Source organism: Lysobacter sp. ISL-50 (genome assembly GCF_018612875.1).
GTDB lineage: Bacteria > Pseudomonadota > Gammaproteobacteria > Xanthomonadales > Xanthomonadaceae > Lysobacter.
Map to the genome: position 1 here is coordinate 113106 of NZ_JAGGRI010000024.1, position 57671 is coordinate 170776.

The 57671-nt window shown below is 65.7% G+C and carries 49 protein-coding genes and 2 tRNA genes (1 of these 51 only partly in view); 26 read left to right on the plus strand and 25 right to left on the minus strand.

Annotated features, from left to right (window positions below; translation table 11 throughout):
* Positions 1-47 precede the first annotated feature (47 nt).
* The 5 genes from J7J50_RS15310 to J7J50_RS15330 all read right to left on the minus strand — a co-directional run bounded on the left by J7J50_RS15310 (position 48) and on the right by J7J50_RS15330 (position 2687).
* Positions 48-404, minus strand: coding sequence for an excalibur calcium-binding domain-containing protein (locus J7J50_RS15310; RefSeq protein ID WP_215056864.1), 357 nt, complete (start codon positions 402-404; stop codon positions 48-50).
* Positions 405-566: 162 nt separating this feature from the next.
* Positions 567-941 (minus strand): YciI family protein, encoded by a 375-nt coding sequence (locus tag J7J50_RS15315; protein ID WP_215056769.1) that lies wholly within the window; start codon positions 939-941, stop codon positions 567-569.
* A gap of 226 nt (positions 942-1167) precedes the next feature.
* On the minus strand, positions 1168-1659 hold the full coding sequence (locus tag J7J50_RS15320) for an OmpA family protein (RefSeq protein ID WP_215056768.1): 492 nt from the start codon (positions 1657-1659) through the stop codon (positions 1168-1170).
* A gap of 118 nt (positions 1660-1777) precedes the next feature.
* On the minus strand, positions 1778-2140 hold the full coding sequence (locus J7J50_RS15325) for a hypothetical protein (RefSeq protein ID WP_215056767.1): 363 nt from the start codon (positions 2138-2140) through the stop codon (positions 1778-1780).
* 205 nt (positions 2141-2345) lie between these two features.
* Positions 2346-2687, minus strand: a complete 342-nt coding sequence (locus J7J50_RS15330; protein WP_215056766.1) for a hypothetical protein — start codon at positions 2685-2687, stop codon at positions 2346-2348.
* A gap of 271 nt (positions 2688-2958) precedes the next feature.
* Between J7J50_RS15330 and tsaA the strand changes: the two genes are divergently transcribed.
* The 6 genes from tsaA to J7J50_RS15360 all read left to right on the plus strand — a co-directional run bounded on the left by tsaA (position 2959) and on the right by J7J50_RS15360 (position 8647).
* Entirely contained in the window at positions 2959-3495 is a 537-nt protein-coding gene (gene tsaA, locus J7J50_RS15335; RefSeq protein ID WP_215056765.1) for a tRNA (N6-threonylcarbamoyladenosine(37)-N6)-methyltransferase TrmO, read from the plus strand.
* Positions 3496-3721: 226 nt separating this feature from the next.
* A complete protein-coding gene (locus J7J50_RS15340) occupies positions 3722-4228 on the plus strand; it encodes an SRPBCC domain-containing protein (RefSeq protein ID WP_215056764.1) in 507 nt (168 codons plus the stop codon).
* Between the two features lie 179 nt (positions 4229-4407).
* A complete protein-coding gene (locus J7J50_RS15345; RefSeq protein ID WP_215056763.1) occupies positions 4408-5418 on the plus strand; it encodes an ABC transporter ATP-binding protein in 1011 nt (336 codons plus the stop codon).
* On the plus strand, positions 5415-6176 hold the full coding sequence (locus J7J50_RS15350; RefSeq protein ID WP_215056762.1) for an ABC transporter permease: 762 nt from the start codon (positions 5415-5417) through the stop codon (positions 6174-6176). The genes J7J50_RS15345 and J7J50_RS15350 overlap by 4 nt, the downstream gene beginning before the upstream one ends.
* Positions 6177-6495: 319 nt before the next feature.
* The gene (locus J7J50_RS15355; protein WP_215056761.1) at positions 6496-7878 is read left to right on the plus strand and encodes an amino acid permease; all 1383 of its coding nucleotides are present in this window, start codon (positions 6496-6498) and stop codon (positions 7876-7878) included.
* Between the two features lie 283 nt (positions 7879-8161).
* Complete coding sequence (locus tag J7J50_RS15360; protein ID WP_215056760.1) at positions 8162-8647, plus strand: tetratricopeptide repeat protein; 486 nt, start codon at positions 8162-8164, stop codon at positions 8645-8647.
* 13 nt (positions 8648-8660) lie between these two features.
* Here J7J50_RS15360 and J7J50_RS15365 read toward each other — a convergent pair whose 3' ends face one another.
* Complete coding sequence (locus tag J7J50_RS15365) at positions 8661-9143, minus strand: DUF2165 family protein (protein ID WP_215056759.1); 483 nt, start codon at positions 9141-9143, stop codon at positions 8661-8663.
* 557 nt (positions 9144-9700) lie between these two features.
* Positions 9701-9958, minus strand: coding sequence for a DUF3297 family protein (locus tag J7J50_RS15370; RefSeq protein WP_215056758.1), 258 nt, complete (start codon positions 9956-9958; stop codon positions 9701-9703).
* Positions 9959-10165: 207 nt separating this feature from the next.
* Between J7J50_RS15370 and J7J50_RS15375 the strand changes: the two genes are divergently transcribed.
* The 3 genes from J7J50_RS15375 (at position 10166) to J7J50_RS15385 (ending at position 13446) form a co-directional block, all read left to right on the plus strand.
* On the plus strand, positions 10166-10864 hold the full coding sequence (locus J7J50_RS15375; protein ID WP_215056757.1) for an SIMPL domain-containing protein: 699 nt from the start codon (positions 10166-10168) through the stop codon (positions 10862-10864).
* Positions 10865-10995: 131 nt separating this feature from the next.
* The gene (locus J7J50_RS15380) at positions 10996-12183 is read left to right on the plus strand and encodes a lactonase family protein (RefSeq protein ID WP_215056756.1); all 1188 of its coding nucleotides are present in this window, start codon (positions 10996-10998) and stop codon (positions 12181-12183) included.
* Between the two features lie 234 nt (positions 12184-12417).
* Positions 12418-13446 (plus strand): aldo/keto reductase, encoded by a 1029-nt coding sequence (locus J7J50_RS15385; RefSeq protein WP_215056755.1) that lies wholly within the window; start codon positions 12418-12420, stop codon positions 13444-13446.
* A 204-nt stretch (positions 13447-13650) separates the two neighbouring features.
* On the opposite strand, the gene J7J50_RS15390 is transcribed toward J7J50_RS15385, so the two are convergent.
* Together J7J50_RS15390 and J7J50_RS15395 are read right to left on the minus strand one after the other, a co-directional pair.
* Positions 13651-15774, minus strand: coding sequence for a hypothetical protein (locus J7J50_RS15390; protein WP_215056754.1), 2124 nt, complete (start codon positions 15772-15774; stop codon positions 13651-13653).
* Between the two features lie 72 nt (positions 15775-15846).
* Complete coding sequence (locus tag J7J50_RS15395) at positions 15847-16143, minus strand: hypothetical protein (protein ID WP_215056753.1); 297 nt, start codon at positions 16141-16143, stop codon at positions 15847-15849.
* Between J7J50_RS15395 and J7J50_RS15400 the strand changes: the two genes are divergently transcribed.
* The 6 genes from J7J50_RS15400 to J7J50_RS15425 all read left to right on the plus strand — a co-directional run bounded on the left by J7J50_RS15400 (position 16142) and on the right by J7J50_RS15425 (position 23812).
* On the plus strand, positions 16142-18061 hold the full coding sequence (locus tag J7J50_RS15400) for a peptidoglycan recognition family protein (RefSeq protein WP_215056752.1): 1920 nt from the start codon (positions 16142-16144) through the stop codon (positions 18059-18061). The two genes, J7J50_RS15395 and J7J50_RS15400, sit on opposite strands and share 2 nt — an antisense overlap.
* Before the next feature lie 231 nt (positions 18062-18292).
* A complete protein-coding gene (locus tag J7J50_RS15405) occupies positions 18293-20446 on the plus strand; it encodes a SpoIID/LytB domain-containing protein (protein ID WP_215056751.1) in 2154 nt (717 codons plus the stop codon).
* A gap of 84 nt (positions 20447-20530) precedes the next feature.
* A complete protein-coding gene (locus J7J50_RS15410; protein ID WP_215056750.1) occupies positions 20531-21298 on the plus strand; it encodes a M23 family metallopeptidase in 768 nt (255 codons plus the stop codon).
* Positions 21299-21482: 184 nt separating this feature from the next.
* Positions 21483-22400: a HEAT repeat domain-containing protein gene (locus J7J50_RS15415; RefSeq protein ID WP_215056749.1), complete on the plus strand. Its 918-nt coding sequence runs from the start codon at positions 21483-21485 to the stop codon at positions 22398-22400.
* Between the two features lie 478 nt (positions 22401-22878).
* Positions 22879-23088, plus strand: coding sequence for a cold-shock protein (locus J7J50_RS15420; protein ID WP_057941511.1), 210 nt, complete (start codon positions 22879-22881; stop codon positions 23086-23088).
* 172 nt (positions 23089-23260) lie between these two features.
* Complete coding sequence (locus J7J50_RS15425; RefSeq protein WP_215056748.1) at positions 23261-23812, plus strand: hypothetical protein; 552 nt, start codon at positions 23261-23263, stop codon at positions 23810-23812.
* Between the two features lie 187 nt (positions 23813-23999).
* Here the strand turns inward: J7J50_RS15425 and J7J50_RS15430 are convergent, their stop codons facing one another.
* From J7J50_RS15430 to J7J50_RS15450, 5 genes are all read right to left on the minus strand, one after another.
* A complete protein-coding gene (locus tag J7J50_RS15430; protein ID WP_215056747.1) occupies positions 24000-24902 on the minus strand; it encodes a glycosyltransferase in 903 nt (300 codons plus the stop codon).
* A 182-nt stretch (positions 24903-25084) separates the two neighbouring features.
* Positions 25085-26416: a condensation domain-containing protein gene (locus J7J50_RS15435; protein ID WP_215056746.1), complete on the minus strand. Its 1332-nt coding sequence runs from the start codon at positions 26414-26416 to the stop codon at positions 25085-25087.
* A gap of 194 nt (positions 26417-26610) precedes the next feature.
* A complete protein-coding gene (locus J7J50_RS15440; RefSeq protein WP_215056745.1) occupies positions 26611-28224 on the minus strand; it encodes a peptidoglycan recognition family protein in 1614 nt (537 codons plus the stop codon).
* A 429-nt stretch (positions 28225-28653) separates the two neighbouring features.
* On the minus strand, positions 28654-30006 hold the full coding sequence (locus tag J7J50_RS15445) for an MATE family efflux transporter (protein ID WP_215056744.1): 1353 nt from the start codon (positions 30004-30006) through the stop codon (positions 28654-28656).
* Between the two features lie 157 nt (positions 30007-30163).
* A complete protein-coding gene (locus tag J7J50_RS15450; RefSeq protein ID WP_215056743.1) occupies positions 30164-31444 on the minus strand; it encodes an MFS transporter in 1281 nt (426 codons plus the stop codon).
* A gap of 356 nt (positions 31445-31800) precedes the next feature.
* Between J7J50_RS15450 and J7J50_RS15455 the strand changes: the two genes are divergently transcribed.
* The 8 genes from J7J50_RS15455 (at position 31801) to J7J50_RS15490 (ending at position 45963) form a co-directional block, all read left to right on the plus strand.
* Positions 31801-32481, plus strand: a complete 681-nt coding sequence (locus tag J7J50_RS15455) for a DsbA family oxidoreductase (RefSeq protein WP_215056742.1) — start codon at positions 31801-31803, stop codon at positions 32479-32481.
* A gap of 592 nt (positions 32482-33073) precedes the next feature.
* Positions 33074-34084, plus strand: a complete 1011-nt coding sequence (locus J7J50_RS15460) for a hypothetical protein (protein WP_215056741.1) — start codon at positions 33074-33076, stop codon at positions 34082-34084.
* A gap of 285 nt (positions 34085-34369) precedes the next feature.
* Positions 34370-38773 carry an RHS repeat-associated core domain-containing protein gene (locus tag J7J50_RS15465; RefSeq protein ID WP_215056740.1) on the plus strand — a complete coding sequence of 1468 codons (4404 nt, stop codon included), beginning with the start codon at positions 34370-34372 and terminating at the stop codon, positions 38771-38773.
* 9 nt (positions 38774-38782) lie between these two features.
* Positions 38783-39052 (plus strand): hypothetical protein, encoded by a 270-nt coding sequence (locus tag J7J50_RS15470; RefSeq protein ID WP_215056739.1) that lies wholly within the window; start codon positions 38783-38785, stop codon positions 39050-39052.
* A gap of 449 nt (positions 39053-39501) precedes the next feature.
* The gene (locus tag J7J50_RS15475; RefSeq protein ID WP_215056738.1) at positions 39502-40698 is read left to right on the plus strand and encodes an efflux RND transporter periplasmic adaptor subunit; all 1197 of its coding nucleotides are present in this window, start codon (positions 39502-39504) and stop codon (positions 40696-40698) included.
* A gap of 12 nt (positions 40699-40710) precedes the next feature.
* Entirely contained in the window at positions 40711-43905 is a 3195-nt protein-coding gene (locus tag J7J50_RS15480) for an efflux RND transporter permease subunit (RefSeq protein WP_215056737.1), read from the plus strand.
* Positions 43898-45352, plus strand: coding sequence for an efflux transporter outer membrane subunit (locus J7J50_RS15485; RefSeq protein WP_215056736.1), 1455 nt, complete (start codon positions 43898-43900; stop codon positions 45350-45352). Before J7J50_RS15480 ends, J7J50_RS15485 begins: the two co-directional genes overlap by 8 nt.
* Positions 45349-45963, plus strand: a complete 615-nt coding sequence (locus J7J50_RS15490) for a TetR/AcrR family transcriptional regulator (RefSeq protein WP_215056735.1) — start codon at positions 45349-45351, stop codon at positions 45961-45963. Before J7J50_RS15485 ends, J7J50_RS15490 begins: the two co-directional genes overlap by 4 nt.
* A 137-nt stretch (positions 45964-46100) precedes the next feature.
* Here J7J50_RS15490 and J7J50_RS15495 read toward each other — a convergent pair whose 3' ends face one another.
* Complete coding sequence (locus J7J50_RS15495) at positions 46101-47522, minus strand: PLP-dependent aminotransferase family protein (RefSeq protein WP_215056734.1); 1422 nt, start codon at positions 47520-47522, stop codon at positions 46101-46103.
* 316 nt (positions 47523-47838) lie between these two features.
* On the opposite strand from J7J50_RS15495, the gene J7J50_RS15500 reads away from it, so the two are divergent.
* Complete coding sequence (locus J7J50_RS15500) at positions 47839-48747, plus strand: DMT family transporter (protein ID WP_215056733.1); 909 nt, start codon at positions 47839-47841, stop codon at positions 48745-48747.
* A 147-nt stretch (positions 48748-48894) separates the two neighbouring features.
* Here J7J50_RS15500 and J7J50_RS15505 read toward each other — a convergent pair whose 3' ends face one another.
* From J7J50_RS15505 to J7J50_RS15540, 8 genes are all read right to left on the minus strand, one after another.
* Positions 48895-49170: a hypothetical protein gene (locus tag J7J50_RS15505; protein ID WP_215056732.1), complete on the minus strand. Its 276-nt coding sequence runs from the start codon at positions 49168-49170 to the stop codon at positions 48895-48897.
* Positions 49171-49505: 335 nt separating this feature from the next.
* Positions 49506-50726 carry an RtcB family protein gene (locus tag J7J50_RS15510; RefSeq protein WP_215056731.1) on the minus strand — a complete coding sequence of 407 codons (1221 nt, stop codon included), beginning with the start codon at positions 50724-50726 and terminating at the stop codon, positions 49506-49508.
* Position 50727: 1 nt separating this feature from the next.
* Positions 50728-51609 (minus strand): hypothetical protein, encoded by an 882-nt coding sequence (locus J7J50_RS15515; RefSeq protein ID WP_215056730.1) that lies wholly within the window; start codon positions 51607-51609, stop codon positions 50728-50730.
* Between the two features lie 150 nt (positions 51610-51759).
* Positions 51760-52890, minus strand: a complete 1131-nt coding sequence (locus J7J50_RS15520; RefSeq protein WP_215056729.1) for a slipin family protein — start codon at positions 52888-52890, stop codon at positions 51760-51762.
* Positions 52891-53103: 213 nt separating this feature from the next.
* Positions 53104-53283 carry a hypothetical protein gene (locus J7J50_RS15525; RefSeq protein WP_215056728.1) on the minus strand — a complete coding sequence of 60 codons (180 nt, stop codon included), beginning with the start codon at positions 53281-53283 and terminating at the stop codon, positions 53104-53106.
* Positions 53284-53339: 56 nt separating this feature from the next.
* Positions 53340-53412, minus strand: a tRNA-OTHER gene (locus J7J50_RS15530).
* Positions 53413-53483: transfer RNA gene (locus tag J7J50_RS15535), tRNA-Thr, on the minus strand.
* A 756-nt stretch (positions 53484-54239) separates the two neighbouring features.
* Positions 54240-54806: an isochorismatase family protein gene (locus J7J50_RS15540; protein WP_215056727.1), complete on the minus strand. Its 567-nt coding sequence runs from the start codon at positions 54804-54806 to the stop codon at positions 54240-54242.
* Between the two features lie 160 nt (positions 54807-54966).
* On the opposite strand from J7J50_RS15540, the gene J7J50_RS15545 reads away from it, so the two are divergent.
* The gene (locus J7J50_RS15545) at positions 54967-55401 is read left to right on the plus strand and encodes an Lrp/AsnC family transcriptional regulator (protein ID WP_215056726.1); all 435 of its coding nucleotides are present in this window, start codon (positions 54967-54969) and stop codon (positions 55399-55401) included.
* Positions 55402-55408: 7 nt separating this feature from the next.
* Here the strand turns inward: J7J50_RS15545 and J7J50_RS15550 are convergent, their stop codons facing one another.
* Positions 55409-56422, minus strand: coding sequence for a polysaccharide deacetylase family protein (locus tag J7J50_RS15550; RefSeq protein ID WP_215056725.1), 1014 nt, complete (start codon positions 56420-56422; stop codon positions 55409-55411).
* Positions 56423-56585: 163 nt separating this feature from the next.
* Entirely contained in the window at positions 56586-56909 is a 324-nt protein-coding gene (locus J7J50_RS15555; RefSeq protein ID WP_215056724.1) for a DUF6249 domain-containing protein, read from the minus strand.
* A gap of 240 nt (positions 56910-57149) precedes the next feature.
* Between J7J50_RS15555 and J7J50_RS15560 the strand changes: the two genes are divergently transcribed.
* Positions 57150-57671 carry the 5' portion of a sigma-70 family RNA polymerase sigma factor gene (locus tag J7J50_RS15560; RefSeq protein WP_057941535.1) on the plus strand. The gene runs 45 nt beyond the window's last position, so 522 of the gene's 567 nt are visible here — the first part of the coding sequence; it begins with the start codon at positions 57150-57152; its stop codon lies beyond the right edge, outside the window.

Consider the following 57671-nt stretch of genomic DNA (forward strand, 5'->3'; position numbering starts at 1 on the left):
GCGACCGCCGTTGCCGCGAATTCACGATGCGCGCGACATTCGCCTGTTCATTCGCAGGCTTTACCGTCGCGGTCGCGATCCAGATGCGGCGCGTAGCCAGGATCGCCGAGCCTGAGCGGCGTCGCGCCGGCTGCGCGCGCGGCGCTGCAGTTGGGGTAGTAGATCGCCGGCGCGGCGTAGGAGGCGCCGCCGGACGGCGCGTAGCCCTGGGCCTGGGCCGGTCGTCGTGGCCGCGTCGGCGCCGCCGGATAGACCGGCGCGACGGCGCCGCGATGGCAGTGATAGCCGCCGCGCTTGCGATCGTGATGGCAGCCTTCGGCGTTGAGTCCGCCGCCGTGCGCGCCGACGTCGGCGGTCGCACACAGCAAGGCCCATGTCAGCGCCGCTCGATAACGCGATGTCATGCCTGTCCCCCCGTTCCGCTATCAACGCGGTGGGGGCGGCGAACAGGTCAGGTCGGCGCGGGGATCGCGTCGGGATGCCGCAGCGTCAGCGCGGCTGAGCGGGAAACCGGTGCGCGCTTGCGCTTGCGCGCACCGGTTCAACAGATCCACGCGGCCGGCGCTTCAGGCATCGAAGTGCTTGCGCACCTGGTCGAAGTCCATCACCGGACGCACCTCGATGCGGCCGGTCTGGCTCCACGGGAAGTCCTGCGCGATGCGCAGGGCTTCGTCCATGTCCGCCGCCTCGATCAGATTGAAACCGCCCAGATACTCCTTGGCTTCGGCGAACGGGCCGTCCATGAAGGTGGTGCGGCCGGCGCGGGTGCGCACCGACACCGCTTTCGCCGGCGGCTCCAGCATCTGCGAATCCAGCAACACGCCGTTGTCGCGCATTGCGTCGGCGTGAGCGATGCAGCCGCGCATCATGGTGTCGTACTCGCCGTCGGGCAGGGCTTCGATCAGCTGATCGTCGTTGTAGATCATCACCAGAAATTTCATGGAGTCCTCTGCAACTGGCTCGCGCCCGCAGTCGATAGATTCGCCCGCGGCCCTCGGGGCCGGCCGGGATGGATGGCTGCGGCGCCGAGCATAACGCCATCGGTGCGGGGGGCTGCAGTGACAAAACGCATGTCGTGGGTTTGTTTGCGAGTTGCAGGGCCATCGCTGGGCGGTAAGGCTTGCGGCGATGGCTGTCGAGGGCGGCGGCCAGTCGCGCACTGCACGCTCAGTCGGGTGCGATATTCAACTCCACGCGCCGATTTCGCGCCCGTCCTGCGACAGTTTTATTGTCGTCAACAGGCATGCTGTTGCCGTGTTCCGCTGGAGGCGTAAGCGAGGAGGCGGGGACGCCGTTCGAAATCAGCCAGTCGTATACGAGCTTGGCTCTGCGAGCGGCCAGTTCCCGACATTGAATGTCAGTGCATTCCTTGTCGTCGGTGAAGCCAAGGACTTCAAATCTGACGTGCGAATATTTCTTCATGGTGTGGGCATTTCTTTTCAATGCGCCCAGGAAGAATTCTTTGGAATCGCCCAGTACCGACTCTAGGTTTTCATTGGCCTTTGGCAGTCCTTCCTTGAACTCCATGGCGACCAATTCAATCCCGGAAAGAAGGGGCGGTGAATGCTTTGGGGTTTCCTTTCGAGCAGCGCATGAGAGCGTGCTCAACAGGAGCGCTAAAGAGATGGCTGTACGACCGGGGCGGGATAAAATGGCCATATGCAACTGCCTCCACTAAAGCGCGAGTGCTTTAGTCAGATCCTTGCTCCAAACAGAATTGATCCGGCACTTCTGGCCGCCGAGTGGCGGGCTTGTTGCGTGCGGTCCCTTTGTTTCCCTACAAGCCGAGGTTACTTTCTTTTGTCATGATTTGATCAACGCGGCCATTTTGATCGAACACTACGATGATTCTCGTCGTTTTCGTGACCGCATTCACTGGTGGCTCGGAAACAAAAAGCGTGAGGGTAGACGATTCGAGTGCCTCCTCCCGAATCAATTCAGCCGGCAATGCCGATGTATCGGCCAGCGGAGGGCTGGACTTGAACTTTATGCCACGGCTTTTTAGTAGAAGTTCGACGTTGGCGCGAGTCTCTCCGACTCTAACTCCTTCAGTCGCTGCCTCGGCAAGCCCATGCCTCTGGCAAGAGGCCGAGTAGATACTGAAAAATGCCAACAGCAATCCGTTGATAGCGCGTTTCAATGATTGGTCCCCTGTGGTTCGAACTGCACTCCAGTTGTACGGTCGCTTCCCAAAGCATTGTTGCCAGAGTCAGGCGTGGCAGCGGGTCTAGTTCCAGTAAGGCCTTGTGCAGCGTCAAATGCAAATGAATTTTATTTTACGCCGCGTGCATTGTAGTTAACTCCCGCAGTATTCACAGCATCCTTAAAGTGAGTAAGTTGTTTCATTACTTCGCCGCCAGAGACAGCCGTGCCATTATGTCGCCCTCGCACGCCAATCGACTGAAGTCCCGAATTACGTCGTGGAAGTGGACGCCTGCGGATCGAACCTCGCTGGCCGGCACCTCGATATCGAAGCCGATGCATTCGATCGGCGGCGCGGTCGGCAACAGCACGGATTTCCCGTTCGTCACCAATTGCGCTTCCAGATCCCAAGCCGAGCCGTCGTTCCACGGCAGCCGGCCTTCGGGGAGTCGCAGGACGCTTCCGGTGGAGTTGCGGAAGGCGAAGAACCACTGCTGGGGCGATCCGCGATCCGTGTAGAAACCCACATCAATGACGGCTTCCATAGGGGGCTGTCTAGCAGGAAGTGGTATCGCGGGCGCGGTGAGGGCGAGTTTTGGAAATGGGAAAGTGAATGCCATCGGTTCGGGCCTAGGAGATTTGGGCGTTGTAGTGCGGTTGCTCTGTACTCAAGACATTCCATAGCGATCACACGCATGGCGCAACGCGTGACTGGCCAGCGACTCCTGGCACAGCTCCAACAGTTGATTGGGCTGCAGCCGCGCATCGACGTGCGCCAGCAGCGACAATGCCCGTCAGCTCCCCGACACGCCGCCGATGTCCGACCTCTACCCCTGCCGCCCGATCGCCTACCTGCGCTCGCCTTATGCGCAGCGCATCGACGCGCCGCATCAGCCCACGGTGGTGCAGGGCACCGAAACCGGCGATGCGGCGCAGGCGCGGGTGGAGTTCGTCGATGATCTGCCGGGCGAGGCGTTCGCCGATCTCGCCGGGTTCGAGCGGATCTGGCTGATCTTCGCCTTCGACCGCAGCCAGGGTTGGAAGGCGCAGGTGAAGCCGCCGCGCGGCGGGCCCAAGCGCGGGGTGCTGGCGACGCGTTCGCCGCATCGGCCCAATCCGCTCGGATTGTCGGCGGTGGAACTGGTGGCGGTGGAGGCGCGCGCGCTGGTCGTGCGCGGCGTGGACCTGCTCGACGGCACGCCGGTGCTCGATATCAAACCGTATGTGCCGTATGCCGATGCGTTCGCGCAGTCGCGGGCGGGCTGGATCGACGAGATCGATGCCAGCCAGGGCCGGCATTCGGCGCCGGGGCCTAAGCGGCCGCGTAAAGCCAAGGTCGAGCCGGGCGGTTGAAGGCCGCTATAAGGCCGATGAGGCGGGTCGGCGGCAAGGCCTTATTGGATCGTCGCAGCCTGTGAGACCCCGCCGCGGATCCTGTGCATCCACCGCCTTGACGCGACCCGTCGCCGGCGTTAGTTTCCTTATCGGTTAATTAGCCGAAAGGTTTATCTGGATACCCGCTCGGGCCGCGCCGCGGCCGCCGGAGCGGCGCAGGGTCCTTCGCTCCGGGAGTTCCGACATGACGTCAGACGGTTCCAGCACGTTCGCGGCGACGCCCGCGCGCAGCAGCCATCGCATCGAAGAACGCAGCATCCGCTTGCAGTGCATCATCCACGCGCCGCGCGATCTGGTGTTCCTGGCCTGGACCGATCCGGTCCACGTCGCCCGCTGGTGGGGGCCGCACGGGTTCCGCAGCGTGGTGCGGCAGATGGATGTCGCGGTCGGCGGCCAGTTCCGTATCTGCATGATCGCGCCCGACGGCACCGAGTATCCGATCAAGGCCACGTATCAGGAAATCGTCGAGCCCGAGCGCCTGGTCTATATCGACGACTGGGACGACGATCGCCCCTCGCAGCAGTCGCGGGTGACGGTGACCTTCGAAGCGGCCGCGCCGGAGCAGACCTTGTTGACGCTGGAGATGCTGTTCGCGACGCAGGCCGAACGCGAGGCCGCGCAGGCGCAGCAGATCATCCCGGGCTGGGGCGAAACCTTCGAGCGCCTGGACGCTTATCTGGCCGAGCGTTGAGCGCGGCGCCGGCAAATCGCGCCATCGGCGCAGCACGCCGGCGCGCACGCGCCGTACACTGGCCGGCGCAAGCATGCGCTCGCGAATCCGTCGCGATCGCCGGCCGCGCGCGCGCACCGATGCATACCGGTGCGATCGCGCGACACACCGCATCCGCGTCCCGACCCCAGGGAGTCTCCATGCCGTCCGCTTCCGTCGCACCCGCCGCCGCGCCCGATCGCGCGCGCAACGACGCCGCCCACATCGTTTCGATCCAGGGCCTGAGCAAAACCTACGCCGGCGGCTTCCAGGCGCTCAAGCGCGTGGACCTGGACATCCGCCGCGGCGAAATCTTCGCCTTGCTCGGGCCCAACGGCGCCGGCAAGACCACGCTGATCAGCATCGTGTGCGGCATCGTCAATCCCGGCGAGGGCCGGGTGATCGCCGACGGCCACGACATCGTGCGCGACTACCGCGCCGCGCGTTCGGCGATCGGCCTGGTGCCGCAGGAACTGCACACCGACGCCTTCGAAACCGTGTGGGACACGGTGCGCTTCAGCCGCGGCCTGTACGGCAAGGCGCCCAATGCCGCGTACCTGGAGAAGCTGCTGCGCGAGCTGTCGCTGTGGGACAAGCGCGGCGAAAAGATCATGGCCCTGTCCGGCGGCATGAAGCGGCGCGTGCTGATCGCCAAGGCGCTGTCGCACGAGCCCACCATCTTGTTCCTGGACGAACCCACCGCCGGCGTGGACGTGGAACTGCGCCGCGAGATGTGGGCGATGGTGTCGCGCCTGCGCGAAAGCGGGGTGACCATCATCCTCACCACGCACTACATCGACGAGGCCGAGGAAATGGCCGACCGGGTCGGGGTGATCAACAAGGGCGAGATCGTGCTGGTCGAGGACAAGCGCACCTTGATGCGCAAGCTCGGCAAGAAGCAGTTGACCCTGCAGCTGCAAACGCCGCTGCAGGCGCTGCCGGAGGCCTTGCGGCACGATTCGCTGAATCTGGCCCAGGACGGCAACGAACTGGTCTACACCTTCGACGCGCAGGCCGAGGACACCGGCATCGCCGCGCTGCTCAAGCGCCTGGGCGAGCACGGGATCGAGTTCAAAGATCTCAACACCAGCCAAAGCTCGCTGGAGGAAATCTTCGTCAATCTGGTGAAGTCGCCGCGGGCTGCGGCACCGTCGCCGGAGGCGCGCGCATGAACCTGCACGCGATCAAGGCGATCTATTTCTTCGAAATGCACCGCACCTTCCGCACTCTGATGCAATCCATCGCCACGCCGGTGCTGTCCACCTCGCTGTACTTCATCGTGTTCGGCTCGGCGATCGGCTCGCGCATGGTCGAGATCGGCGGCATCAGCTACGGCGCCTTCATCGTGCCGGGCCTGATCATGATGTCGCTGCTGACCGAGAGCATCTCCAACGCTTCCTTCGGCATCTATCTGCCCAAGTGGTCGGGCACGATCTACGAGCTGCTGTCGGCGCCGGTGTCGTTCGTGGAGGTGATCTGCGGCTATGTCGGCGCGGCGGCGACCAAGTCGGTGATCCTGGGCCTGCTGATGCTGATCACCGCGCGCTGCTTCGTCGATTTCACCATCGTCCATCCGGTCTGGATGGCGGTGTTCCTGGTCCTGACCGCGGTCACCTTCAGCCTGTTCGGCTTCATCATCGGCGTGTGGGCCGACGGGTTCGAGAAGCTGCAGATGATTCCGATGATGATCGTGATGCCGCTGACCTTCCTGGGCGGCAGTTTCTATTCGATCGACATGCTGCCGCCGTTCTGGCGCGGGGTGTCGCTGTTCAATCCGGTGGTGTATCTGGTCAACGGCTTTCGCTGGAGCTTCTACGGCAAGTCGGACGTGGACATCGCGCTGAGCGTGGGGATGACGGCGGGGTTCATGCTGCTGTGCCTGGCGGTGGTGTGGTGGATCTTCCGGACGGGGTACAAGCTCAAGAGCTGAGGAACTGGGGCCGCGGCCCTCACCCCAGCCCTCTCCCGCGAGCGGGAGAGGGAGCAAGAGCTGGTTGCTTTCCCTTCTCTCGCTTGCCACCCAAGGTGACTTCCCGGGGCGCGGGAGAAGGTGGCCCGAAGGGCCGGATGAGGGCACGCGCGACGGCGTAGCCCGCTGGTCAGACCAGGCAAAAGGAAGAAAAAAGGAAGAAAACCGAAAACCGCGGCCCTGCCGCACCCCGGACACCCGGGGTATGCTTCGCCGATTCCCGCCCGGCCGCGCTGAGCGCAGCACGGTCGTCGCGACGGGAGCAGCCGGAGTCCCGCGGATGCAGAACAACCAGCAGCAACTCCACCGTGGCCTCAGCGAGCGCCATATCCGCCTGATGGCGCTGGGCGCGGCGATCGGCGTCGGCCTGTTCCTCGGCTCGGCCAACGCGATCAAGCTCGCCGGTCCCGGCATCCTGCTCGCCTACCTGCTCGGCGGCGGCGCGATCTTCATCATCATGCGCGCGCTCGGCGAGATGGCCGTGCACAACCCCGTCGCCGGCTCCTTCAGCCGCTACGCGCGCGACTACCTCGGCCCGCTGTCGGGCTATCTGACCGGCTGGAACTACTGGTTCCTGTGGCTGGTGACCTGCGTGGCCGAGATCACCGCGGTCGGCGTGTACATGCAGGTGTGGTTCCCCGAATCGCAGCAATGGGTATGGGCGCTGGCGGCGCTGATCGCGATGGGCTCGGTCAACCTGATCACGGTCAAGGCCTACGGCGAGTTCGAATTCTGGTTCGCGATGATCAAGGTCGTGACCATCGTGGTGATGATCCTGGCCGGCCTGGGCATGATCGTGTTCGGCTTCGGCAACCACGGCGTGGCCACCGGCATCAGCAATCTGTGGGCGCACGGCGGCTTCTTCCCCAACGGCGCGCAGGGCGTGCTGATGTCGCTGCAGATGGTGATGTTCGCCTACCTGGGCGTGGAGATGATCGGCCTGACCGCGGGCGAGGCGGCCAATCCGCAGAAGTCGATTCCCGATGCGATCAACTCGGTGTTCTGGCGGATCGTGATCTTCTACGTCGGCGCGCTGTTCGTGATCCTGTCGCTGTATCCGTGGAACGAGCTGGGCACCACCGGCAGCCCGTTCGTGATGACCTTCGAACGCATGGGCATCCGCGAAGCGGCCGGCATCATCAACTTCGTGGTGCTGACCGCGGCGTTGTCTTCGTGCAACGGCGGCATCTTCAGCACCGGCCGCATGCTCTACAACCTGGCCCAGCAGAAGCAGGCGCCGGCGTTGTTCGCCAACACCTCGCCCGGCGGCGTGCCGCGCGCGGCGATCCTGGTGTCGGTGGCGGTGCTGCTGTTCGGCGTGGTGCTGAACTATCTGGCGCCGGCCAAGGTGTTCGTGTGGGTGACCTCGATCTCCACCTTCGGTGCGATCTGGACCTGGGGCGTGATCCTGGTGTCGCACATGAAGTTCCGCGCCAGGCTCAGCGCCGAAGAGCGCGCCAAGCTGGCGTTCAAGATGCCGATGTATCCGGTCGCTTCGTGGGTCGCGCTGGGTTTCCTGGTGCTGGTGGTCGGGCTGATGGCTTACTTCCCCGACACCCGCGTGGCCTTGTACGTGGGCCCGGCGTTCCTGGTTCTGCTGGTGGTGCTGTATTTCGCCGCCGGCTTGAACAAGCGCGACAGCGCGGTGGCGCAAGCCGCTTGATCGATACATTCCCTCTCCCACTTGTGGGAGAGGAGTGGGGGTGAGGGGATGAGCGCGTAGCGCGAATGCTTTGGCTGTTGCTTCTGCTCGCTGCGGAAAAGCGGCCCTCACCCTAGCCCTCTCCCGCCAGCGGGAGAGGGAACAGTCCGGCGGAACCGTTTTGTCGATGGTGCGGCTTATTCCTCGCTTTTCGTTATGACGGGCGTTGGTTTTTCGTTGCCCGCGTCCAGGGCACAATGCCCGGTCGCAACCGATCGCCGGTGCCGGGGAGGCGCAGGCCCGCATGAACCTATCGCGGCTCGACAATCCGGCCTTGCTGCAGCTCGCGTCCGCCGCCATCGCGCAGGCCCGCGACGTCGAGGCCGTGCGCCTGCTCAAGACCGTGCTCGAACGCGACCCGGGCAATCTGCACGCGCAGTACCTGCTGGCGATCCAGCACGCCCAGCTGGGCCTGTACGAGCGCGCCGAGGAACGCCTGCGCGCGGTGTTGAGCGCGCAGCCGCAGTTCGTGGTCGCGCGTTTTCAACTGGCGCAGTTGCTGGTGATGCGCGGCACCGTCAAGGACGCGCGCGAATGGCTGCTGCCGGTGCTGGAGCAGGGCGCGCCGCTGGGCGCGTATGCGCAGGGATTGCTCGCCGCGGCCGAAGGCGACGCGGCGCGCGCCTGCGGCCTGATCGAAGCGGCCTTGCGCCTGCCGCAACCGGTGCCGGTGCTGGCCGGCGACATGCGCCGGCTGTGCGAGCAGTTGCGCGAAACCGCCGTCGCTTGAGCGCCGCCGCGGCTCAGGCGCGCAGATTGACCGCCAGCAGGCCCAACACCGACACCCCGATCAGCATGAAGTGCAGCAACTGCACATTGTCCTGGCGGATGTAATAGGCGAACCAGCTGCCGCCGAGCAGCATCAGGAAGCAGGTCGCCATGAACGCGGTCAGCGCCAGATTGGCCAGGGCGATGGGGTCGGCGACGATGCCCGCTCCGGCTAGCGAGGCCGCCGCCGACCACAGCAGCAGTGCGCTGACGATCTCGGCCGTCAGCACGATGCTCAGCACCGCGCGATGCCAGGCGGGGTTATCGACCTTGCGCGACTGCAGCGGCGTCTGGATCGCCGGCGCCTGTTCCAGCGCCGCCATGCGCATGATCTGGCCGAGCGCGAACACGCCGTTGCGGAAGGCGACGAGGTTGTTGAAGGCGACCACGCTGATCCATGAGGCCAGACCGGCGAGGAGGATGAGCTTGAACGACAGCAGGCTGGCGGCGAGGGACATGGACGGGCTCCGGAACGTCTGGGCGAGGCCCCGCGCCGGGCGGCGATTCGGGGTGCATGTTCTATCGACGATCCAGGGGGCGCGTTTGCGACATCCGGGACAAAAATGCCACGGCATTTTTTGTGGATAGGGTTGCTTTTGTGGGAGGGGCTTCAGCCCCGACGCTCTTCGATCCGATCGCGGTGCGGCTTCCCAGGGCGCTGACCGGAAAGCATCGGGCTGAAGCCCCTCCCACAAAAGATCGCGAAGCAACGCGGTCGCTGCAGGAAACAGGGAGAGCGCTTCTGTGGGAGGGGCTTTAGCCCCGAAGCTGTTCGATCCGATCGCGGTGCGGCTTCCCAGGGCGCTGACCGGAAAGCATCGGGGCTGAAGCCCCTCCCACAAAAGATCGCGAAGCAACGCGGGCGCTGCAGGAAGCCGGCGGGCTTCTGTGGGAGGGGCTTTAGCCCCGATGCTCTTCGATCCGATCGCGGTGCGGCTTTCCAGGGCACTGACCGGAAAGCATCGGGGCTGAAGCCCCTCCTACAAAAGATCGCGAAGCAGCGCCCCGCCAGCGCTTACTCGGCGGCGTCGGGCGCCGGCAGCAGATAGTAGGCCTCGACCTGGCCCTTGTGCTTCATCGTCATCGGGTTACCGCGGCGATCCAGCGACTTGCCGACCGGCAGGCGCACCCAGCCTTCGCTGATGCAGTATTCCTCGACGTTGCTGCGCTCCACGCCGTTGAAACGGATGCCGATGCCGCGCTCGAGCACGGACGGGTCGTAGAACGGGCTGCGCGGATCGTTGGACAGATGGTCGGGTGGGGTGTCGGTCATGGTGGCGCTCTAGCGAAGACGGATACGGCGGGACGGATGCGGCACGGGCGGTCGCGGGACCGGCCAGCGCGGCGCCTAGGATACGCGGGCCCGGCGGCAGGGCCCAGCCCGGGCGGACCCGGGGCGGCCGGGCCGAGGCACCGGCGGCATCGACGGGCGACGCCGCCGGCGGCAGAATCCCTGCGTCGCTCCGCACGGGCCGTGCTTATGAAGATCGTGGCGAGTTGGTTAGTGGCGCTGTCGGCGCTGGCGTGGTCGGCGCCCGCGCCGGCGCAACTGGTCGATATCGACGGCGGACGCTTCCACGTCGCCGGCTTCGGCCGCGTGGCCTGGCAGCCGGATCTGTTCGAGCTGGCGTTCACCGTGGTCAGCCAGGGCGCGGATGCGCGCGGCGCGCGCGAGCGGCATCTGCCGGCGGTGGCCGCGGTGCGGCGGATCGTCGAGGGCCAGCGCGCGGCCTTGAGCGAGCAATCCGAAGACGCGCCGCGCCTGCAGGTTCGCGAAGGCGAGGGCGGCCGCTCGACACATCGTTTCGATACCCGCTTCGTGCTGCGCGTGCGCGGCGCCGAGGCGGCGGCGTTGCTGCAGCAGCAACTGGCCGATGCCGGCGTCGCGACGTTCGAAGTGCGGCCGCTGTCCGAGCGTTTGCCGCAGTACGGCGACGAGGCGCGGCGTCAGGCTTTACGCGACGCCAGACGCAAGGCGGAATTGATCGCCGGCGAAATGGGCTGGAAGCTGACGGGCGCGACCGCGGTGAAATTCCAGGACGAGCGGCCCTGGTGGCTGCCGCAGACGCCGACTGCGCGGCAGTACGAGGCGCGCGCTTACAACTATGCGGCCGAGGCGCCGGCGCAGAGCGGCGAGGTGACTTCGCAGGTGGATGTGGAGTATGCGTATAAGCGGTGATTTCCGGGACGTCGCGATCTGAGCGGAAGGCATCGGGCCTGAAGGCCCTCCTACAAAGCGTCGCGCGGCGCTTGGTCATCGGCGCCGATTGATGCAGGATCGAGCCTCGCGCCGACCCACCGGAACCGACGATGACTTTGCGATCCACCCTGCTTGCCTGGAGCCTGATCATGACTTCGACCTTCGCCGCCGACGCGGGCGCCGCCCGGCCCGCCGATGCCGCGCCGACGGAATTGCTGATCGGCTGCTACACCGGCCCGGCCTGCAAAGGCATCGGCCGTTACCGTTTCGACGCCGCGCGCGGGCAGGTCGGCGCCGAGCCGGTGGAAGTGATCGAGACCGACAATCCGTCGTGGTTCACTTTCTCGCCCGACGCTTCGATCCTGTACGCGGTCAACGAAAACGGCGCGCAGTCGGCCGATCCGGTCGGCCGCGTCAGCAGCTTCGCCCTCGGCCGCGGCGAGGCGCGCACGCAGCGTTTGTCGCAGGTCGGCAGCCTCGGCGACGAGCCCGCGCACGCGGCCACCAGCCGCGACGGACGTTATCTGTTCGTCGCCAATTATTCCGTCAACGCCACGCCGGGCGGAACGCTCACGGTGCTGCCGATCGACGCGCAAGGCCGTCTGCAGCCGGCGGTGCAGGTGCTGACCCATCGCGCCAGCCAGGCCGATCGAGAACGCCAGCTCTCCACCCATGTGCACGCCGCGGTGCCGTCGCCGGACGGGCGTTATCTGTACGCGGCCGATCTGGGCGCGGACAAGCTCTATGCCTATCGCTACGATCCCGCGCACAGCGCCGAGCGTCCGCTGCAGGCCGCGTCCACGCCGTACCTGGAACTGCCGGCCGGCAGTGGCCCGCGCCATCTGCTGTTCGACGCGAGCGGGCGGCATGCTTATCTGACTTTGGAGATGAGCGGCGAAGTGGTGGTGCTGGACTACGACGACGGCCGCCTGCAGGCGGTGCAGACCGTGGCGCTCGATCCGGGCCGCACCCAGGGCAACGCCGCCGCGGCGTTGCATTTATCCGATGACGGCCGTTTTCTGTACGCCAGCAATCGCGGCGAGGACAACCACATCGCCGTGTATGCGGTCGATGCCGGCAGCGGCCGGTTGAGCGCGTTGCAACGCCGCGACAGCGAAGGCCGCGGGCCGCGCGAATTCGCGCTGTCGCCGGACGGCCGCTTCGTGGTGGTGACCAATCAGCACAGCAATACGCTGCGGGTGATCGAGCGCGATCCGCGCGACGGCAAACTCGGCAAGACCGTGCAGTCGATGGCGATGGCGTCGCCTTCGGACGTGAAGTTCGTTCCGGCGCGTTGAGCCGGCGGGTTCGCGCGGCGCGCTGACTGGATGAGTTCAGTCGGCGCGCTTGCGCCATTCTGGTTGGATGGATGCGGCTCACGCCTTTGCAACCCCCGGCGGGCTACGCTCACCGCCGCGATGCCGCCGCTCACACGCGCGCCGTCGCACAACGCAGCATCCCACCGCCCCGGGTTGAGCGCTCGCCCGCGTTGGCGTGCAATGCGGCCTTATCCCCTTCATCAGGAGTGCGGCATGGAACATCGTTATCTCGGCGCGTCCGGCCTGCGCGTCCCCGTGTTGAGTTTCGGCACCGGCACCTTCGGCGGCGAAGGCGACTTCTTCAAGGCTTGGGGCCAGACCGACGTGGCCGGCGCCCGGCGTCTGCTCGACGTGGCCATCGAAGCCGGCGTCAATCTGTTCGACAGCGCCGATATCTATTCCAAGGGCGCGGCCGAATCGATTCTCGGCGAAGCGATCAAGGGCCGTCCGCGCGACAGCCTGCTGATCTCGACCAAGGCCACGTTCCGCTTCGGCGACGGCGAGAACGAGGTCGGTTCCTCGCGCTATCACCTGATCCGTTCCGTCGATGCCGCGCTCAAGCGCCTGGGCACGGATTACATCGATCTCTTCCAGTTGCACGGCTTCGATGCGCGCACGCCGATCGAGGAAACCTTGTCCACGCTCGACGATCTGGTGCGCGCCGGCAAGCTGCGCTATCTGGGCGTATCGAATTTCTCCGGCTGGCATCTGATGAAGTCGCTGGCGATCGCGGATCGCTACGGCTGGTCGCGTTATGTCGCGCATCAGGCGTATTACTCGCTGATCGGCCGCGATTACGAGTGGGAGCTGATGCCGCTGGCGCTGGATCAAGGCGTCGGCGCGGTGGTGTGGAGCCCGCTGGGCTGGGGCCGCCTGACCGGCAAGATCCGCCGCGGCCAGCCGTTGCCGGAAACCAGCCGCCTGCATGTCACCGGCGACATGGGGCCGCCGGTGCAGGATGAGTATCTGTACAAAGTGGTCGATGCGCTCGACGAAGTCGCGCGGGAAACCGGCAAGACGATTCCGCAGATCGCGTTGAACTGGCTGTTGCAGCGGCCGACGGTGGCGACGGTGGTGATCGGGGCGCGCAACGAGGAGCAGCTCAAGCAGAATCTCGGCGCGGTGGGTTGGAATTTGACGGCCGAGCAGGTCGCCAAGCTCGATGCGGCGAGTGCGACGGCGAAGGCGTATCCGTATTGGCATCAGAGCGGGTTCGGCGAGCGGAATCCTTCGCCGGTGTGAGTTTGGGTGGGGGCGCGCGGCTAACCGATCGAAAGGCATCGGGGCTAAAGCTCCCTCCCACAACACAGCGCGCCCAGCTTTTGTGGGAGGGAGCTTTAGCCCCGATGCTCTTCGCCCAGATCACCGCGGCCCACACCCCCACCCACAAACAAAAACGCCCGGCCAAGCCGGGCGTTTTCGCAACCATGAAAACAGCAGCCAGCCTCAGCCGGCATCCTGCATCTTGAACGTCCCCGGCAGCGCCGTATTGCGCTGATCGCCCCACATCATCATCGACACGAAGTCCTCGCAGCCGGCCTGGCCGCTGCGCGAAATCGCGGCGAACACTTCATCGGGCGTCTTGGCGATGGCGATCTGCTCGGTCACGTCGTTCGGGAACGGCGTCACCCGCCCGGAGTCGAGATCGCGCAGACGCTCGCCGCCGTGTTCCTCGCCGCCCAGGTTGCCCACGCTCTGGCGGGCGCGGTCGCGCAGCGACATCAGGCTGGAATCGGTGAACTCGAACTGCAGGTGCTGATCGCCGTCGAACTTCTTGTTGAGCTCGCCGGGGTGATAGGCCGAGTTGAAGTACGAAGCGGCGACATCGCTGGTGTTGGGCAGCACCAGGGTCCACTGCGTGGAATCCTTCACCGGCTTGCCGTCGGCGCCGACCTGGAACTGTATGTCGGTGGTCTGGCCCATCGACTGGTAGCTGTTGGTCTGATCGACCGTGCCGTCCTGCCAGACGTTGCGGGTGATGGTGAGCTGGCTGCTGTTGCCGATGCCCAGCGACACCGGGCCCAGGTCGATGCCCAGGCGCGCGGCATGTTCGGCGTTGAACACCTCGGTGGTGCCCGAACGCTGCACGCCCGGCGGGCTCCAGTCCGGCACTTTGCCGCCGCTCATGAAGGTTTGATAGGCGTCGCGGCCTTCCTGCGTCGACAAGTCGATGCGCGCGGTCTCCAGCGAGCGGGTTTCGCTGCTGGTCTCCACGCTCAGGCCGACCGAATACGAACCGACCTTGCCCAGGCCGAACATGGTCGCGTTCTCCACGGTCTCCATGGGGCCTGCGTAGACCTCCACCACCGAGCCTTCCATCTTGCGCACGCCGAAGCCGGCGCCGTCGAGTTCGGTGTGAGTGCCGCCGATGCCGACATAGGATTTGAAGTTGAGTGCGAAGTCCGAACCGGTCAGGTTCTGGCCGCGCATCAGGACCGAGGTGCCCTCGGGCATGGCCAACGGATCCAGCGGGTTCGGCATGGCGGTCGTATCGCCGTTGTCGAGCCGCGCGCCCTGCTGCGGTGTCACCGTCGCCTCGTAGCTCAGGCGGCTGCCCTCGAATCCGGTGATGTGGCCGGAGACCGGCAGCCCCTTGACCACGTTCTTGAGCAGTTTGGAGCTGTCGACCAGCTCTTTCACGTCCGGCGGCACCCGGCCAAGCATGTCGGCGATGCCGTAGAGCTTCTGCAACGGCGTCTTGCCGAGGTCGGCGCCAGCTTCGGCCTGCACCTGCACCGAGGCCTTGAATTGCTGGGTCTTCTGGAAGTCCACGCCGGTCTGCACGTCCGACAGCTCGACCTTGCCTTCGACGGTGACGCCGGCGTTGACCCGCGCGGGAATGAACGAGGGCGTGCCCACGCCGGCCACCGGCATCTGGTAGCTCACCGCGGTGCCGGGGTTGATCGCGTAGGACAGCACGTCGGGCGGCATCAGCTTGAGCAGCTCGTAACCGGAGGCGATCTGTTCCGGCGTCGCATTCACCGGCAACTGCACGCCGAGGGTGTCCAGCGCGGTGCGCATGGTCTGCGGCGGAAGCGCGGATACCTGCGCCGGGTCGGCCGTGGTCTTCTGGGCGGTCAGATAGGCCGGCACCTGCGTCGGCTTGTCGGTGGCCTCGCCGACGATGCGCTGCAATTCCTTGACGTAAGGGTTGCTGTTGAACGCATCGCGCGACTGCTGGTACTCGTAGTTGGCGGTGGCGCCGTTGAGGCCGCTGTTGCGGTAGTCGTCAAGCTTGGGTTCCATCCGGTCCAGCGCCGACTGCGCTTCGGTGCGGCGGGTGTTGTTGAACTCGGTGACGCGCGGCTGGTAGACCGAGTTGTAGACCTCCGAGGGCATGCTCGAAGACAGGTCGCTGTTCTTGGGCAGCGGCAGGCCGTGGATCGAGCGCACCGCTTCTTCCGGCGTCTTGGCCTCTTTCGGCGGGGGCGGCGGCGGGGGCGGAGGCGGCGGGGGCGGCGGTTCCGGCGCCGGTGCCTGCGGGGCCTTGGCGGCATCGAGGATGGCCTGCCGGTCTTCCGGCGGCAGATTGCGCAGAAGCTGGTAATTGACGCCGTCGATGCCGCTCATTGCTGATCCCTCGTCGTGGGTAGGCGGGCGCCCCGAAGCGCCCAGATCGTCACGATAAGAGTGAGCGTTCAGCTAGGGAACTGGGGCCAACCCTAGACCTGTCCAACGCGCCGTCAGCGCCGCGCCTGCAGGCCCAGCCTTGCGCCAGACCACGGCGAAGCCGGCGCGATCGGGCAAAACCATGACGCGGCGCATCGCAACCGCCCCGTTGCCATGCCCGGATTCGCCGCAGCGCGCATTCCCCAGGTGACCCCGGTCGCGGAACTGAAAAGCGGTGCCGCAAACCCGGTCCGACAGCACTTGCCAGTCAAACAAATGCAGTACAAAAGCCGCGCGGGAATTTTTAATTCTCATGGGGAAAAATAACATGAACGAATATTCCGTCCGCCAGTCGGACCGCCGTCAGCCGTGGTTGTCGTCGTTGTCGTTCGCCGTAATCGCCGCACTGAGCCTCGCCGCTTCGGCCGTCCAGGCCCAGGCCGCGCCGGAGGATCGGGCCCTGGCCCAGCGCCTGCGGATCGAAGAATCGCTGGCGCGGGTCGATCGCCAGCTTTACGCCGGGTATTTCCGCCAGGCCTACGCCCGCTATCCCTCGATTCCGGCCGGCACCCTGGAATCGGTGGCTTATGTCATGAGCCGTTGGCAGCACCTGCGTCCGCAGACCGCCGCGTACGGCGAGCAGCACCAGCACATGCCGCAGGCCTACGGGGTCATGGGCCTGTACCACGGCGAAGGCTTCGCCGATCAGGTCGGCGAGGGCGCGCGTGCGCTCGGTGTGCCGGTCGCGCGCGTGCAGCGCGATCCGCTCAGCAACATTCTGGCCGCCGCGGCCTTGCTCGATCGCGAACTGCGCGCCGACGGCGTCAACGCCAAGTCGCCGGTCGAAGCCACCCGCGCCGCCCTGGAGCGCTATGCCGGCTTCGCCCGCGGCCAGGACAAGAGCGCGGTGCAGTCGCACGCCCGCGCCAGCTTCGCCTTCGATGTGCTGTTGGCGCAGGACAAGGGCGTCAACGATCGCGGCATCGTCGTTCCCGAACGCGCGGTCGCCTTCGAACGCGCCTTCGATGCGCGCACCCTGGTGCGATTGCGCGCGCCGTTCGTGCGCCTGGACGCGGCCCGCGACCGCGTCGAAGCCGGTCGCCTGAATCCCAGGCAAGGCGATGCGTTCGCGATCGATCCGCTCAGCGAAACCCTGCAGGCGCCGGTATCGGCCGCGGCCGACGAAAAGAGCACCGACTACCCGCCGGCGCTGTGGGTCGCATCGCCCTACCACCACGCGCGCACGTCCTACGACTCGGTGACCATCCACACGATGCAGGGCTATTACGCCGGCAGCATCTCCTGGTTCCAGAACAATCCCAACAGCGTCAGCGCGCATTACCTGATCCGCAGCTCCGACGGCCAGATCACCCAGATGGTGCGCGAGAACCGCGCCGCCCATCACGTCGGCGTGCATAACGGCACCACGCTGGGCATCGAGCACGAAGGCTTCGTCAACAACGCCAGCTGGTATACGGCCGCGATGTACAACGCCTCGGCCGCGCTGACCCGGCATTTCTGCGCGACCTACAGCGCGATCAGCTGCGCCAGCGCGTTTCGCGGCCCGGCCGGCAGCGGCATCAACGTGTTGCCGGCCAGCGTCAAGATCAAGGGCCATCAGCACTACAGCAGCCAGACCCACACCGATCCGGGCATCAACTGGGATTGGGCGCGTTACTACACCCTGCTCAATCCGGGCAATCCGCCCGGCGGCGGCAGCGTGATCGACAACTTCGAAAGCACGGTCGGCCACTTCGACACCTCGCCGTCGTATTCGGGCAGCACCACCGGCATCTCGACCGCGTCGCTGAGCGAACGCAACTGCACCACGCGCAAGAACGGCGAGTGCTCGCTGCGAGTGCTGCTGAAGGACGACACCGCGAGCGCCAACGCCTGGGCGGTGCGCCTGTTGTCGGCCAGCGGCAATCCGGCCAGCAACGCCAACCTGACCCGCGCCAACGGCAAGGTCGGCTTCTGGGTCTACACCGGCGCCACCGGCCTGAGCGCGGCGATCGGCATCGACGACAGCGACGGCACCGAGCGCTCGCTCAGCCGCGCGATTCCGGCCGACACCTGGACCTATCTGGAGTGGAGCCTGACCGACGATGCGCAGTGGGACGCGTGGGTCGGCGGTGCCAACGGCGCGATCACCGCCGCGACCGTGAAGCTCGACGCGGTGTGGTTCTACCGCGACCAGACCGCGTTCGACGTCAACCTGTATCTCGACGATGTGCAAGTGAAAAACTGAGGGGCGGGCGCGCAGGCCGCAATCCCGCAGCGGCCTGCGCGCTTTTTCTCGGCATCGGATCAGCTCGGCTGGGCCTCAGCGCCTTTTGTAGGAGGGCCTTCAGGCCCGATGCTTTTCGCTCCGACCCTGCGCAATCATCGTTGCGAAAAGCATCGGGCCTGAAGGCCCTCCTACAAAAGACTTCGTGCATCGCAGCGAACAGGCTGGACCAAACGACAGGGGGAAACAGCGATGTCGGAACCCAACGATTCACCCGGACCGAAGCGCCGACCGCCGCGCCGCGCACCCACCTGGCTGGCGATCCTCGCGCTGTTGATCGCCGGCGTGGTGTTCGCGCAATGGCTGCGCAGCGCGCGCGGTAACACATCCATTGGAATCGCCGCTCCGCCCGCCGCCGTCCGCCTCGCCGCGGACGCTGGCGACCGCAATCTGCCGATCCGCGTGCGCGACAGCGTCAGCGGCCGCGTTCTCGATTCGAACCTGACCGTGCACGCACGCGGCGTCTCGGCGCGCGTGCAGGATCTGCGCACCACGGCCAGCGGCGAACGCATCGCCACGCTGGCGCCGGGCGAGTACGAACTGGTGATCGGCGCCGCCGGCTTTCAGTCGCTGACCACGCGCACGCGCATCGACGCCGCGCAGCCGTTGCCGACGACGGTGTGGCTGACGCCGGCCGCGCCGTCGGACGCGCTCGACCTGCTTGCGCTGAAGGCCGCGGCCTGCGCGCGCTGCGCGATCGTCAGCGGCCATCTCTACGACCGCGCCAGCGGCCGGCCGCTGGCCGGCGCGCAAGTGCGCAGCAGCCAGGGGGCGCGCACGGTAAGCGACCGCGACGGCTATTTCGAATTGTCCGCCACGCTGCCGCGCGCGCTCGCGAACGACAGCCAGGCGCTGCCGGCGACGTTCGATCTGAGCATCGAACACGCCGGCTACCGCGGCCAGCGCCTGAGCGGCCTGGCGCTGATCAACGACAGCCGTCATCTGATTATAGATCTGGATCGCGGCGACGGCGTCGTCTCCATCGACCGCAGCCACGTGCAGCAGCGCGCGCGTCATCGCGAGGATCAGCAGCGGCCGCGATCGGCCGAAGATGCGCTACGTGCGCAAGCCGATGCGTCCGCGTCCGCGGATGAGGTCGGCCTCGATCCGGCGCGTCCGCAATCGGTCGCGCTCGCGCAGCGCCTCGCCGCACAGGCCGCGAGCATCGCCGTGCCCGCCAGCATCCGCGTGGGCACCAATTGCTCCGGGCGTTCGTGCACGGCGGTGTCGGTATACACCTTCGAGGACTATGTCGGCCGCGGCCTGGACGAAGAATGGATTGCGTCGTGGAACCCGCAATCGCTGGCCGCCGGCGCGGTGGCGTACCGCAGCTACGCCGCGTACTACGTCGCCCATCCGGTCAACAGCCGCTACGACATCTGTTCCAGCACCTCGTGTCAGGCCTTCAACGCCGACAGCGTCGCCGCCACCGTCGCCGCGGCCGCTGCCACCCGCGGCGTGCTGTTGACCCGCGACGGCCAGAGCGCGGCCTTCAGCGAGTATTCCTCCGAGAACAACGCCTGGGACGACCCTGGTGACGGCCTGTCGTGCGTCAACAACGATCTGAGTTGCGGCAACGGCAACAACGGTTCGCCGCGCAACGGCTGGCCGTGCCTGTCCGATGAAGTGGGACGCGGCCGCGGCTGCTTCGGCCATGGCCGCGGCATGAGCCAGTGGGGCACGCAGCGCTGGGCCGCGAACAACGGCCGCGACTGGCGCTGGATCGCCAATCACTATTTCAACGCCAACAACCGTCCCGGCGGCCAACGCAATGCGTTCCTGGCCAACGACGGCGGCAGTCCGGGCGGCGGCGCGGTGCTGCTGGACGACTTCGAAGGCAGCGTCGGCCGCTTCGCCAGCGCGCCGACCTTGTCCGGCAGCACCGCCGGTATCTCGACCGCGTCGCTGGCCCAGCACGACTGCGCCACGCGCAAGAACGGCGCGTGCTCGCTGCGCGTGCTGCTCAAGGACGATCCCGCCGTGGCCACCGCATGGTCGGTGCGGCTGCTGTCGGGCGGCGGCACGCCGGCCAACAACGTCGAGTTGATCCGCGCCGGCGGCAAGGTCGGTTTCTGGATCTACACCGGCGCCAGCGGCCTGCGCGCCTCGTTGAGCATCGACGACAGCGACGGCACCGAGCGCGCGATCGAACGCGCGATCCCGACCGGCCAATGGACGTACCTGGAATGGTCGCTTGACGACGCCGCGCAATGGAACGCCTGGGCCGGCGCCAGCAACGGACAGATCGACGGCGCCGGTGTGCGTCTGGACGCGGTGTGGTTCCTGCGCGAACAGACCAGCTTCGACGTCAACCTCTACCTCGACGATGTACAGATCGCGCACTGAGTTTCACCACCGATGTTTCGTCCCGTTGTCCCGACCTTGTCGCCGCGGCGCGAAGCTCGCGGCCCCAACCATGGAGTTGTGCTCATGAAGTCAGTCAATCGCACCCGTGGCGCGCTGGCGCTGTTCGCGTTCGCGGCCTTGTTCGGATCGGCCGCGCAGGCCGCGCCGACGTTCCAGATGCCGTTCCCCTGCGGCCAGGTCTGGTCCGGCCAGACCCGTACCAATCACAGCCCGGCCAACGCGGTGGATTTCAACCGCGCCAACGACGAAGGCGACACCGTGGTCGCCGCCGCCGCCGGCACCGTCAGCGTGGTGCGCAATCTCGGCGATACCAGCTACGGCAAGTACGTGGTGATCGATCACGGCGGCGGCTGGACGTCGCTGTACGCGCATCTGAATTCGTACTCGGTCTCGGTCGGGCAGAGCGTGGCGATGGGCAAGTCGATCGGCACCGTCGGCACCACCGGCGGCTCGACCGGCCCGCATCTGCATTTCGAAGAACGCCTCAGCGGCAGCGCGCAGAAGATCAAGTTCAACGGCTCGCAGATCACCTATTGGGGCACCGCCAACTACACCAGCCGCAATTCCTGCGGCAGCAGCGGCGGCGCCACCGGCACGGTCAACACCAGCGGCACGCCCTTGAACGTGCGTTCGGGCCCGGGCACTTCGTATTCGATCGTCGGTAGCCTGAGCGACGGCGCGACGGTGACGATCCAGTGCCAGACCACCGGCACCTCGGTCAGCGGCACCTACGGCACCAGCAACATCTGGAACCGGATCGGCAGCGGGCGCTTCATTCCCGATGCGTATACCTACACCGGTTCCGATGGGCGGGTGGCGCCGGATTGCTGAGTGGGGCGCGGCCCTCACCCCAACCCCTCTCCCGCAAGCGGGAGAGGGGCTTTGAGCAAGTCCCTTCTCCCGCTTGCGGGAGAAGGTGCCCGGAGAGCCTGCCCCCGCGAAGGCGGGGGGCGGATGAGGGCAGCTCAACACTCGTCGCGCGTATGCTTGAAACCGATCTCGCCACCTCTCGCCGATGACCGCCACGCGCGTTCTATTGATCGCCCTCATCTCCGCCGCGGTCGGTGCCGTCGCCGGCGGCGCGTACGTGGCCCATCGCGATGCCGCCTCGGTCGCATCGCCGAAGCCACCTCCAGCGATCTCTTCGTCACCATCGAAGCCGCCACCGGCCCCGAACGAACCATCGCCCTATCCCGAATACCTGTCGCTGGGCGGCAACCACGTCAGCTTCCAATCCCTGCGCGAGCGCGCCAGCCGCGATCCTGCGTTCCTGCAAAACCTGTTGCAGCGCTTCCGCAACGAAACCGAACCGGCCGCGCGCGGCGAACTGTTGTCGCTGCTCAATGCCGTCTCCGGCGACGATGTGCTGCGCTTCGCCCTGTCGCTGGCGGCGAGCACGCGCGCGCAGGACGAGCGCGACGGCCTCGATCTGCTGCGCGCCTATTCGATAGATCGCGCCGAGGTCCGCCAGGCCGTGCTGAGCAAGCTGGAGCAAGACGGCGACCCGCAGCGCACCGCCGAACTGGTCGGCATGCTGACGCCGACCACGATGCCGAGCGAAGACGCCGCGCCGGTGGTGGCGCAGCTGAGCGCGCTGACCCGCCACGCCGATCCGGCCGTGCGCGCCGAGGCGGTATTGCAGTTGGCGCAGTGGGACGACGGCGCCCAGGCCGAGGACGTACTGCATCGCGCCCTGCTCGACGCTTCGCCGCAGGTGCGCGGCAAGGCCATCGCCGGGGTGCAAAGCTCGCACCTGCGCAGCGACCGGCTCAAGGAGGCCCTGCTCGACATCGCCGCCGACCCGGCCAGCAGTCCCGCCGATCGCGGCGCGGCCGCCTTCGCCCTGCAGGACTTCCGTCTCAACCGGGCCGAATACGGTATCTGGCGCCGGGCCCAGATCCAGGCCGACCGCGACAGCGGCGAGGGCGGCTGAACAAAGGTTCGGCGCAGACTGGCTCTTCAAGTGCCCCGGCAGGCGGTTTAGGGGGCATCCAAAGCGTGACCGCGAGCCCGTTCAGCTCGTCCGCTCCAATCGCGCCGGACTGGGCTGGCGCAAGCCGGGTATTTTCCCGTTTCGCCGAAATAATTTCTCTTGAAATCAATTGGATAGGATTATGGTCGGAGCCGTCCAAGCATGCCTGCGCGGCCCGAACCGATACCTGTAATTGATAATTTTGTGCCAAATTTGGCAAATCGTCTGAACATCCGGCTCCCAAGCCAATTGATTTTCGCCCCGGACGCCACTACGGTGTGCGAGCTGAGTTAGTCAAGGGTCACCGTAGGTCGTGACCCGATGCCGTAGATCAACGATCCACAGATCCACTCCATCGTTCCACGCTTCCTCCTTGCAACCAGCCCCACCGCCGTGCAAGCGGCATTCCAAAATACATACGTTTCAAGGAGTTAGTAAAATGGCAGATCGTGAGATCGGAACCGTCAAGTGGTTCAACGATGCTAAGGGCTTTGGCTTCATCTCCCGCGAAGGCGGCGATGACGTGTTCGTGCATTTCCGCGCGATCCAGGGCCAGGGCTTCAAGAGCCTGCAGGAAGGCCAGAAGGTCTCCTTCGTCGTGACCCAGGGCCAGAAGGGCCTGCAGGCCGACCAGGTTCAGGCGGTCTAATTCGCCCGTACCCGTGACCGGCGGCGCAAGCCGCGGGTCGCTCGAAAAGCCCGGCGCAAGCCGGGCTTTTTCGTTTTGGGCGCCCGCGCCGCCGCGCCGATGCCCCGATCGCCTCATTCCCGCGCCGGACGTTTTCCCTCACCATGATCCGTCCCCCACGCGATGCGCCGCCATGAGCTCACCCGACAACGAATCCGATTACGAAGACGACGCCTTCGACTTCAGCGGCAACGACGACGATGAGGACCTGGACGAAGAAACCCTGTTCTGGCAGCTGCTGCTGCTGATCAATCCGGGCGACGAAGAAACCGCGCTGCACCAGTTCGGCCGCTTCCGCGAACTGCGCGAGGGCGCCGACGGCGACGGCGAGGCCATCGACACATTGCAGGAGGTGATCGACTGGACCTCGGGATATCGCGTGGAGGAGGGCGACACCCAGTCCTTCATCGATTCGATCGCGCAACTGGCCGCGCGCTGGAACTTGCAGGTGGATTGGGGCGTGGACGATCCCACCGACGACGAGTTCCTGCAAAGCGTGGATGTGCCGGAGCTGATGTCGACCGCGCACGATCGCCTGCGCGAGCATGGCTATACCGTGTGGAATCGCGATACGCGCGACGATACCTTCGCGGGGTGGATCACGTTGCGGCGCGATGACGAGACGATGCAGGCGGTGGCGGCGGCGTTGGGGGTCGATATTCGGCCGGGTAGCGATGCGTTTTGAGGGATGCCGGTGGTAGGTTTCGTCGCGATTTGAGCGAAAGGCATCGGGCCTGAAGGGCCCTCCCACAAGAGCGAAAGGCATCGGGCCTGAAGGGCCCTCCCACAAGAGATTGCGAGGCCGCGGCCTCTTTTGTGGGAGGGCCCTTCAGGCCCGATGCTTTTCGCTCAGATCGCCGCACACCAGCAAATCAGTGCTTACAAAACGCCGCCACCCGCGGATGCCGCTGCTCGAACGTCCCCAGCTTGCCGAACAAGCCATCGAAATAGCCGACCGCGATCGCGACGACCTTGCGCAGCTTGTGCTGCTCGCACACCAGCACGCAGGCCACCTGATGCAGGGTCAGCAGCTCGATCAGCCAGTGGATCGACCAGCGCGCCGAGTTCGAGCGCAGCGCGTGCACGGCGTTGCGCGAGGCGTAGTAACGCCGCCAGGCGACATGGTTGCTGGTCGAGAAAATCCCGCGTTTGACGTATTCGCCGACCTGCTGGCGCATCTGCACGGCGGTATTGACGAACACCGGCACGCCGTTGCGGGTGGCGCGCATGCCGTACTCGATATCGACGTACTCGATGAAGTAATCCTCGCGGAACTCGCCGACCTTGCGATAGGCCGCGGCCGAGATCGCCGAACCCGACGAGATCACGAACAAGGTCGGCACCAGGCCTTCCTCGCGCTCGTCGATGCGCTCGGGCTTGGGCATGCGCAACTGCGGCGAGAACACCGGCAGGTACTTGCCCAGGTTCACCTCGAACACCTTCGGCCCGACGATGAACGCGTCGGTGCCGGTGCGCGCGCAGGCGCGCATCATGCCGTCGAAGAAATCCGCGCCGAGCTGCGAGTCCTGGTCGAGCAGGAACATCACCTGGCAACCGCGCGCGAACACCAGCTGCGCGCCGCGGTTGTAGGCGCCGGAGATGCCGCCGCGGTTGGCGTTGTGCACCACCTCGATGCCGGACTCGCGCAAGCGCGCGTGCAAGTCCGCATCGGCCTGCGGCGAGTTGTCGACCGCGACCACATGGCGGCAGACCGCGCGGGTGGCGGCGAGCTGTTGCAGGTGCGCGGCGCTGGGCTGCCACAGCACGACGATCACGCCAAAAGAATCGGGATCGATGGAAGTCCTGTCGTCCTCCGAACCGCGAACGCAGAGCCCCGAATTTGCGGCGTCACCGGCCGAAGTGGCCTCACTCCCCGTCGACCCAACGTCTCGCGCGGAAACCTCCGCGCCCGCCACCCCCTCGGCCTCACTCAACGAAGCATCGCGCGCCTCGCCGCTCATGCCGCCGCTCGCATCGGCAAGGCCTGCAGCACCGGCGCATGCGCGCGCTCCAGCAACAGAGCGTTGGCCAGATCGCGCACGCGTTCGGCTTCCGCCCGCGGCAGCGACGCGGTATCGCAAGTCAGGGCGAAATCCAGCTCGCCCGCGTAGCCGGACATCAGCACCGCGGTGGTGCTGCGCCAGGGCAGGCGCGCGGTCGGGCTGAACACGGTTTCGACGCGGAACTCGCGGTACTCCTGCGGAATCTCGATGCGGCCGATGTTGGACAAGGTGGTATCGAACTGATCCAGGTCGGAGCGGCGCTCGGCGACGAACTGGCCGAACACCGACTGCATCATCTCCAGGCCGACGAAGTATTCGTAGACGTTGCGCGCCATGCGCTCGATCCGCTGATTCAAGCGGGCCTTGAACTGCCGGGCGTGATCCCAGAACGCGGCATCATCGACCTGATCGGGCGCGAGCCGGGTGTCGAGCGCGACGATCGAGCCCGGCGAGGCCGAGAACAATTGATCCGCGCCGATCAGCGGCAGGAATTTGCGGATGTCGATCGGCGCGAAGATCTTGCCTTTCGCGTCCGCGCCCTTGACCGTGCGGAACGCCAGCGAGAACGCCACCGCCATCGCCGCGAACATGGTCACGCCCTCGGCGCGCGCGCGCGCGGCCAGCGCGCTGGTGGCTTCGCGCGGCAGTTTCCAGTGCAGCACGTAGAACTCGCCCTGCGGTACCGGCTTGCGCTTGCGGCGCAGGGCGAAGAACAAGCGGAACGCCAGCGCTTTCCAGGCCGCGCTGCGGCGGATGCGGCGGTCGGCCAGCACCTGCGCCGGCAGAATGTCCTGCAGGGCGTTGAAGCTGGTGTGGCGGCCGATCTCGAGTTGCGGGTTGTCGCACAAGGCCAGGGTTTCGCGCAGCAGCGTCATCATCGACATGCCGTCGCAGATGACGTGATGGCAGACCACCAGCAGTTCGCCGACCGGCTCGCCGTCGGTGTCCACGCCGTGCACCCACACCATGCGCATCAGCGGCGCGCGTTCGCTGGCGAAGCGGGTCTCGCGCTCGATATCGGACTGGCGCTGCCATTCCTCGTCGTCGCGGCGCTCGGCCAGGCGCAACGGGATCGGCGCCGGATCGTCTTCCAGCACGATGTCCGGCGGATCGCCGTCGATGATCGAACAGCGCAGCATCGGATGCTTGAGCTGGACCTTGTCCAGGGCATGGCGCAGTTGCGCAGGGTCGATGCGTCCGCGCACGCGCGCGGCCTGGACGATGGTGAAGGTGGAATCGCGATCGACATACATGATTCGCTCGCACAACATCATCTTTCGCTTCATTCGGTGACTCGTGACAGTGGGGGAATTCGTTGCCGCGGGGCGGGACGTCCGGCGGTTTTCAGCCTGAGTCCGACCTCGCCACGCCCGGACGCGGGACGTCCTGGCGTTCGGCGGCGCGCGAGCCGATGGCTCGCAAGCCGCGTCCCCTCATCCCGTCATCGGGAGAGGGGTGTTTCAGTCGTTGCGGCGGCCGATCAGCAATCCGGAATCACCGCGCCGTTGTTGTCGCGCGCCTCGTCGTTGCCCCAGCGGCTGAGGTAGTAGGCCGAGACCCAGGCGCCGGCCGGACCGACGTCGAGATCGGTCTTGAGCCAGTAATGGTTGTAGCTGGTGCCCGAACGCACTTCCTCGCCCCAGGCCTTGCAATAGACGTAGTTGGTGCCCTGGTAGAGCGTGCCGACCGGGGTCAGCGTCGACGGCCACTTGTAGCCGGTGGCGTTGGCGAAGGTGTCCACCCAATACTTGCCGGTCGGATTCGGCGGATTGCCGCCGCCGTTGATCAGGCTGTAGTAGTTCGACCACGGGAAGTATTTGCCCGGGTCGTAGCGATTCTCGTTGCCCGACAACATGCCGTGGCCCTTGACCCGCACGCTGTCGGGGACCAGGTGGAAGGTGTCGTAACCCGGGCCGCTCCAGGCGCTGGCGCAATTCACGCCGCGGCGCGCGCAGATGCTCTTGGTCAAGCGCGCCGAGGCGTTGACCATCGCCGCGGACCAGTTGCCGGCGTCGGCGGCGCGGCCGTCGTGCTCGATGCCGACGGTGTAGTAGTTATGGTTCTTCGCGTGCCAGGCCTGATGGTACTCGCGCACCATCTGGGTGATCTGGCCGTCGGATTTGCGGATCAGGTAATGCGCCGAGACCTGCGCGGACGGGTTCTGGAACCACGAGATCGAACCGGCGTAGGAGCCTTCCATCGTGTGCATGATCACCGCGCTCATCGCATTGGAGGCGGTGCTGTAGTTGCTGGAGCTGGCCGGGTTCCAGATCGCTTCGCCGAAATCCACCGCCTTGGCGCCGACATCGGTGGCCGGCGCCTTCAGCGCGGGCGCGGCGAGTTCGCGCGCCAGCGCGTCGTTGACGCGCACGCTGTCGTCGCCGGCGTTCATCAGCAAGGTGGGCGCGCGCAGCTTCTGCAACTGCCCGGCATCGAAGGCGCGTTCGAGCTTGAGCGGCTGCGCCTTGATCCGCACGCCTTGTTCGTCCACGCCGCGCTGCAAGGTCTGCAGCACGCCGTAGGCGAAGCTCTGCCGCGCGTAGTCGGCGATGCCGCCGTTGGCGGCGCCGTAGCCGGCGTAGCGCGCGAGCACCGGCGCCAGATCCTCGGGCTGGGCGAGCGCGCGGCTGCGCTGGTCGGACTGGCTGGCGGCGAGCGCGCGATCGAGCAGCGCGGCCGCGGCGAGGATGTTGCTTTCCGGATCGTCGATGACTTGCCGCGCGCTGCGGCCGATCAGGCGCGCGCCGTCGCCGATCTGGTCGGCGAAGCCGCCGCCGTGGTACAGGCCCATGACGCCGAAGGAGCGCGGCATGTGCAGATCGCGCGGGTCCTGCGCCGGATCGGGGCGAACGTGGGTCCAGTTGGTTTCGGCGTAGGCGATGGCTTCCAGGGAGCCGGCGGGAAGATTCGGATAGCGCGCGTAGGCGCGGCGGAAATACTCGGGATACGACGCGCGCTGCGCTTGCGCCAACACCAGGGCGTTGGTCTTTTCCAGGTTCAGTTGCAATGTGTCGAAGCGGTCGCTTGCGCCGGCCAGGGCCGAAGTCAGCAGGAGCGAGCAGCCCAGGGCTGCGGCGAGAGAGTGCGGATGCATCGAACGATCTCCTTCGGACGCGGCTGCGATAAAGCCGCGTGGTTGCAAGGCAAGCATGGATCCCGTTCGTTCATTGTCGTGAGCGAGAGGTCGCGTTACGTGATCCGTTACCGGAAACCGCTGCGACATGACAGGTCGATTTGTGCCCGCGTTTCCATATCCGCGCTTTGACCGCCGGCACATCCGTGCGATTCATGCCGATGAACGCGTAAGCTCGGCGGCTGCGTCCGCGCACGAACGGCTGTAACAAAAAAACGCCCGCGATCGCCGCGGCGCGAATAAAAAAAGTCGGCCATGGGCCGTCTGGCTCGGTCGCCGTCCCGGGTTTGCCCCGGGGCCGGTGATTTCGCCATCGCTCAGCGAGTGTCCGGCGCCAACGCCTTCGCGCGTGAGGTTTGCAACGCGCGGCGCATGCACGCCGCGTGCGATTCACACCGCCAGCGCGAGTTGCGGCAAGCGTTGCCGGAACTGGCGATGCAGCAGCCACAGGCTGAGCATGGCCTGCAGGGTCAGGGTCGCGACCGACAGCCACCACAGCTGACGCAGTTCGAAGCCGGGCTGCGCCGACAGCCATATCGCCGGAACCGCGAACGTCGCCAGACGGCTGGCGCTGCTGAGCAGGGCCGGCACGGTGTTGCCCAGCGCCTGGAACAGGCCCGAGCAGCTGAAGATCAGACCCGAGGCGATGAAGTTCCACGAGATCACCGCGAGAAATTCCGCCGCGACCCGCACCACCGCTTCTTCCTGGGTGAAGCCGCGCACCAAAAGCTCCGGCCTCCACTGGCACAGCAGCGTCAGCACCAGCATCACCGCCGCGCTCATCAAGGTCGCCGCGCGAAACGTCGCGAGCACTCGTTCGGGCCGCCGCGCGCCCACGTTCTGCCCGGCCACCGGCGCGGTCGCGAACGCGATCGCCATCGCCGGCAGGAAGATCGCCTGCATGATCCGCGAACCGATGCCGTAACCGGCCTGGGCCTCGGCGCCGAAATGACGGATCACCCAATAGATCAGGCCCATGTACACGAACATCAGCGCGAACTCGCCGCCCGGCGGCAGGCCGATGGCGAGGATGCGCTTCCACACCGACGGCCGTATCCGCAGCAGGGCCGGATCGGCGCGGACGTATTTCTCCAGGCGCAGGAAGTACCAGACCATCAGCACCAGGCCGGCGCCGATCGCGATCGAACTGGCCAGGCCGGCGCCGGCCACGCCCATCGCATGGCCGGTCAACCAGCCGGCGATCAACACCGGCGCCAGCACGATGTTGAGCACGACGGTGAAGATCTGCACCAGCATGGTCGGCTTGGCGATGCCGGTGCCGCGCAGGGCCGCGCCCATCGCGGTCGGAATGAATTGCAGCGCCAGCCCGGGCAGGAACCAGTGCAGGTACTCGATGCCGGCCGCGGTGGTCGCCTCATTGGCGCCGAGCATGCGCATGTACGCGCCGGCCAGGGCGTAACCGGCGACCAGCACCAGCACCATGCACGCCAGCGCCAGCAGCAGGCTCTGGTTGAACACCAGGTTGGCGTCGTCGCGATCCTTGCGGCCGGCGGCCTGCGCGATCAGCGCCATCGTGCCGACCGCGAGGATCTGCGTCAGCGCCATGATCACGAACTGGACGTTGCCGGCGGCGCCGACGCCGGCGATCGAGGCATCGCCCAGGCGCGCGACGAAATACAGATCGACTAGCACGTACATCATCTGGAACAGCATGCCGGCCGCGATCGGCGTGGCCATGCGCAGCAGGTGGCCGGGAATCGAGCCTTGGGTCAGGTCCTGCATCGCGATCACGCAAGGAAGAAGTCGGAAGTCACGACGTTACCGCGCATGCGCACGGCCTGCACGACGTAAAAAAACAACGCATGCGGCCATGGCGTCGTGAATCGGCCGATAGGGAAAAACCGCGCGTGCGCGGCGGGGCGCGGCGCCCCCGGCCTTGTTACCAGGTGTCTTCCAGATACCGCGGCTTGCACGCCATGCGTCCGCCCACGATCAGCACCAGCAGACAGGCGCCCAGCATCGCGAACGGCCACACCCAGCCGTGGCTGAGCTCGTGCAGCCAACCGAACGCCAGCGGCCCCAGGCAGCTGATGGTGTAGCCCAGTCCCTGCATGAAGCCGGACAAGGCGGCCGAACCGCCCGGCGTGCGCGTGCGCAGATTGATCAGGGTCAGCGCCAGCGGGAACGTGCTCGGGCCCAGGCCGATCAGGCCGACCCACAGGAAGGTGCCGTGCATCGGCGCCAGCAGCAGGCCGGCGAAACCACCCAGATACGCCAGCACGCAGGCCAGCACGATCGGGAACGGATTGGCGATGCGCACCGCCAGCATCGGCATGCACAGCGCGCTGATCATGCCCAGGGTCGAAAACAGCGCGACCATGCTGCCGCCCAGCGCGGCGCTGCCGCCGGCTTCGACCAGCAGCTTGGGCAGCCAGGTGAACATCGAATAGGTGATCAGCGAGGTCATGCCGAACATCAGCGTCATGCCCCAGGCCACCGGCGAGCGCCAGACCTTGCCGCGCGCGACCGGCGCGGCCGGCACGGACAGTTCCGGCGCTTCATCGCCGACGGCGACGGCGCGATCGTGCGCGCTGGCCAGTTCGCGCGCCTGCGCCGAACGGCCGCGCGCTTCCATCCACAGCACCGCCAGCCACGGCAGCGCCGCGGCCACCGCCACCAGCGACCACGACGCCAGCGACACGCGCCAGCCCGACGCCTGCGCCAGCGGCACCGCCGCCAGCGCCGGCAGGATCGTGCCCAGTTGCAGCACGGTGATGTAGGCGGTGCTGACCGTGCCGACGCGATCGCCGAAATAGCGCTTCACCAGCGGCGGCAGCACCACGTTGCCGATGCCCATGCCGGCCAGCGCGATCGCGTTGGCCGTGAGCAACTGTCCGGTATCGCCGACGAAGCCGCGCGCCAGCAGGCCCAGCGCCGCCACCGCCATCGCCAGCAGCGCCGCGCGCTCCAGGCCGATGCGGTGCGCCAGCGCCGGCGTGGCGACGCCGAACAGGGCGAACGTCGCGGTCGGCACCATGCCGAACACGCCGGTCATGGTCGAACCGAAGGCGAATTCGCGGCCCAGCGCATCCAGCAGCGGCGTCAGCGAGGTCACCGCGGTGCGCAGGGTGAAAGCCGACAGCACGATGCCGACCAGCACCCAGGCGCGGCCCTGCCAGAGCGGACGGGCAAAGGGCGTAGGGGCTGCGGTAGCGCTCATGGCGTGGTGCGTCGTCGAAAGAAAGGGGGAATGGCGCGAGCCGCGATCGGCCCGCGCTCAGGCTCGCATCGCGAAAGCGACCGCAGCGATGCGAAACCTGGGGAGCGCCGATCGCCGACATCGCGAAGGATATCGGCAGGATGCGGGAGCGGGGTGGGCACAGTGTGGCCACTGGCCGGCATGCGCGCCAGCACCGGCGCGGCAACGGTCAGTTGCGGCAAAGTCGCCGCCTGCCGCCCCGGCCGCCGCGATGGAACGCACCGATCCGCCGGTGCGGCCCCGCGCGGCTTGATGACGGCCAGCGCCGGGCGCATCGTCTTTGTACCTATTCGATGCGCCTGGCGCGGAGTTTCACCATGAGTTCCTTGTCCCCCAACCCGGCCCCGCGCGTGAAGATCGATTTCGTCTCCGACGTCGTCTGCCCGTGGTGCGCGGTCGGCCTGAATTCGCTCGAACAGGCCATCGCCCGGCTTGGCGACGAGGTCGAGATCGAACTGCATTTCCAGCCGTTCGAACTGAACCCGCAGATGGCCGCCGAAGGCGAGAACATCGACGAGCATCTGGCGCACAAGTACGGCCTGGGCGCGCAGCAACTGGCGCAGAACCGCGAGGCCCTGCGCCAGCGCGGCGCCGCGGTCGGCTTCGAGTTCAACGCGCGCGACCGGATCTACAACACCTTCGACGCGCACCGACTGCTGCATTGGGCCGGCGTCGAAAGCCAGGCGCAGGAACGCGCGCTCAAGCACGCCTTGCTGAAGGCGTATTTCACCGACGGCCGCGACGTGTCCTCGCATGAGGCGCTGGTCGCGGTGGCGATCGAAGCGGGCCTGGACGGCGAACGCGCCAAGGCGCTGCTGGCCTCGGACGAATACGCCGACGCGGTGCGCGAGCAAGAGCAGTTCTATCAAAGCCAGGGCATCCGCGCGGTGCCGTCGGTGATCATCAACGACCGTCACCTGATCCAGGGCGGCCAGCCGGTGGAGCAGTTCGAAGCGGCGTTGCGACAGATCGCCGGCGTGCCGCAAGCGGCGGGTTGATTGCGGGTGGATGCGACTGCGCCGCGACGCAGTCGCATCGAGCCCAACGTCGAGGCGAAGCTTCGAAATCTTTTGTGGGAGGGAGCTTCAGCCCCGACACAAGATCGCCGAGAATCCGCGATTCGCGGTTTTCGTCGTTCGCAGCCATCATCGGATCTTGTTGAAGCCGCAATCGATCCTGAGCCTCGCGACACAACCGAGCGACGCAGCCCCGGAATCTTTTGTGGGAGGGGCTTCAGCCCCGACACCAGCTCGCCGCGAATCCACAGTCAGCGGTCTTCTGTATTCGCAACCATCATCGAGTCTTGTCCAAGCCACGATCCGCCCGTAGCATGCGCGGCGCGACCGAAGTGGATCGCGACCCCTCTTGCCAGCCCGGCTCGCGCCTGCCAGCCCTCTTTTTCGTAATCGCCGCGCCGCGCTGTCAACCCAGCGTTACTTCACGCAAGCGACCGCCCGCACAGTCTCGACCCGCCGCCTCGCGAATTCGCCGATCTGTGCCGCTTCGCGCCTTCGCATCAACGCCCTTGCAATACCGTTGCCATCAAGCGGCTCGCATGCTTCGGTCTTTCGCCAAGCAAAGGAGGGTTCGATGATCGGCTTCGACGGTATCGCGCGCGCAGTGCGCATCAGTCTCATCGCCAGCGGCCTGCTCGCCGGCGCGTTCGCAACCGACGCCACCGCGGCCGGCCTGTCGGCGCAATCGGCCGCCGACCGCGCCGCGCTCGCCTTGCGCTGGGCACCGGTACACTACCAGGACGTCGACCAAACCGGCAGCCACGCACTCGGCGGCGGCGCCGACTACGTCACCCGCTACGACTTCGACGGCGACCTCGACGGACGCAACAACTGGGATCGCGCCGGCCAGTCCGCGTATCCGCTCGCCGCGCACGGCTACTACTCGGTGGTCGAAACCAGCACGCACTGGTTCATCACCTATCTGTTCTTCCATCCGCGCGACTGGACCGATTCCTTCTTCGACACCGAACACGAGAACGACGCCGAAGGCGTGCTGTTCGCGATCGCCCGCGACGGCTCCACCTACGGCACGCTCAAAGCCGCGGTGACCGTCGCCCACACCGACTTCTTCTCCTTCGTCCCCGCCGGCAGCAACTGGACCGCTGGCGCCGAAAACGTGGACGGCGCGCTGTCGTTCCTGACCTACCAAGGCGCCCCGCATCCGGTCACCGCGCAGGAAGCGAAAGGCCACGGCCTCAAGGCCTGGCCCGCCTACAACATCAACGGCGACGGCGTGATCTATTACCCCTCGCTCACCACCGCGGAAGTTCCGTCCAACGCCGACGACCGCGACGTCAAATACAAACTCATCGACATCTTCGAGCCCGGCGGCATGTGGGACCAGCGCAACAACAGCTGGTTGTTCGCCGGCTACGGCAGCTTCGCCGGCGACAAGACCGGCGGCTGCGGCAGCGGCGCGATCGGCTGCAACACCAACTCGGCGAATGCGCCTTGGGGTTGGGACGACAGCAACGATGGTCCGGGGCGGGGGATGTTGGCTAGCGATCCGGTGGGGTTGGTGACGAACTATTTCCGGATTCCGGAAGGGGTGAGTGCTAGCTACACCTACAATACTTATCGGTAATGCCGAATGTGTGGATCGGAAAAGTAAGAAACGATTCGGATCACACAGATAAATACGATCGGCGTTGTCTCACGTGTTGCCTTTCACTCGGTGATCCTGGACGCGGCCAGTGCGACAGCTCTCCGCGTCTGGGATCATAGGGATAAAAGACGGCGCTCGGCATCGCGTCGCGATCGGATTGCAATGGTCGAGTCTTGTAGACTGGACTGCAGGAAGGCTCCGGCGCTATGGCTGTTGCCTGAGATTCACGGAAGAAAGAAGAGCCATGTCATTTGGGGATATTTCATGAACTTGTTCGGATCGTGCCGCTGCTGGCTGACGCTGACGTTGTTGCTTGTCGCCTCGGCGGCCCATGCCCAAATCATTCCTGGCTCTGAGGGGATGTGGTACTACCCCTCATCGCTGGCGGGTGGCGGTGAGGAGTGCCGGACTCCCGAGGTCTATGCGGCGACTCCCGAAGAGGTGGCCGTCTTGCACATGCGGCATAACAATGCCGTTACGACCATGGAGTGCTTCCAGAAGTGCACTAATCCATATACGCATCTGGGCACGACGATAGTGAGCCCCACTCGAGCCGTGGCGCGTCTTAAATCGAACTGCACTAATTCCACGTATGAGTACGATATCGTAAGAAAGAAGAGTCCCAAACCGCCCAGCTGTCCGAACGAGGGGCAGGTGGGTGCAGGGCAGGGTAGCGCTGGAAACCCCTGCAACCTGGGTACGGGAGATAAAGTTCAGGCCGCTACTGATTATCGATCTGCGGACGGTGATCTGACACTAACGCGTTACTACACCAGTGGCCCGACTAATACGGCTTATGCCCCATTAGGGCCGAAATGGCAGTTCAGCTACGGCCATCGCGGATTAGGCTTCAACCAGCCCGTCGCCGCCGGCTTGGTGCAGGAGATGCAAGCGTTTTTCTGGCGCCCTCAGGGGAACGCGATTTTTTTCCATTACGACGCGGCCAGCGGAACTTGGTTGAGTGACCCCGATGTAAGCGAACGGCTGACCCAATTAATCGCGCCGTCGGGATTGCACGATGGTTGGGTTCTGTCGGCCAAGGCAAGCGGTGCGCGAGAAATCTACGATGCTGCAGGGCGGCTGATTCGGCTCGAAGATACTCGCGGGCCTTACAACTGGTTGACTTACGACGTAAACGGGCAACTGAGCAAGGTTACCGATCGTAAAGGACGATCTATCACGTTCGTCTTCGATAACTACAAGCAGCTGACTAAGGCTACTTTGTCTGATGGCGGTGTGATCACCTACCACTATCTGTCTGGGATGTTTTCATGGGTTACTTATCCCGATGCCACGCCTGGGAGCCCGAGCGATAATCACTGGGTCCAGTATCACTACGAAAAGGCGGGGCAGCCGCAGTTGTTGACGGGGACTGTCGACGAAAATGGAAGTCGTTCTTCCACTTGGGATTACGATGCCGAGAATCGAGTCAATCTAAGCGTTCATGGCACTGCCACTTCAGCGATAGATCGCGTCGCTATTTCCTATGAGGCCGACGGTTCAGCGACGTTGACGCAGCCCTTGGGCGCGGTCACGACAGTCAATTTCGAAACGCTGCATGGCGTGCGACGCCTGAGTAGTCAATCCGGCCTGTGTCCGAGTTGTAACGGCGGGCAGATTAAGAAGAAGACGTTCGACGTAAATGGATATCCCGACGTCGTTACTGATTTTCGTGGCACTGAGACGAATTACGATTACAACGCTGCGGGACTGCTGACTCAGCAGATAGAGGCTGCGAACGATACGAGTGGAGCGAGGAGCGCCACGCAGACAGACTGGGATGTTGGATTGCGCGTGCCGCTACGGCGCCGTTTGTACGATGCATCTTCGGTTTTGCTTCGGACTGATGCCTGGACATACAACGCACGTGGTCAAGCCATAACGCAATCCCAATCGGATGGAACGACTACACGCACCAGCGCAACAACTTACTGCGAGCAGTCCGGTATAGATGCTGGCACCTGTCCCTTGCTCGGATTGATCCTGTCGAAGGACGGATCGAGAACCGACGTTGCCGACGTCACTACCTTTGTCTATTACGCTAGCGACGACGCGACTTGTGTCGCGTCGCCGACCGCGTGCCCGCATCGGAAAGGCGATCTTTGGAAAGTGACGGATGCGCTTGGGGGCGTTACTGAGTTCGTGCGCTACGACGGCGCGGGGCGCACTCTTTCGATCAAGGACCCGAACGGCGTCATCAGCGATACCGAATACAACCCGCGTGGCTGGATCGCGGCGACGAAAGTTCGGGGCCCGGACGATAGTGTCGAGACGGACGATCGGATCACCCGTTTCGAATACTGGCCGGTTGGTACGGTCAAAAGCATTGTTTTGCCCGATGGTTCGCGTACCAACTACGCATACGATGTGGCGAAGCGACTCACCGATATCACCGATGGCGACGGCAATACGATTCATTACACACTCGACAACGCGGGCAACCGTAAGCAGGAAGACACCAAGACCGCCAGTGGAGCGCTTAAGCGGACATTGTCCAGGGTCTATAACGTACTGGGACAGTTGCAAGCGCAGAAGGACGCTTCGCAGAACGCCACTTCATTCGACTATGACGCCAATGGCAATCTCAATACGACCACAGATGCTCTGGGGCGCGTAACTGATCAGGATCTGGATCTGCGGAATCGACTCAGCCGCACCTTGCAGGATGTGAATGGATTGGCGGTCCAGACGGCGTTCAAATACAACGCGCTGGACCAGCTGGAGAAGGTGACTGATCCGAAGGGGCTGGACACGGTCTACGCCTATAACGGGTTCGGCGAACAGACTCGCCTAATTAGTCCGGATACCGGCGTTACCAACTACACCTACAACGCCGCGAGTAAGGTCGCGACCAAGCAAGACGCGAACGATCCCGAGCCGCACCGCTACATCTACGACGCATTGAATCGTCCCAAGACGGTGTCCTATACCGCCGCGGGCGGACCGGGTGTGGAGTACGACTACGGCACGGTCAACAGCGTGTGCACGGCAGGCGAGACTTTCGCGATCGGCCGCGTCACCGCGATGCGCACCGACGGTACCGAGTTGAAGTATTGCTACGACCGTTTCGGGCAGGTCGTGCGTAAGGTGCAGACGGTCGATAGCAAGAGCCTCACCTTGCGTTACGCCTACACCTTGGGCGGACAGCTGAGCGCAATGACCTATCCAGACGGCGCTGTGGTCGATTACGTGCGCGACAGCCAGGGTCGTATCAAGGAGGTTGGCGTGACGCCGGCTAGCGATACGCGCACGGTGCTGCTCACCGGTGCGACCTACGAGCCGTTTGGGCCGGTGGCCGGTTGGACGTACGGCAATGGTCGCACTCTGGCTCGTACCTACGATCAGGACTATCGCGCCAGGAGTATCTATGACCCGTCGCCCGGAGGTCTGTCGCTGCATTACGGCTACAACGCTGTTGGCGAGCTGACTGAGCTGAAAGATGGATTGCAGAGCACTACGCTGGCTAAGTACGACTACGATACGTTGGGTCGGCTGACTGTCACACGCGACGGCCCGACTGGTACGCCTCTAGAGACCTATGGTTACGATGCCACTGGCAATCGAGTGAGCTTGCTGCATGGGGGGCTGACGGATATCTATAGTTATCCAACGGATAGTCACCGACTAGCAAGCGTCGGCGGGATTGCTCGCGGCTACGACCCCGTCGGCAACACCGTGAGCATAGGCGGCGCAGCGAAGGAGTTTGTATATAGCGCGAACGATCGAATGACGCAGGTGAAAGAGGGTGGAGTGGCCAAGGCTAGTTATCGCTATAACGCGCGAAGCGAGCGAGTTGCCGTTGCGCTTGGTGGAGGAACTGCGATTGATACATATACGTTGTACGACGAAGCAGGGAACTGGGTCGGCGATTACGATGCAGCAGGAGGTGCAAGGCAACAGACCATTTGGATGAACGGCACGCCGATGGGGGTTCTGGCGGCTGCGGCAGCAACCCAGAAACTACATTACATCGAGTCGGATCGCCTCGGCACGCCACGCACTGTGTTGGACTCAGTTAGAAATACGGTGCTCTGGAACTGGGATGCAAAGAGTGAGGCATTCGGTAACAGCACGCCTAATCAAGATCCGGATATGGATGGCGCTGCCTTCGTGTTCAACATCCGCTTCCCAGGGCAACATTATGACGCTTCGTCGGGCTTGAACGGGAACTATTTCAGACAGTATGACGCGACTGTGGGGCGCTACTCTCAAAGTGATCCGATAGGGCTTTTGGCAGGCGTAAATACATACGCTTATGTTCGTGGCAACCCGATGCGTCGTACCGATCCATATGGTCTTGCGGATATATTTACTACTCTAGATATTGACTTGGCTGCCGGAATTGGGGTTGAAATTAATGTGGGTCAGGTATTTGATACCGATGCGCCAATGGACTCTGGTGTTTATTTCTCGATTGGCCCATCGCATGGTGGCAATGTTGGCCTGGGCGTTGGGGGAGGGCTGGTTTGTCGGGACATTGAAGGGAAAGGCGCGAATCTTGATCTTAATGCCGGCAGGATTTCTCCTTCATTGAGTTTCGACGATCAAGGGCTCAATGGAATTGCCCTAACGGTCGGGCCGGGAGCGGGGCTATCGGGCTCCACGACAACGACTTGGACTTTGTCACCGAACGTAGTTATCAATTTTGTGAAGAGTCTGGGAAAGTAGGCGGACCGCATGTCAGAAGTATCTGTCATCGATTCATTTGTGGAAATGTCTGGCCCGCAGCTAATTTTTCTCGGGCTGTTTATTATTGTGTCTGTTGTCGGTGGAAATTATGTGTTCGCGCTCCATAACAAGCGAAAAAATAAAGCTGTATGGTCTTACTTTGACGTTTTTCGGGATTTGAAAGAATTTAATGTGCGTGAGTGGCTAGGGCTCTTGTTGGTTTTTGTTGTTGCCATGTTATTCGGAATCCTTGCGATTATTGTTGGGAGGCAGTCTTAAGCAGCTATAGGCGCACTCTGTGCATCGGCATCGACGACACGGGTTTTGCCTGAGGTATTTTCCCTCATCGACGGCAGCTATCCGCGGACGACGGATCTATATAGAAGCGGCATCCGCCGGGTGAGCATCGAGCAGGCCTGGGAATCGAAACCAGAGGGCCGGAAGCGATTGAGGCGGACTGGAATGCGGAACATCCGATCAAGTAGTCCCTCTTGTCGGTAGGCCTGACTGCCCGCTGACGCCTTCAAGCGCCCATGACTTTGCCGAGCCGGCCCATTCGATGCCGCCTCGCGCCCGAAAACACTAATTCCCCCTGCAAAACGCCGTGGAGCCTTGCGCGCCTCCGCCAAAGGTCACTTGACCTCGCCCACCCAAAAAAAGAGAATGATCGTTCATTCTACGATGTGGCCGCGGTCTGTCCGACCGCAACAACGACCTGAGGCTCCCCCATGCCGTCGCGCAAGTCCCTGTCCTATAAGACAATTCTCACTGTTTCCGTGCTCAGCCTGGCCCTGGCGGCCTGCGGCAAGGGAGGCGATCAACAAGGCGGTCCTGGCGGACCCGGCGGCCAGAAGGGGCAGGTCACGGTGGTGACCCTCAAGCCCGAGACGGTCACGCTGACTCGCGAATTGCCGGGGCGCACCAGCGCTTCGCTAATCGCCGAGGTGCGGCCGCAGGTCAACGGCATCGTCGAGAAGCGCTTGTTCACCGAGGGCGGTCTGGTCAAGGCCGGGCAGCCGCTGTATCAGCTCGACGACAAGACCTACGCCGCCGATCTGGAAACGGCCAAGGCCACGCTCGCGCGCGGTGAGGCGTCGTTGAATTCGGCGCGTCTGAACGCCAGGCGCTCGGCCGATCTGGTCAAGATCGATGCGGTCAGCAAGCAGGACGACGAAACCGCGGTCGCCACGCTCAAGCAAAGCCAGGCCGATGTGTCGTCCGGCCGCGCCGCGGTGCAGAGCGCCAGCGTGATCCTCGGCCGCGCCCGCATCACCTCGCCGATCACCGGCCGCATCGGCAAGTCGGCGGTCACCGCCGGCGCGCTGGTCACCGCCAATCAGGCCGATCCGCTCGCGGTGGTGCAGCAGCTCGATCCGGTCCACGTCGATATCAGCCAGTCCAGCGCCGAACTGCTCGCGCTGCGCAAGCAGATCGCCGCCGGCACCCTGACCGAAGCGACCACGCCGGTGACCATCGTGCTCGAGGACGGCAGCAAGTATCCGCTCGAAGGCAAGCTGGCGTTCTCGGAAGTCACCGTCGATGAAGGCACCGGCAGCTTCCTGCTGCGCGTGGTGGTGCCGAACCCGGACAACATCCTGATGCCCGGCATGTACGTGCGCGCGCTGGTCGGTACCGGCGTGCGCCAGAACGCGCTGCTGGTTCCGCAGCAGGGCATTTCGCGCGACCCGAAGGGCAACGCCACCGCGATGGTGGTCGGCGCCAAGGGCACGGTCGAGCCGCGCGAACTGCAGGTCAGTCAGGCCATCGGCGACAAGTGGCTGGTCGAAAGCGGCCTGAAGGCCGGCGACAAGGTCATCGTCGAAGGTCTGCAGAAGATCGGCCCGGGCATGCCGGTGGACGCGACCGAGAAGGGCGCAGCGCCGGCCAAGCCGGCCGCGGCCCCCGCCGGCGCGCCGAAGCAGTAATCGGAGAAATTCATGGCACGGTTCTTTATCGATCGCCCGATCTTTGCCTGGGTCCTGGCGATCATCATCATGTTGGGCGGCGCGATCGCGATCACCCAACTGCCGATCTCGCAGTACCCGACCATCGCGCCGCCGACCGTATCGGTGAACGCGTCCTACCCCGGCGCTTCCGCCAAGGCCGTCGAAAACTCGGTGACGCAGATCATCGAGCAGAACATGAAGGGCATCGACGGCTTGCTGTACATGTCGGCGACCAGTTCCTCCGACGGTCAGGCCGGCGTCACGCTGACCTTCGAAAGCGGCACCGATCCCGACATCGCCCAGGTGCAGGTGCAGAACAAGCTGCAGCTGGCCACTCCCTTGTTGCCGCAGATCGTGCAGCAGCAGGGCGTGAGCGTGTCGAAGGCCAACTCGGCGTTCTTGCTGGTGATCGGCTTCGTGTCCGAAGACGGCAGCATGAACGGCGCGGACATCGCCGACTACGTCGCCGCCAACCTGGTCGATCCGCTCGCGCGCGTCAACGGCGTCGGCAGCACGCAGCTGTTCGGCACCAAGTACGCGATGCGCATCTGGCTCGATCCGGACAAGCTCAACACCTACAAGCTGACCCCGACCGACGTCATCAACGCCCTGCGCGCGCAGAACGCCCAGGTCGCGGTCGGTCAGCTCGGCGGCACGCCGTCGGTGAAGGGCCAGCAGCTCAACGCGACCATCACCGCGCAGGACCGCCTGCAGACCGCCGACCAGTTCAAGAACATCGTCGTGCGCGCCAACAGCAGCGGTGCGGTGCTGAAGCTGTCCGACGTGGCCCGTGTCGAACTGGGCCAGGAGGACTACAGCACCATCGCCCGCTTCAACGGCAAGCCGGCGACCGGTATCGCGATCTCGCTGGCGACCGGCGCCAACGCGCTGGCCACCGCGCAGGCGATCCAGGCCGAACTCGAACAGCTCAAGCCTTCGTTCCCGAAGGGCCTCAAGGCGGTGACGCCGTTCGACACCACGCCGTTCGTGCGCGTGGCGATCGAGGAAGTGATCAAGACCCTGCTCGAAGCGATCGTGCTGGTATTCCTGGTGATGTACCTGTTCCTGCAGAACTTCCGCGCCACCCTGATCCCGACGATCGCGGTGCCGGTGGTGTTGCTGGGCACCTTCGGCCTGCTGGCCTTGTTCGGTTATTCGGTCAACATGTTGACCATGTTCGCGGTGGTGCTGGCGATCGGCCTGCTGGTCGATGACGCCATCGTCGTGGTCGAAAACGTCGAGCGCGTGATGAGCGAGGAAGGTCTCTCGCCCAAGGAAGCCACGCGCAAGTCGATGGACCAGATCACCGGCGCGCTGGTCGGCATCGGCCTGGTGCTGTCGGCGGTGTTCGTGCCGATGGCGTTCCTGGGCGGCGCGACCGGCGTCATCTACCGCCAGTTCTCGGTGACCATCGTTTCGGCCATGGGCCTGTCGGTGCTGGTGGCGATCGTGCTGACGCCGGCGCTGTGCGCGACCATGCTCAAGCCGATCGAGAAGGGCCATCACGCCTCCGACAAGGGCTTCTTCGGCTGGTTCAACGACAAGTTCGATCGCGGCAACCTGAAGTACCAGGGCGTGGTGCGCGGCATCGTCACCCGCACCGGCCGCTTCATGATCGTGTTCGCGGCGATGGCGGCGTTGATGGCGGTGTTGTTCATCCGTCTGCCGTCCTCGTTCCTGCCGCAGGAAGACCAGGGCTTCTTGTTCACCATCGTGCAGGCGCCGGTCGGCGCCACGCAGGAACGCACCGGCGAAGTGCTCAAGAAGGTCGAAGAGCAGTTCCTGGGCGACAAGGCCGTGGATTCGCTGTTCACCGTGCAGGGCTTCAGCTTCGCCGGCAACGGCCAGAACGCGGGCATGGCGTTCTCGCAGCTCAAGCCGTGGGAAGAGCGTGAAACCACCTGGGGCGATCGCTGGCGCTGGCTGACCAGCTTCGGCAAGACGCCGATGCCCGACAACAGCGTCAACGGCGTGGTCGGCCGGGCGATGGGCAGCTTCATGCAGATCAAGGATGCGTTCGTGTTCGCGTTGGCGCCGCCGGCGGTGTTCGAACTGGGCAACTCCAACGGCTTCGTGTTCTACATGAAGGACAACGGTTCGCTGGGTCACGATGCATTGGTCGCCGCGCGCAACCAGTTCCTCGGCATGGCCGGCAAGAGCGAGCTGCTGCAGAACGTTCGTCCGAACGGCATGGAAGACACCCCGCAGTTCCGCGTCGATGTCGATAACCAGAAGGCCGCCGCGCTGGGCCTGAACATCGCCGACATCAACTCGACCCTGCAGGCGGCCTGGGGCGGCCAGTACATCGACGACTTCGTCGATCGCGGCCGCGTCAAGCGCGTCTACATCCAGGCCGACGCGCCGTTCCGCATGGCGCCCACCGATTTCAATCGCTGGTACGTGCGCAACGACAAGGGCGAGATGGTGCCGTTCTCGGCCTTCGCCACCACCCGTTGGGAATTCGGTTCGCCGCGCCTTGAGCGTTACAACGGCGTCTCGGCGCTGGAAATCAACGGCGAAGCCAAGCCGGGCGTGAGCTCGGGCCAGGCGATGGCCGAGGTCGAGAAGCTGGTGGCGCAGTTGCCGCCGGGCATCGGCCTGGAATGGACGGGCCTGTCGTATCAGGAACGCCAGGCCGGCGCGCAGACGCCGCTGCTGTACACGTTGTCGCTGCTGATCGTGTTCCTGTGTCTGGCGGCGATGTACGAAAGCTGGGCCATCCCGACCTCGGTGCTGCTGATCGCGCCGATGGGCATCCTGGGCACGGTGCTGGCGACGTGGCTGCGCGGCATGGAGCGCGACGTGTACTTCCAGGTGGCGATGCTCACCACGGTGGGCTTGTCGAGCAAGAACGCGATCCTGATCGTCGAGTTCGCCAAGGAGAACCTGGAGAAGGGCATGGACCTGATCGCGGGCACGTTGGCGGCCGTCCGCGACCGTCTGCGCCCGATCATCATGACCTCGCTGGCCTTCGGCCTGGGCGTGTTGCCGCTGGCCCTGGCGAGCGGCGCGGGTTCCGGCGCGCAACGCGCGATCGGCACCGGCGTGCTCGGCGGCATGGTGGTGGGTACCTTCCTGGGTATCTTCTTCGTCCCGCTGTTCTTCGTGGTGGTCGAGAAAGTGTTCGTCCGAAAGAAGCACGCGCCCGCTGAGCAGGGCACGCAAGGAGCGCAGAGCCATGAGTAAGTTTTCGATCCACGCCCTGGCGCTCGCGATCGCGGTGGCGACCACCGGCTGCATCAGCCTGGCGCCGAAGCTGCCCGAGCAGCAGGCGGCGATTCCGGCGCAGTGGCCGCTGCCGCCGACCACCCAGTCCTTCGTCGGCGCGCAACCGCTGACCTCGGACCCGGCGGCCACCGGCGCCGCGACGGATTCGTCCGTCGCGGTGGCCGACATCGGCTGGCGCGATTTCTTCGCCGACCAGAATCTGGAAAACCTGATCGGCCGCGCGCTCGACAACAACCGCGATCTGCGCGTGGCCGTGCTCAACGTCGAGAAGGCGCGCGCGCAGTACCGCATCCAGCGCGCCGACCGGGTGCCGGCGCTGGGCGCCAGCGCGCAGTTGGATCGCCGTGGCGGCGACAACGTGCCGGTCACCGACCAGTACACCGCCGGCATCGGCATCACCAACTTCGAACTCGACCTGTTCGGCCGCGTGCGCAGCCTCAGCCAATCGGCGCTGCAGCGTTACTTCGCCGAGGAAGAGGCGCGCCGCAGCGCGCAGCTGAGCCTGATCGCCGAAGTCGCCAACGCCTATCTGACCTTGGCGGCCGATCGCGAACTGCTGTCGGTGTCGGAAGCGACGCTGAAGAATCAGCAGGCCGCTTACGATCTGACCCAGAAGCGTCGCGAGCTGGGCGCGGTGTCCGGGCTGGAACTGAGCCAGGCGCGCACCCAGGTCGAGCAGGCGCGCGCGGATTCGGCGCGTTATGCCGGCCAGGTCGCGCAGGACATCAACGCGTTGAATCTGCTGGTCGGCGAAACCGTCGATCCGACGCTGTTGCCGCTCAAGTTGACCGACGGCGTCACCGGCCTGGCCGGGCTGCCGTCGGGTCTGCCGTCGGAAGTGCTGCTGCGCCGTCCCGATGTGCTGCAGGCCGAGCACACCTTGCGCGCGCAGAACGCCAACATCGGCGCCGCGCGTGCGGCGTTCTTCCCGTCGATCAACCTGACCGGTTTTCTCGGCAGCGCCAGCAACGAGCTGTCAGGTCTGTTCGACTCGAACACGCGTGCGTGGACGGTGAATCCGGTGATCAATCTGCCGATCTTCCAGGGCGGCAAGCTGCGCGCGAATCTGGCTTCGGCCAAGGCCGATCAGCAGATCGCGCTGGCCCAGTACGAGAAGGCGATCCAGTCCGGTTTCCGCGACGTCGCCGACGCGCTGGCGCTGACCAAGACCCTGGCCGAACAGCGTCAGGCGCAGGAAGCGCTGGTCGAAGCGGCCTCGCGCGCCGATCAGTTGTCCACCGCCCGCTACAAGGCCGGCCGCGACAGCTATCTCAACCAGCTCGATGCGCAGCGCACGCTGTACGGTGCGCAGCAGGGCCTGGTGACCACGCGCCTGAGCGAACAGGCCAACCGGGTCACGCTGTACAAAGTCCTCGGAGGTGGCTGGAACGAGCGCAGCCAATGAGCACTCCGGGCAAGCCCACCGCCAAGGCCGCCGCGCGCGCGCTGGCTCAGCGCGAGCGCATTCTCGTGGCGGCGCAGAAGTGTTTCGTCGTGCACGGCTTCCACGCCGCCAGCATGGCCAACATCGCCGACACGGCGGGCATGAGCGCGGGCCTGATCTACCGTTATTTCAAGGGCAAGAACGACATCATCCTGGCCATCATCGAGCGCCAGCTCGAAGAGGCCCGGGCCGATATCGCCAAGCTGCACGCGACCAGCGATCTGGTCGCGGGCATCGCGGAAGTGTTCGGGCAGTGGCAGGCCAACGATCCCAATGTCACCAGCGCGGCCTTGTTCCTGGAGCTGACCGCCGAGGCCACGCGCGATGAGGAAATCGCCGTGGCCACGCGCGCGTCCGACAACGTGTTCCGGTCCTTGCTGGGCGATTGGTTCGTGCGCGCCGTCGCCGACGGCGGTTTGGGCGTGTCGCGGGATCAGGTCGCCACGCGCGTGCTGATCCTGCAATGCCTGATCGAAGGCCTGGCGATGCGCGCGATCTCGCAGCCGGATTTGAGCGTGGATCAGGTCAAGTCGGCGTTGAATGAGTTTCTGCCGAGTTTGTTGACGGCGTGAGATGCCGGTGTTCGCGCTTTTGTAGGAGGGGCTTCAGCCCCGATGCTTTTGTTTCAGGTATCGCGTGAGCTGAAAGAAGAGCATCGGGGCTGAAGCCCCTCCCACAAAAGCGTCCAGGGTTCGCGAAGACGCGCGGCTTACCCTCGCAAGCCCTTGGCCAACTCGCCCACGGTCTTCAACGCCGTCTCGATCTTCTTGTCCCACGGCTGCCCGCAACTGAGCCGCACGTGGTGGGCGTAGTCGCCCCGATTGGAAAACAGATGCCCCGGCAGGATGCCGATGCCATGCGCCATCGCCGCTTCGAACAAGGCCTGCCCGCCGACGGCTGGCGGCAACTCCACCCACAAGGTCATGCCGCCGGCCGGTTCGGCCACGCAGGTGCCGTCGGGCCAATGGTCCAGCAAGGCCTGCCGATAGATCTGCGCATTGCCGGCCAAGGTCCGGCGCAAGCGCCGCAGTCCGCGTTCCATGTCGTGGCGGGCGAAGAAATCGATCAGCGCCATCTGCGGCAAGGTCGCGGTGGCGACGGTGGAAAAGCTCTTGGTCCGCAGCAGTTCCGAGCGGCGCCGCCCGCCGAGCATCCAACCCACGCGCAAGCCCGGCGCGAGCATCTTCGAATACGAGCCGCAGGTGACCACGTGTTCGCCGTCGTCGTAACGGCGCAGCGGCGACGGACGTTCGCCGGAGTACGCCAGTTCGCCGTACAGATCGTCCTCGATCAAGGCCGTGCCGTGAGCGGCGCAGGCGGCGACGATCTCGCGCTTGCTCGCCTCGCTGGTCAAGCTGCCGAGCGGATTGTTGAAGTTCGGCACCAGCAGCGCGGCGCGGACCGCGTGGCGTTCGAGCAGTTCGCGCAATTGCGCCGGGTCGATGCCGCGGCCGGGATGGTTGGGAATTTCCAGCACGCGCAGGCCGTGCGCCGACACCGCCTGCAGCAGGCCGTGATAAGTCGGCGATTCCAGGATCACGATGTCGCCCGGGCGGGTGATCGTGCGCAAGGTCAGGCTGATCGCCTCCATCGCCCCGGCGGTGACGATGACTTCGTCCGGATCGATCTCCACGCCGCATTGCGCGTAACGCTGAGCGATGCGCTCGCGCAACTGCGGCAACCCCTGCGGCACGGTGTAGCTCAGCGCGGTGTGCGGATCGCGCCGCATCGCGCGCGCGACTGAAGCGGCCAGCGCCGCGGTCGGCAGCATCGAGGCGTCCGGGGTGGCCGCGTGCAGCGGAATCAGGTCGCGACGCGATTGCACGTCGAGCACGCCGAGCAGGGCGGGATTGCTCACCGGCATCGGCGCGCGGGCGAGGTGGCGCGCGCGCGAACCGCGCGGCGGCGCACCGGCGGCGGCGCGCACGTAGTAGCCCGAACGCGGCCGCGCTTCGATCAGCCCTTCGCGTTCGAGTTGCTGGTAGGCCTCGACCGCGGTGGCCAGGCTGATGCGCTGATCGCGGCCGAGCCGGCGCAGCGACGGCAGGCGTTCGCCGGCGCGCAGCACGCCGCGCTGGATCTGGCGGCGCATGCGGTCGGCCAGGCGTTCGTAGAGGAGGTCTTGGGACATGGGGGCAAATCCGATGACATGTTCGAAGCCCCTCTCCCGCTGGCCACCCAAGGTGACTTCCTTCGGGGCGCGGGAGAGGGGTTGGGGTGAGGGCCGGCAAGCGCTGGTGAAGGCAACGGCATTCGCGCCTTCGGCGCTCACTCCCCTCACCCTAACCCTCTCCCGCAAGCGGGAGAGGGAACAGATGCAGCCTCGCGGCCCCGCAAACTGTACCGGTCGAAATTGATCCTAACTGAATCTGTATCGGTCCGCAGCCCGGTCCTAACCTGAGCCTCCCCGATCCCGTCGCCCCGGCGCGTGCACCGCGCAGTCCCTCATGCCCCCCGTCGCCACCCCCGCCGAGTCGCGTACCGCCCTGATCCAGTTATTGGTCGCCGAACTGCTGATCGGATCGGTCGGCGTGTTCGTGCACGAAAGCGGCCAGAACGCGATCACCGCGGTGCTGTTCCGCTGCATCTTCGGCTGCCTGTTTCTGTTGGCCTGGGGCACCGCGCGCGGGCTGTTCCGCGGCTTGCTCGGCGAGCGCGCGCTGATCCGCTCGGCGATCGTCAGCGGCGTGCTGCTGGTGCTGAACTGGGTGGCGCTGTTCGCCGGCATGGCGCGCTCGTCGATCGGCGTGGCGACGATGGTCTACCACTTCTTCCCGTTCGTGATCCTGGGGATGGCGGCGATGTTCTACGGCGAGCGCACGCGCGCGGCCGACCTGGGCTGGACGGCGATAGCCTTCGTCGGCGTGCTGTGCTCGGCCGATCCGTTCAAGTTGTGGAACAGCGCCGGCAGCGGTTATCTGATCGGCGTCGGCATGACCTTCGTGGCGGCGATCCTGTGCGGCGCGTCGTTGCTGTTGTCGCGGCGGATCAGCCGCGAGCGGCCGTTCGCGGTGGTGCTGATCCAATGCCTGGTCGGCGTGGTCATGCTGGCGCCGTTCGCCGATTACGCCGCGGTGTGGACGCCGGGCAGTCACTGGTTCTGGCTCGCCGGACTGGGCCTGATCCACAGCGGCGTGTGCTACGTGCTGTTCTATTCGTCGTATCCGCGCCTGCAGGTGGCGACGATCGCGGTGCTGGCTTTCATCTATCCGGTGATCGCGCTGCTGCTGGACTACCTGCTCTACGGCCGCACATTGGCGCCGGTGCAGAGCCTGGGCGTGGCGCTGATCGTGCTGGGCACTCTGGGCGTCAATCTGAAATGGCAATGGCGCCGGCCGTTGCCGGCGCGGGCTTGAGCGCTCGCGAAGACCGCATGTTTTTCTCGACCCGGTCCGTCGTGTAGACGGGGCAGCAGGCGATTGCGCCTGCTCGGCCGGCGCAAGGACGCGCCGGCAGGGTATTTGTCGTTCGCCGATGCGATGCCGCGGCGAGCCGATCGCGACTCAGTCGGCGAGCACCAGCCGCCAGGCGCCTTCGACATCGTCTTCGACTACCGTCCACGGCACCTGCTCGGCCCCGCGCAGGCGTTCCCAGCCCCGGGCCAGCTCGTCGCGGATGTCGTCCCAATGGCGTTCGCCGTGATGCAGGCGCGCGCCGATGCCGTAGGTGATCGCCAGTTCGCGGGTGTGATGCGGGATCGCCGCCGCGCTGGCCGAAGCCGGATCGCCCGGTTCGCTCTCGGGCGAAGAGGAAAGCCAGTCGACGTAGCGAGGGGGCATGGGGGCAGTCCGTTGGCATTCCTTTTGCATTAGGACGATATCGGTTTTATGTTCGGTGGGGGTTACGGGAAGTGGCTAGCTCACATCCGAAACGCGAGCCAGGTCGCAAACACGCATTCGGGTTTTCGCGCGTTCGTTCGTACTCCACCGAAAGTCGGAGGCCCGGCGCGACCAAACTGAACCTTGAGTGGGGCGCATGCTGAATGCGCCGGGTGTTCGCGGCCGCGCGGTGAATCGGCCGTCGATAAGCCATTCGTTTCCATCGGCGCGGCCGGATGCACCGGCGGCAAAAAAACGCCGCCCACGAGGGGCGGCGCCCGAGCGCTTCCCTGCGCTCAACCCTTGATGCAGACCACCTGGCGCAAGGTGTGAACCACCTCGACCAGATCGGTCTGAGCCGCCATCACCGCTTCGATCGGCTTGTACGCCGCCGGCGATTCGTCGATGACCGCCGCGTCCTTGCGGCATTCCACGTGGGCCGTGGCCTCACGATGGTCCTTCAGCGTGATCTGCTGCCGCGCTTGCGTGCGGCTCATGACCCGGCCGGCACCGTGGCTGCAGCTGCGGAAGCTGTCCGCGTTGCCCTTGCCGCGCACGATGTAGCTGCGCGCGCCCATGCTGCCGGGGATGATGCCGAGCTCGCCTTCGCGCGCGCTGACCGCGCCCTTGCGCGTGACCCACAACGATTCGCCGAAATGTTCCTCGCGCTGCACGTAGTTGTGGTGGCAGTTGACCGCGGTTTTTTCCAGCTGGAACTTCGGCAGCTGGATACGCATCGCGTGCAACACCCGCTCCATCATCGCTTCGCGGTTATGGCGGGCGTAGTCCTGTGCCCAGCCGACCGCTTCGACGTAGTCGTCGAACAAAGGCTCGCCTTCCAACAGGAAAGCCAGGTCCTTGTCCGGCAGATGGAAGCCCAGCACGCGGCGTTCCAGTTTCAGCCGCGCCAGCTCGATGAAGTAGCTGCCGATCAGGTTGCCGGTGCCGCGCGAGCCCGAGTGCAGCATCACCCATACCGCGCCGGCCTCGTCGAGACAGACTTCGATGAAGTGATTGCCGCCGCCGAGCGTGCCGATCTGCTTGTCGAGCTTGTCGGTGCGCAGCTTGCGGTGCTTGCCGTGGATGACCTCCAGCCGCGACGCCAGGCCCGACTTGGCCAGGCGCGTGGCGTGGCTGTCGGGCAGGCGCCGGTGCTCGCCGCCGCGGCCGTTGCCGACCGGCACGCAGTGCTCGATCGCCGAACGCAGCTTGGCCAGACTGTCGGGCAGGTCCTTCGCCCGCAGCGTGGTGCGCACCGCGGCCATGCCGCAGCCCAGATCGACGCCGACCGCGGCCGGAATGATCGCGCCGCGCGTGGGCACCACCGAGCCGACGGTGGCGCCCTTGCCCAGGTGGACGTCGGGCATCACCGCGACCCAGGGGCCGACGTGGGGCAGGGCGGCGATGTTGCGCAGCTGCCGCCGCGCGCCTTCGTCGACCGTCACCCCGCGCACCCAGCCCTTGACCGGCACCGCGCCTTCTTCGGCGTGGAGCAGTTCGAAGCTTGATGTACTCATGTCAATGTTCCTTGTTGCGCGCGCCGTTTCGTATCGGCGCGCGATATTTGGATGCATGCGGCGCCCGCCCGCCGGAGCGCGGGCTCGCGGCGTACGAATCGGGCGCGGTGCCGTTGCGCAGTCCGTGATCGCTCAACTCCGCGCCGCTGAGCTGCCGCTTGCGCCGTGCGTACAGCGCGCAAGCGCCGTATGTCCGGCATCGCTCGCCATCGCAGGGGCCGATCTTCTTGTGGGTCACCGCATCGAAGACGATCTGCCTCGGCAGCTTGCGCCTGCGTTGATCGGGCTTGCGCGGCGTATCGCGCGCGGGCACCGGCGCGAGTGCGACCTCGTACCACAGGCCGTCGATGCGCCGCAGTTGGGTGTGCGCGTCCAGCGTGCGCACCTCATCCTGCCAACCTTCGCGACGCGCGCGCACCGCCATGCGGTGCGCGCGGCGGCGCTCGCCGCGCAGGCCGATCGCCGCCTCGTTGCGCATCAGGCAACCGTTGCGGGGATCGACATACAGCGCGCTACGGACTTCAGCGAGCGGCGCCAAGCCGCCCCAGCTTCTCATTACATGGAATTCTCCGTCGATTTCGAGCACTTGCATGGCCACGAAATCATCAATGTGTTGATGGATGTGTTGCTGCACGGTGTTGCGCCGGTCCACGCGCGCGCACAGCTGCGAGTAGACCAAGTCCCAGCGCCGTCCGACCTGGCGTTCCAGGTAGCGCTGCAGCGGGCGCAGGTTTTCGTTGAGGCTTTTACGGTAGCCGTGTCGCAGGCGCAGGCTCTCGTGGACACGCTGGTCTTCCGGGTCGCGCGCTTCGCGTCCCGGCTTGTCCCAGCCGCCGCCCAGGCGCGGGCGCTCGACGATCACTTTGTACATGTCGTTTCGCATACAGGTTTGGTATCCGATAGCTATCGGCGCGCTCGGCCATGCGGCCGGGCACGACGGTACGGCCGCCCCACGCGGGGCGGCGCTCGCGTTGCCTTCGCGGCTGAGGCGCTATCGGAATCCGCATGGCGTGCCGCCATGCGGTCGTGCGTCTCAGCCGTTGCCCTTCAGGCTGACCAATTGCTTCATGACTCCCTCCAGACCGCCGAATACGGTCAGCTTGTCGATCTTCTCGGTGATCTTTTCCAGGGCCTCGAGCTCCTTCAGGCGCATCAAGACCGGGCTTTCCTCGATCAGCTTGGCGGTGTTGAGCAGGCTGCGCGTCGCGTTCGCCTCTTCGCGGCGACGGATCACGTTGGCCTGCGCGGTCTTCTCCGCCTGCACCACGCCGTTGAGGATGTCCTTCATCTCGCCCGGCAGGATCACGTCCTTGACGCCGACGCCGAGCACTTCCAGCCCCGCCTCGGCGACCGGCCCGCGCACATGGGCGAAGATGTCCGCGTCGAGCGAAGCCTTGTCGCCGAGCAATTCGTCCAGGGTCTTGGACGAGATCGCCTTGCGCAGACCGTACTGCAGCTCGCGATAGACGTGGTCGAGGTACTTGGCGACGCGGGTACGCGCCGCGACCGGGTCGGTCACGCGCAGGCTCGCGGCCAGGTTCACGCGCAGCGACACCTTGTCGCGGGTCAGCAGTTCCTGGCCCGATACTTCCATCGCCTGCACGCGCAGTTCCACCACCTCGACCGCGACGTTCTTGCGCAGGTTCCAGAACGCATACGCGCCCGGCTCCAGACGACGCACGAACTTTCCGTCCACGAACAGCAGACCGGCCGATTCGGTCGGCACGTTGCCGGCGACCGCGACGCGGTCGAGGTAGCTGAGCTGACGCAGGCCGTTGGCGACCTCGCGCTCGACCTCCAGACCTTCGCCCAGGGCGATGGCGCGGATCTCGATGCTGGCCAGGCCCTTCCAGTACAGGCGGCGGGTGCCCGGCGCGAGCACATCGGCGATGCGGCCGTTGCGCAGCATCAGCCCGACTTCGTCGTTGCCGATGTCGGCCAGGACAAAATGCATCTGCAGGCGCTCGCCCAGGCCGGCGATCAGCGCCTCGCCATCGTTGCCGGTGTACTGGCTGTTGCCGATGTCGTGCGTGACCAGCGCCAGCTCGCGCTTGAAGTCGCTGAGGCGATGGACGCCAGCGCCGAGCACGCGCTCGATGCGGCGGTTGCGGTAAACCAGGACGCGCTCGGCATCGCCGACCACGACCTTCTTCATCCAGAACATGGTGTTCTCCTTGAGGTTCCGGTGGGTCCGATCCGTGGTGGTGACCGTTGCGACCGAATCGGTTGTCGCAAGGGCGCGGTGAAAAGCCAGGGCGATCGCGGCGCCCGCGGGCGCCGCGATGGGTTCGTCATGCGCGCCGGGCGCGCACAACGTTGGAGCTTGTTCGCCGCGCACGGAGACGAACGGAACAAGGCGGAAACGCCCCTGACGCCGTCACCGCGAAACCCGCGCGCGGATCGCGCGGAGCCGGTGCCGCCAGGCATCGCGACGATCCTTGTCGCCGATGCTTGCGCCGCGCCGTTCCTGCGCCTTCAGGGCGTGGGTCCGGCGGTGCCGCCGCTGCCGCGTTTCGTTGCGCGTCGCGTGACAGCGACGTTTGGCGAAACGCCGCACGGGGCGTTTCCTGGGTTGGAACTTTCGTTCCTTCAAGACTGCTTTTTAGGCAGTAGGTGGGATAACGGGAATCGAACCCGCGACAACAGCATCAAGACGCTGTGCTCTAACCGACTGAGCTATATCCAAGCGAAAGGGTCGGACTCGAACCGACGGCCTGCGCACTAAGTCGCCGCTCTAACCGACTGAGCTACCTTCCAAAGCAGAACCCGTCCGCGCACTTCGGCATACGCCACGGCACGGCCGCGCGCACCGGACGGGATGGCAACCCGTACCGCTGAAATGCGTTTCATTGATTCTGCGCACTGACGTCTGTTTCCAGACGGCAATTCGTTCGGGCGCAAGCGCCCATGTGAGTCGATCGCGCACGCGCCGCCCGTGCCGAAGCACCCAAGCACAGCGCTCAAAGCGCCTCTGCGGTCGAACCCCTGTGTCTACGATGCTTCGGGGCCGTGTGCGATCAAGCTTGTTTTCAAGGGTTATGGTGTCCTTTGCGAGCGCTGAAACGAAAACGCCCCCGGTGTTCGACCGAGGGCGTTCGCTTCCTCGGAAGATCGGGCGACCGATCTTCCTTGGCAAAGAAGATCAATCCGGCGTGTGTTGCGCCTGGCGACCGCGCATCGACAACGCGCGGTCGAACAGACCGGGGCACGAGGCCCGCAGTTCGTTCTGTTTGGCGATGTGGATGTCGAGATGCATGTGAAGGCGGTCGGTTGATTGCGTCGCAAGGACGATGGGCGCGAACTCTACGCTCGCGAAATTACGGATGCAAGACCGTTCGTCGTCCCGCGAAAGGTTTTTTCGCGGTCGGTGTGATCGATTCGGGCGGGGGTGTGGCGAGAGATTTCTAGTTGCGATGATGGTTTGAGGTTGCGCGTGCCCTCACCCCGGCCCTCTCCCGCAAGCGGGAGAGGGAGGGAAAGCGATGCGGGACGATGTGATTGCGTTGCGTGCGATCAGAATTGGCCGACTCTCGCCAACAACGCATCGGTATCGATCACCTCGGCAAACTCCGCGCGCAACGTAGCCAGATGTGCGCGGCTGATCGCTTCGGCCGCAATCACCGTCCCGTCGGCGTCGGTCAGATCGAAACAGCAGCAGGCATCGCCGACCACGACCGTGCGATAGCCCAGGTTGCTCGCCATGCGCGCGGTGGTGGACACGCACATGTCGGTGCTGATGCCGAACAGCACGACGGTGTCGATGCGCAACCGGCGCAGGCGCAAGTCCAGGTCGGTGCCGATGAAGGCGGCATTGGCCGATTTGCCGACGACCGTTTCGCCGTCGAGCGGTTCGAAGCCGTCGCGAAAGGCATGGCCCGCATGCGTGGGCTGCAACGGCGAACCGTCGTGGATGGAATCGTGGCGCACATGGATCAACGGCAAGCCGCGTTCGCGCCAGGCCGCGAGCAGGCGTCGGCCGTTGTGTTCCATCGCCGGATTGTTTCGAGGCCCCCACGGCGGATAGTCGAAGCCGCGCTGGACGTCGATGGGAATGAGGGCGGTGCGATGCGATGAGTTCATGGAGATCGGTTCGTTGGGATGGGCTGGGACGCGGACATGGTCGGCACGGGCGCGGCGCGCTGGGCGATGCGGCATGGTGCGCATTGCGCCGTGCCGGTCTCAACCCGGCACAATGACGGTCCCGGCCGGCGCGGCCGGACAGCCGCCACGGGTTCCCATCATGAAGACGCTGGACGAAGTCGATCGCAAGCTGATCGCGTTGCTGCAGGACAATGCCCGTCTGTCGACGGTGGCCCTGGCCAAGGCGGTGAGCCTGTCGCGCAGCACCGTGCAGGAACGCCTGCAGCGCCTGGAGGCGGCCGGGGTGATCGCGCAATACACCGTGCGCCTGGGCAGCGGCGGCGATCCGCTGTGCGCGTGGCTGATGCTGCGTTACGCGGAAGGCTTCAGCTGCGACGACATCGTGCCGCCGCTGTCGGAATGGCCGCAGGTGCGGCTGGTGCACAGCGTGGCGGGCGAGACCGATCTGATGGTGCTGGTGGAAACGCGCTCGCCCGGCGAGTTGGCCGACCTGCGCGAGCGGGTCGCGGCGATGAAGGGCGTGGACGACGTCACCACGATCCCGATCCTGCGCACGGCGCTCGATCGCACCTAAGCGCGCCTTACTCCGAATCCAGCTTCGCCAGCGTCAACACCCAGTCCGGCACGGTAGGTTCGCCGGCGAAGAAGCTCGCCGGTTCCTTCGCGCCGATCGCCCAGCGATGCAGCCAGCTCGGTCCGGCCGGGCCGGTGTAGGCGTCGGTGCGCTCGTAGGCGCGATCGCGCATGGCTTCGTCCAGGCCGATGAACCGGTAGCCGCGTTTGCGCGCCATCGCGATCAGGTCGCCGTAGCTGGCGGCGTTGAGCGCGTTGGCGTGGATCAGCCACACCTGCGGCAGGTTGTAGCCGAGCAGGGCGATCGATTGCTGTTCGTAGTAGTCGAGCTTGCTGCCCATGTACTTGATGTAATCGCGGCGCAACCTGGCCTTGAGCTTGGCCGCGCCGGGACGGTCGGCGGCGTGCAGATAGGCCGCGGCCCAGATCCAGTCGGAGTTGTCCACGGTCACCGGCGCGATGCGATAGCCGTGCGCGTCGAGGAATTTCGCCAGATCGACCTTGTCCTGCGCGCTGCGCCCGGCGCGCAGGTAGGGATGACGGAACCAGTGCGGGGTCTGCCCGCGCGCCTGCAGCATCGGCCGCAGTTGCCGCTCGCCGCGCAGGATGTCGTCTTCGTACGCTTTCAGCCCGACCGCATGCAGATCGGCGTGGCTGTAACTGTGATTGCCCAAGGTGGCGCCGGCGTCGAGCCAGTCGCGCAGCATCGCCACGCGTTCGGCCTGCAACTGGCCGCCGCCTTCGAGCTTGCCTTCGTTGACGAAGCCGATCACCGGCACGCCGGCGCGGCCGATCGCGGCGATCAGGCGGTGGTGGTCGGCGATGATCTGCGCGGTCGGCACGCTGGGCAATTGCACCCAGGGCAGATCGTCCACGGTCATCGCGATGCGCCGGTCCGGCGCGGTCTTGGCTTGCGCCGCGGCGGCGTCCGCGCCGCCCGCGAGCAGCAACAGGCCGGCGAAGAGGGAACGCAACAGCGTGGAATGGGCGAGCGTCGAATGGAGCGTGGCGAACGGGCGCATGCGGACCTCCGATCGGGGATGCGCCGATCATCGCCGCGCCGGCGCCGCCTGCCTACCGCCGCGGTTCGCAGTCGCGGCATGGGTCGCTAAATGGCCGGTCGCGTTCGCCGCCCGCGTCGTGCGACGCGGGCCGGCGCACGCCGCCGATCCCGAGGATCGCGCCTCAGTCGAGCTTGCGCGAAATGAAGTAGTAAGCCAGATTGCCGATCCCGATCGCGCCGAGCAGCACCGCGACGGTGCCGGGGTTGGCGTCGCGCCAGCCGGCGCTTTCGATGATGCCGAAGCCGACCGCGAGCAGGACCATGACGATGCCCCAGCGCAGGGCGCCGTGGCGGCGGCGGATGTCTTCGTCGCGGGCCATCGAGCGCAACAGCTCTTCGGCGCCGCCGGTCTGCAGCAGTTTGCTGCGGAAACGCGCCTCCACGACGATCTTGATCGCGAAGACGATGCAGACGAACAGGGTGATGGGGACGAGGATTTCTGGCATGGCGGCAGTCTCTGCGGGTTCGGGTCTGGCTGCAATGGATACGGCGCCCTCGCCGTCGGTTGCAGCCGGCCCCGCCGCGGCCCGCCGGGCGCGGCCCGGAAGGGCGCCGTGGCGCCCGGCGCCACCGCCGGCCGGACGCGGCGGCGGACAAGTGACAGGTATCACCGCGCGACCGGTGCCCCGCCACTGCAACCGCGCGCGCCGTGGCCGCATCCTCTGGGCCATGACCGGTACAACCCCATGAACGACGACCGCACCCTGGTCGAAGCCGTACTGGCGCGCGCGCCGGGCGCGTTCGAGCGTCTGGTGCGCGAGTACCAGGGGCTGTGCTGGCACATCATCCAGCGCATGGTCCGCCATCCCGACGACACCCGCGAGCTGTGTCAGGAAGCCTTCCTGCGCGTGCACCAGTGTCTGCACCAATACCGTCACGAGAGCCCGCTCAAGTCGTGGATCGGTCAGGTCGCCTATTCGGTCGCCAAGCGCCATCTGGAGCGCAAGCGGATTCCGATCGTGGAAGTGGCCGACGACGAGGACGCGCTGTCGCCGCTGGATCGGGTCAGCGACGGCTTCGATCTGGAGGCGGCCTGCGCCGACGAGGAAATCGCCGCCGGCCTGCACGCCGAGATCGAGGCGCTGCCGCCGTTGCAGCGCACATTACTGACCCTGTATCACCTGGAAGAAGTGCCCATCGGCGAAATCGCGCAGATCACCGGTCTGGCCGAGGGTACGATCAAGAGCCACCTGTTCCGCACCCGCGCG

What these genes read in the sequence shown, in the direction of transcription:
- J7J50_RS15310 (WP_215056864.1), bottom strand. Translation starts at nt 404, where the DNA reads ATGACATCGCGTTATCGAGCGGCGCTGACATGGGCCTTGCTGTGTGCG.
- J7J50_RS15315 (WP_215056769.1), bottom strand. Translation starts at nt 941, where the DNA reads ATGAAATTTCTGGTGATGATCTACAACGACGATCAGCTGATCGAAGCC.
- J7J50_RS15320 (WP_215056768.1), bottom strand. Translation starts at nt 1,659, where the DNA reads ATGGCCATTTTATCCCGCCCCGGTCGTACAGCCATCTCTTTAGCGCTC.
- J7J50_RS15330 (WP_215056766.1), bottom strand. Translation starts at nt 2,687, where the DNA reads ATGGAAGCCGTCATTGATGTGGGTTTCTACACGGATCGCGGATCGCCC.
- tsaA (WP_215056765.1), top strand. Translation starts at nt 2,959, where the DNA reads ATGTCCGACCTCTACCCCTGCCGCCCGATCGCCTACCTGCGCTCGCCT.
- J7J50_RS15340 (WP_215056764.1), top strand. Translation starts at nt 3,722, where the DNA reads ATGACGTCAGACGGTTCCAGCACGTTCGCGGCGACGCCCGCGCGCAGC.
- J7J50_RS15345 (WP_215056763.1), top strand. Translation starts at nt 4,408, where the DNA reads ATGCCGTCCGCTTCCGTCGCACCCGCCGCCGCGCCCGATCGCGCGCGC.
- J7J50_RS15350 (WP_215056762.1), top strand. Translation starts at nt 5,415, where the DNA reads ATGAACCTGCACGCGATCAAGGCGATCTATTTCTTCGAAATGCACCGC.
- J7J50_RS15355 (WP_215056761.1), top strand. Translation starts at nt 6,496, where the DNA reads ATGCAGAACAACCAGCAGCAACTCCACCGTGGCCTCAGCGAGCGCCAT.
- J7J50_RS15360 (WP_215056760.1), top strand. Translation starts at nt 8,162, where the DNA reads ATGAACCTATCGCGGCTCGACAATCCGGCCTTGCTGCAGCTCGCGTCC.
- J7J50_RS15365 (WP_215056759.1), bottom strand. Translation starts at nt 9,143, where the DNA reads ATGTCCCTCGCCGCCAGCCTGCTGTCGTTCAAGCTCATCCTCCTCGCC.
- J7J50_RS15370 (WP_215056758.1), bottom strand. Translation starts at nt 9,958, where the DNA reads ATGACCGACACCCCACCCGACCATCTGTCCAACGATCCGCGCAGCCCG.
- J7J50_RS15375 (WP_215056757.1), top strand. Translation starts at nt 10,166, where the DNA reads ATGAAGATCGTGGCGAGTTGGTTAGTGGCGCTGTCGGCGCTGGCGTGG.
- J7J50_RS15380 (WP_215056756.1), top strand. Translation starts at nt 10,996, where the DNA reads ATGACTTTGCGATCCACCCTGCTTGCCTGGAGCCTGATCATGACTTCG.
- J7J50_RS15385 (WP_215056755.1), top strand. Translation starts at nt 12,418, where the DNA reads ATGGAACATCGTTATCTCGGCGCGTCCGGCCTGCGCGTCCCCGTGTTG.
- J7J50_RS15390 (WP_215056754.1), bottom strand. Translation starts at nt 15,774, where the DNA reads ATGAGCGGCATCGACGGCGTCAATTACCAGCTTCTGCGCAATCTGCCG.
- J7J50_RS15400 (WP_215056752.1), top strand. Translation starts at nt 16,142, where the DNA reads ATGAACGAATATTCCGTCCGCCAGTCGGACCGCCGTCAGCCGTGGTTG.
- J7J50_RS15395 (WP_215056753.1), bottom strand. Translation starts at nt 16,143, where the DNA reads ATGTTATTTTTCCCCATGAGAATTAAAAATTCCCGCGCGGCTTTTGTA.
- J7J50_RS15405 (WP_215056751.1), top strand. Translation starts at nt 18,293, where the DNA reads ATGTCGGAACCCAACGATTCACCCGGACCGAAGCGCCGACCGCCGCGC.
- J7J50_RS15410 (WP_215056750.1), top strand. Translation starts at nt 20,531, where the DNA reads ATGAAGTCAGTCAATCGCACCCGTGGCGCGCTGGCGCTGTTCGCGTTC.
- J7J50_RS15415 (WP_215056749.1), top strand. Translation starts at nt 21,483, where the DNA reads ATGACCGCCACGCGCGTTCTATTGATCGCCCTCATCTCCGCCGCGGTC.
- J7J50_RS15420 (WP_057941511.1), top strand. Translation starts at nt 22,879, where the DNA reads ATGGCAGATCGTGAGATCGGAACCGTCAAGTGGTTCAACGATGCTAAG.
- J7J50_RS15425 (WP_215056748.1), top strand. Translation starts at nt 23,261, where the DNA reads ATGAGCTCACCCGACAACGAATCCGATTACGAAGACGACGCCTTCGAC.
- J7J50_RS15435 (WP_215056746.1), bottom strand. Translation starts at nt 26,416, where the DNA reads ATGAAGCGAAAGATGATGTTGTGCGAGCGAATCATGTATGTCGATCGC.
- J7J50_RS15440 (WP_215056745.1), bottom strand. Translation starts at nt 28,224, where the DNA reads ATGCATCCGCACTCTCTCGCCGCAGCCCTGGGCTGCTCGCTCCTGCTG.
- J7J50_RS15445 (WP_215056744.1), bottom strand. Translation starts at nt 30,006, where the DNA reads ATGCAGGACCTGACCCAAGGCTCGATTCCCGGCCACCTGCTGCGCATG.
- J7J50_RS15450 (WP_215056743.1), bottom strand. Translation starts at nt 31,444, where the DNA reads ATGAGCGCTACCGCAGCCCCTACGCCCTTTGCCCGTCCGCTCTGGCAG.
- J7J50_RS15455 (WP_215056742.1), top strand. Translation starts at nt 31,801, where the DNA reads ATGAGTTCCTTGTCCCCCAACCCGGCCCCGCGCGTGAAGATCGATTTC.
- J7J50_RS15460 (WP_215056741.1), top strand. Translation starts at nt 33,074, where the DNA reads ATGATCGGCTTCGACGGTATCGCGCGCGCAGTGCGCATCAGTCTCATC.
- J7J50_RS15465 (WP_215056740.1), top strand. Translation starts at nt 34,370, where the DNA reads ATGAACTTGTTCGGATCGTGCCGCTGCTGGCTGACGCTGACGTTGTTG.
- J7J50_RS15470 (WP_215056739.1), top strand. Translation starts at nt 38,783, where the DNA reads ATGTCAGAAGTATCTGTCATCGATTCATTTGTGGAAATGTCTGGCCCG.
- J7J50_RS15475 (WP_215056738.1), top strand. Translation starts at nt 39,502, where the DNA reads ATGCCGTCGCGCAAGTCCCTGTCCTATAAGACAATTCTCACTGTTTCC.
- J7J50_RS15480 (WP_215056737.1), top strand. Translation starts at nt 40,711, where the DNA reads ATGGCACGGTTCTTTATCGATCGCCCGATCTTTGCCTGGGTCCTGGCG.
- J7J50_RS15485 (WP_215056736.1), top strand. Translation starts at nt 43,898, where the DNA reads ATGAGTAAGTTTTCGATCCACGCCCTGGCGCTCGCGATCGCGGTGGCG.
- J7J50_RS15490 (WP_215056735.1), top strand. Translation starts at nt 45,349, where the DNA reads ATGAGCACTCCGGGCAAGCCCACCGCCAAGGCCGCCGCGCGCGCGCTG.
- J7J50_RS15495 (WP_215056734.1), bottom strand. Translation starts at nt 47,522, where the DNA reads ATGTCCCAAGACCTCCTCTACGAACGCCTGGCCGACCGCATGCGCCGC.
- J7J50_RS15500 (WP_215056733.1), top strand. Translation starts at nt 47,839, where the DNA reads ATGCCCCCCGTCGCCACCCCCGCCGAGTCGCGTACCGCCCTGATCCAG.
- J7J50_RS15505 (WP_215056732.1), bottom strand. Translation starts at nt 49,170, where the DNA reads ATGCCCCCTCGCTACGTCGACTGGCTTTCCTCTTCGCCCGAGAGCGAA.
- J7J50_RS15510 (WP_215056731.1), bottom strand. Translation starts at nt 50,726, where the DNA reads ATGAGTACATCAAGCTTCGAACTGCTCCACGCCGAAGAAGGCGCGGTG.
- J7J50_RS15515 (WP_215056730.1), bottom strand. Translation starts at nt 51,609, where the DNA reads ATGCGAAACGACATGTACAAAGTGATCGTCGAGCGCCCGCGCCTGGGC.
- J7J50_RS15520 (WP_215056729.1), bottom strand. Translation starts at nt 52,890, where the DNA reads ATGTTCTGGATGAAGAAGGTCGTGGTCGGCGATGCCGAGCGCGTCCTG.
- J7J50_RS15540 (WP_215056727.1), bottom strand. Translation starts at nt 54,806, where the DNA reads ATGAACTCATCGCATCGCACCGCCCTCATTCCCATCGACGTCCAGCGC.
- J7J50_RS15545 (WP_215056726.1), top strand. Translation starts at nt 54,967, where the DNA reads ATGAAGACGCTGGACGAAGTCGATCGCAAGCTGATCGCGTTGCTGCAG.
- J7J50_RS15550 (WP_215056725.1), bottom strand. Translation starts at nt 56,422, where the DNA reads ATGCGCCCGTTCGCCACGCTCCATTCGACGCTCGCCCATTCCACGCTG.
- J7J50_RS15555 (WP_215056724.1), bottom strand. Translation starts at nt 56,909, where the DNA reads ATGCCAGAAATCCTCGTCCCCATCACCCTGTTCGTCTGCATCGTCTTC.